The organism is Prevotella sp. tc2-28, assembly GCF_900107705.1.
In the GTDB taxonomy this organism is placed as follows: domain Bacteria; phylum Bacteroidota; class Bacteroidia; order Bacteroidales; family Bacteroidaceae; genus Prevotella.
This window is the reverse complement of the sequence record NZ_FNRE01000007.1, coordinates 1-57,671: the sequence shown is the minus strand read 5'-3', so window position 1 is coordinate 57,671 and position 57,671 is coordinate 1. Positions and strand designations below refer to the sequence as shown.

The window sequence follows — 57,671 nt, the reverse complement described above, 5'->3', positions numbered from 1 at the left end:
TCTTGTCCCACGCTGAACCAGTAGTCGGTCACGCCGAAATTGAGTCCGCTGATGGCGTAGGCGAGTGTCAGGTCGAACTCCTTCACGTCGTCTTTGTTGGACAGTCCGTAACTGCCCCAGGCTGTCAGCGACAGGCCTTTGTATTCTACGCCAAAGGTAGGCTGTACGGCTACGTCGGCCAACTTCAGGCCACGCCAGATGTACTCGTTGACGAAGTCGCCCTTGATAGTTGTTTCAAACTCACTTTTCTTACCATCCTGTGCAAGGGTAGTGCCACTCAGCACTAGTCCCATTGCGAATAAAACAATCTTTTTCATACCCTAAAATTTTTCTTTGCATGTTTCACTTAGTTATAACAAGTCTCACCGTGTTCGTAGATGTCAAGACCTTCGTCCTCGATACGGGCATCGACGCGCAGTCCATGTAGCTTCTTGATACCATAGAACAGAGCGACGCCGCAAACTGCAGCCCAGAGGTCGATGACCAGAATGCCAAAGCACTGAGCAGCGAAGAAACCCCATCCGTGACCATAGAAAGCACCGCTTTCCGTAGCCAGCAGTCCGGTCATCAATGTCCCTAGGATACCGCATACACCATGAACGCTGGACGCACCTACAGGATCGTCGATGTGTAACTTGTGGTCGATGAACTCGATGGCATAAACCAAAACCGTGCCACATACCAGTCCGATGACGACGGCACCTATCGGAGATACCAGGTCGCATCCTGCCGTAATGCCTACCAGTCCTGCCAACACGCCGTTCAGCGTCAGTGACAGCGAGGGCTTGCCGTATTTGAAATAAGTGAGGAACATCGTTGCCACGCCGCCGGCAACAGCTGCCAGGTTAGTGGTCAGGAAGACATGCGAAATGGCCACGCGGTTGACTTCGCCGGAGGCTGCCAGCTGTGAACCGGGGTTGAAGCCGAACCATCCCAGCCAGAGAATGAATACGCCCAAGGCTGCCATCATCAGCGAATGGCCGGGGATGGCGCGACTGCTGCCGTCCTTGGCATACTTGCCGCGACGGGCCCCCAGTGCAATGGCTCCGATCAATGCCAGCACACCACCTACGCTGTGCACGATAGCCGAGCCGGCAAAGTCGTGGAAGACGGCGCCGAAGGTGGTCGTCATAAACGAGTCGGCGGCATCGTTGCATAGCCAGCCTCCGCCCCACGTCCAGTGTCCCTCGACGGGGTAGATGAACAGCGAGATGACAGCACTGTAGATGAGGTACATCGAGAACTTCGTGCGCTCAGCCATAGCCCCGCTGACGATGGTGGCAGAGGTGGCGCAGAACACCGTCTCGAAAATCAGGAAGCCCTCAACGGGCAGGTCGCCCTTGTAGAAACTCAGGTCGCCCCAGTTCGGAGCACCTATGAAACCGGCCCCTTCGCTGCCGAACATGAATCCGAAGCCGAGAAAGAAGAACAACAGCGAGCCGAACATGAAGTCGACAAAGTTCTTCATCAGGATGTTTACCGTGTTCTTCGAACGTGTGAAACCAGCCTCACACAGCGCAAAACCGGGCTGCATCCAGAAAACCAACATGGCTGCTAACAACATCCATACGGTATCAAGTGATAATCCTATTTCGTTCATAATTCTTTTTACCTTTAATCGTTTTACTTCTTACTTCTTGTCTCTAAGTACCGTGTCACCATGTTCTCCTGTGCGGATGCTCCACGTGTCAATGACGTCGCTGATGAAGATACGTCCGTCACCTACATTACCGGTATGAGCTACTTTCAGAATGACCTGGATGGTTGGATCAACTATCACGTCGCGGCACACAATGGTCAACGCAACTCGTTCGATGACATCGGTGGAATACTGTACTCCACGGTAGATTCGCTCCTGACGACTCTGCCCGATGCCGTGAACGTCGTGGTACTCAAACCAGTCGATGTCAGACGAGAGCAGGGCTTCCTTGACCTCTTCAAACTTGGTCTTGCGGATAATTGCTTCAATCTTTTTCATACCTTAATACCATTTTAAATAAATAATTCGTTTTTGTGTCATCTTGCAAGATTACGACTGCAAAGGTAGGGTGATTCATGAAAAAAAGCCGTATATATTTCCAAATTTAAGCGAAGAAATTTTACGAAATTGACAATGTGTAAAGTATACATCCTTTAAACAGGTCGTTCTGCTTACGTTTTGACGTAAATCATGACTTTTTCTTATCAAAACGTAATTAGTACACAAATCTAAAACAAAATATTGTCACAAAAATGATTGTTTTACTAACTTTTTGATTTATCTTTGCACTCGAAATCGAAACAAAAGAAAGATTTAACTGGGATAATATGACAAAAAGTAAGCTAAACGGACTTTATCAACCACAGTATGAGCATGACGCATGCGGTGTGGGTATGATAGTGAATATACACGGAGGCAAGAGTCACGAACTGGTGGATCAGGCTTTGCGTGTATTGGAGAATATGGAACATCGTGGTGCCGAAACGCGCGACAAGACGGGTGACGGTGCCGGAATTATGCTTCAGATTCCTCACGAGTTTATTCTGTTGCAGGGTATTCCCGTTCCTGAGAAAGGGAAATACGGCACGGGTTTGGTGTTCCTGCCTAAGGATGAGCGGGCACAGCAGCAGATTCTGAGCGTGATGATAGAAGAGATTGAGCGCGAGGGTCTGACGCTGATGCATTTGCGCACGGTGCCTACAAACCCTGAGGTATTGGGTGTGGCTGCCCGTGAGGTAGAACCTGACATCAAGCAGATTTTCGTAACGGGCGTGAGCGAAGAGCGTGTTCCCGTGTTTGACCGTATATTATATAAGGTTCGCAAGCGTATCGAAAACCGTATCGCTGACGAGGACTTCTACCTGTGCTCACTGTCGAGCAAGAACATCATCTATAAGGGTATGCTGACCAGCGGACAGTTGCGACGCTATTTCCCTGACCTGTCAAGTGACTACTTTACAAGCGGATTGGCGCTGGTGCACTCTAGATTTTCAACCAACACATTCCCTAAATGGAAACTTGCCCAGCCCTTCCGCTTGTTAGCTCATAACGGTGAGATAAACACCATTCGAGGTAACCGCGGCTGGATGAAGGCACGTGAGAGTGTGCTCTCGAGCGAGGCACTGGGCGACATCAAGGATCTGCGACCGATTGTTCAGGAAGGGATGAGTGATAGTGCAAGCCTCGATAACGTATTTGAATTTCTGATGATGAGTGGTCTCTCACTGCCTCAGGCAATGGCTATTCTGGTACCTGAGAGCTTTAACGACAAGAACCCCATCAGCGAGGACTTGAAGGCGTTCTACGAGTATCACTCTATATTAATGGAGCCTTGGGACGGTCCCGCTGCACTGCTCTTCAGCGACGGTCGCTATGCGGGAGGAATGCTGGACAGAAACGGTCTGCGCCCCAGCCGCTACACGATTACGAAGCAGGGGATGATGGTGGTTGCTAGCGAGGTTGGCGTTATGGACTTCGAGCCAGGCGACGTCGTCAGCAAGGGACGCCTGCAACCTGGTAAGATACTTCTCATAGACACGCAGGAAGGTAAGATTTACTACGACGGCGAGATCAAGGAGAAGCTGGCCAAGGCACATCCTTATCGCGAGTGGCTCTCTGAGAACCGCGTTCAGTTGGAGAAGCTGAAGAGCGGCCGTAAGGTAGACAACAGCGTGAGCGACTTGCAGTCCAAACTGGTGCAGTTCGGCTACGGACAAGAGGATATCGACAAAACCATCATTCCTATGGCTACAGCCGGACAGGAACCTGTTGCTGCAATGGGTAACGACACCCCGTTGGCTGTGATTAGCGACCGTCCACAGGTGTTTTTCAACTATTTCCGTCAACAGTTTGCACAGGTCACCAATCCCGCCATCGACCCGATACGCGAGGAGTTGGTGATGTCGCTCACAGAGTATATCGGTGCTGTAGGAACCAACATCCTGACGCCCGACGCTTCTAACTGTAAGATGGTGCGCTTGCCGCAACCCGTACTGACCAACACACAACTCGATATATTATGCAACATCCGCTACAAGGGATTCAAGACGAAGAAACTGCCCATTCTCTTTGAAATAGCACAAGGTGAGAGCGGACTTCGCCAGGCCCTCGAAGACCTCTGCAAGAAGGCAGAAGAAAGTGTTGATGAGGGGGTTAACTACATCATTCTGAGCGATCGCGACCTTGACGAGACGCACGCTGCTATTCCGAGTCTGCTGGCTGTCAGCGCTGTCCACCACTATCTCATCAGCGTGGGCAAGCGAGTACAGACTGCTCTCATCGTGGAGAGCGGTGAGATTCGCGAGGTGATGCATGCTGCCCTGTTGCTGGGCTATGGTGCAAGTGCCCTGTGTCCTTATATGACCTTCGCTATCCTCGACGATCTGGTGAAGCGCGGCAAGATTCAGGAGGAGTATGCCACGGCTGAAGCTCATTACATCAAGGCGGTAGACAAGGGCTTGAAGAAGATTATGTCGAAAATGGGCATCTCGACCATCCGTTCCTATCGTGGTGCGAAGATTTTCGAGAGTATCGGACTGAGTGAGGACCTGCTGCGCCGCTACTTCGGTACCGAGGTGAGCACCATTGGCGGTATCGGACTGAAGGAGATTGCCCGCGATGCCATCCGAATGAAGACCCACCCCCAGCCCCTCCCTATGAGTGAGGGGAGTAGTTACCTTCCTAACCATGGGCAGTTCTCGTGGCGCAAGGACGGCATCAAGCATGCGTGGAACCCGGAGACGATTGCGAAACTGCAACTGGCTTGTCGGCAAGGCTCGTACGAGAAGTTTAAGGAGTGGTCAAAGCTTGTCGATGAGAAAGAATCTCCTATCTTCCTCCGCGACTTCCTCACCTTTAAGAAGGCATCTACTCCCCTCCCTACACAGGAAGGGGCAGGGGGAGAGTCTGTCGAACCCGTGGAGAGCATCGTCAAGCATTTCGTAACAGGTGCAATGTCGTTCGGAGCCTTGAGTATCGAGGCTCACGAGGCACTGGCGCTGGCAATGAACAAACTGGGTGCACGTAGCAACACTGGTGAGGGTGGTGAGGATAATGCCCGCTACCACACGGAGGTGGATGGCGTAAGCCTGAGTTCAAAGACCAAGCAGATTGCATCAGGACGTTTTGGCGTGACAGCTGAATACCTGGTCAACGCTGAGGAGATACAGATCAAGGTGGCACAGGGTGCGAAACCTGGTGAGGGTGGACAACTGCCCGGATTCAAGGTGAACGACATCATTGCAAAGACGCGTAATGCCATTCCCGGCATCTCGCTCATCTCGCCGCCACCTCATCATGATATCTATAGTATTGAAGACCTGGCACAGCTCATCTTCGACCTGAAGAATATCAATCCTACGGCTGCCGTCAGTGTGAAACTCGTAGCCGAGAGTGGGGTAGGCACTATCGCTGCCGGTGTGGCTAAGGCTAAGGCTGACCTCATTGTCATCTCAGGTGCAGAGGGAGGCACGGGTGCTTCGCCTGCCAGTTCGATGCGCTTTGCCGGTATCTCGCCCGAGATAGGACTTGCCGAGACGCAGCAGACACTGGTGATGAACGGCTTGCGCAACCAGGTGCGCCTGCAGACCGACGGTCAGTTGAAGACCGCCAAAGACGTCATCATCATGGCGATGCTGGGCGCCGACGAGTTCTCGTTTGGCACGCTGCCTCTTATCGTGCTGGGTTGTGTCATGATGCGTAAGTGTAATACCAATACTTGTCCGATGGGTGTGGCAACGCAGAATCCGGAGTTGCGTAAACACTTTGAAGGGCGCGCTGAGTATGTGGTCAACTACTTCACCTTCCTGGCTCAGCAGGTGCGCGAGTATCTCGCAGAGATCGGAGTACACTCGCTGAAGGAGATTATTGGTCATACGGAGCTCATCGAAATAAGTGAAAAGTTAAAAGTGAAAAGTGAAAAATTGGCTGCCGCTGAGAAATGGCAGACCATCGACTTCGGACGACTGCTACATAAGCCTGAGACGGATAAGGCCCTCTACTGGGACCGTGGTGCCTACACTAAGGTGACGGGCGTGAAGGATGAGGAAATCATCCGTGCCGCCCAAAAGGCCATCAACGAGCAGGAAGAGGTGACACTCGACTATGCCGTCAAGAATACTGACCGTGCACTAGGCACAATGCTCTCGGGTGTTATCGCCAAGAAATATGGCGAGGAAGGTCTGCCTGATGGAACGATCAAGATTAAGTTCAAAGGCTCGGCTGGTCAGAGCTTCGGTGCCTTTGCCGTGAAGGGTGTTGACATCCGACTGGAAGGTGAGACTAACGACTATTTTGGCAAGGGCCTCTCTGGCGGTCGCATATCCATCCTGCCGCCAACCCGTCGCAGCATCGACTTCAAGGCCGAAGAGAACATCATCGCGGGTAACACTGGCTTGTATGGTGCTACCTCAGGTGAGCTGTATATCAATGGTAAGGTGGGAGAGCGCTTTGGTGTGCGCAACTCGGGTGCCATTGCTGTCATCGAGGGTGCTGGCGATCACTGCTGCGAATACATGACAGGCGGTCGCGTGGTTGTTCTCGGAAAGACAGGTCGCAACTTTGCCGCAGGTATGAGTGGTGGCGTGGCTTATGTGTACGATCCTGACCATACATTCGATTACTTCTGTAACATGGATATGGTCGAGCTCTCGCTAGTCGAGGACTCCGTGTCGCGCAAGGAACTGCTGGAGTTGATTCGTCAGCACTACCTGCACACAGGCTCAGTCCTTGCCGGACGGATGCTCGACGACTGGCACCGCTACATCGAGGACTTCATCCAGGTCGTTCCTATCGAGTACAAACGTGTGCTTGAAGAAGAGAAGATGGCACGCCTGCATGAGAAGATTGCCGACATCCAGCGCGACTATTAAATAATAAATAGTAAATTGTCAAATAGTAAATTGAAATGGGAAATCCAAAAGCATTTTTAGAGATACACCGCCAAGAGGCGGGCTACCGTCCGATTCACGATAGAATCCACGACTTTGGCGAGGTGGAGCAGACGCTCAACACCCGCGAACGTAAACTGCAGGCAAGTCGCTGCATGGACTGCGGCGTACCCTTCTGCCACTGGGCTTGTCCACTGGGCAACAAAGCCCCGGAGTGGAACGACGCCCTCTATAAAGGCGACTGGGAGTTGGCTTACAAGTTGCTTAACAGCACTAATCCCTTCCCCGAGTTCACTGGTCGCATCTGTCCAGCCTTGTGCGAGAAGGCCTGCGTGCTCAATCGTTTCAACCACGAGCCTACCACCAACCGCGAAGACGAGTGTGCAATCACGGAGGCAGCTTTCCGCGAGGGTTACATCCAGCCGCATACCGACATCCAGCGCAATGGAAAGAAGGTGGCAGTGATTGGAGCTGGTCCTGCCGGACTGGTTACAGCCAACGACCTGAACCTGATGGGCTATACCGTCACCGTGTTCGAGAAGAACGAGGCCGCAGGCGGTCTGCTGCGCTACGGCATCCCTAACTTCAAGCTCAACAAGGCCGTCATCGACCGGCGTATCGCGCTGCTCGAGGGCGAGGGCATCGAATTTAAATACGGCTGTGCTATTAATCTAGACAATCTAGACAATCTAGACAATCTAGTTAATCTAGAAACCCTAGCCCGCGACTTTGCCGCCGTCGTCATCGCCACTGGTACGCCAACGGCGCGTGACCTCCGTGCCCCTGGCCGTGAACTGCAGGGAGTACATTTCGCCCTCGAACTGCTTGCACAGCAGAACCGCGTGCTGGCAGGCATCGAGTTTAGTAAGGATGATCGCATCACTGCCAAGGGGAAAGACGTGCTGGTGATAGGTGGCGGCGACACTGGTTCCGACTGCATCGGTACGGCTCATCGTCAGGGGTGCAAGAGCGTTACCCAGATTGAGATTATGCCCCGTCCTGTGGAAGGACCAGAGGACCCGCAGAACCCCTGGCCCAATTGGCCTCGCACCCTCAAGACCACTTCATCGCACGAAGAAGGCTGCACGCGCCGTTGGAACATCAACACGTTGGAATTCCTCGGCGAGAACGGCAAGCTGACCGGTGTTAAAGTGCAAGAAATAGACTGGGAACCCAATCCTACCGGAGGTCGTCCGATGATGGTCGAGAAGGGCAAGCCCGAGATTATCAAGGCCGAGCTCTGTCTGCTGGCTATGGGTTTCCTCAAACCCGAGCATCCCGAGTATCCTAAGAACGTCTTCGTCTGCGGCGACAGTGCCAATGGTGCCTCGCTCGTTGTCCGTGCGATGGCCAGCGGTCGTCAGACAGCCCAGCAGGTTAACAACTATCTGTCCAAAAATTCCTATTAGCCCGATACGCCCTATGAAAAAGATTCCCTTTACCAAGATGCACGGCTGTGGCAACGACTACATCTACGTCAACGTTATGCAGCACCCCATTGCCGACCCCTCGGCTGCTGCTATCGCATGGAGCGACCGCCACAAAGGCATAGGCAGCGACGGTCTGGTGCTGATCGGGAAATCGCCTGTTCCCGAGGCCGATTATTCTATGCGTATCTTCAATGCCGACGGGAGTGAAGCCATGATGTGTGGCAATGCATCCAGGTGTATTGGGAAATACCTCTTTGAGCGAGGACTCACGGACAAGACCGAGATTCGCCTGCTGACACTCTCGGGCATCAAGACCCTTCAACTGCATCTGACCGATAACAAGGTCGCCTCAGTCACCGTTGATATGGGTGAGCCCGTGCTGGAGGATAGCTCGCTATATGTCGCCTCGCGGAAAGTGGGCGAGGGGACGTTTGTCTCGATGGGCAATCCGCACTTCGTTGTCTTCACTGACGATGTGGACCAAGTGGGCACGACAGGTCCTAAATTGGAAAAACATCCGGCATTCCCGCAGCGTTGTAATATCGAGTTTGTGACCCCCCTTCCGTCCACCACGGGAGACACCATGGAAACGACAGGAGTCCCCTCGGGAGCCGTAGAGGGAACCTTTCGTGTTCGCGTCTGGGAACGGGGCAGCGGCATTACGATGGCTTGCGGTACGGGAGCCTGTGCCACTGCTGTGGCTGCATGTCTGAGTGAACGTGCTGGGCGCCAGAGCACCATTTTGATGGATGGTGGTTCGCTGCAAATCGAATGGCGCGAGTGCGATAACCGCGTTTATATGACCGGTCCTGCCGACTTTGTCTTCGACGGTGAAGCAGCATTGCCCCATCAATCAATTGATCAATAAATTGTCAAATAGTAAATAGTCCAATTGTAAATTATCATGGCATTAGTAAACATACATTTTTTGAACCTGCAGAACAACTACTTGTTCGCTGACATTGCCAAGAAGGTCAATGCCTTCAAGGTGATGCACCCCAAGGCCGACGTCATCTCGCTCGGTATCGGTGATGTCACACAGCCGCTCTGTCCTGCCGTCGTCGAGGCGATGCATAAGGCCGTCGACGAGATGGCAACAGCTGACGGATTCAGAGGTTATGGACCCGAGCAAGGATACGAATTCCTGCGTGAAGCTATCGTGAAGAACGACTTTGCACCGCGCGGCGTGCGCCTCAGTCTCGACGAGGTCTTCATCAACGACGGAGCCAAGAGTGACACGGGCAACTTCCAGGAGTTGCTGCACTGGGATAACTTCATCGGCGTCACCGATCCCATCTATCCTGTCTACATCGACTCGAACGTGATGATAGGTCGCTGCGGCACTTATCGTGACGGTCGCTGGAGCAACGTGAGATATATGCCCACGACGGCTGAGAACGGCTTTGTTCCCGAACTGCCTAAGGGCCGTCCGGTCGACGTCATCTACCTCTGTTTCCCTAACAACCCGACGGGTACGGTCATCAGCAAGCAGGAACTGCGCAAGTGGGTGAACTACGCTTTGAAGAACGATGCCCTCATCCTGTTTGATGCTGCTTATCAGGCTTATATCCAAGACCCCGATATTCCGCACAGCATCTACGAGATTCGCGGTGCCCGCAAGTGTGCCGTCGAGTTCCGCTCGTTCTCCAAGACGGCAGGATTTACAGGTGTCCGCTGCGGCTATACCATCGTGCCTAAGGATGTTAGCGTATCGACTTTTGAGGGCGAACGGATTTCCCTAAACCAGCTGTGGCTGCGCCGTCAGTGCACCAAGTTCAACGGCACCAGCTATATCTCCCAGCGCGCTGCCGAAGCCATCTACTCGCCGGAAGGCAAGCAGCAGGTGCAGCAGACCATCGACTACTATATGCAGAACGCAGCCCACATGCTCGATGTATTGCGAAAGCTCGGCTACGAGTGCTATGGTGGCGAAAATGCCCCCTACATCTGGATGCGCACGCCCGACGGCACTACCTCATGGCAGTTCTTCGAGGCACTGCTCTACGGAGCCAATGTCGTCTGTACGCCGGGTGTAGGATTCGGTCCCAGCGGCGAGGGCTACGTGCGCTTCACCGCCTTCGGCAGTCATGACCGCACCGAGGAAGCACTAAAGCGCATCAAAGAATGGTCCAATAAATAAATTGTAAATCGCAAAATAAATTGTCAAATAGTAAATTATCCAATTGTAAATTAACATGATGGAAACATTAAGATTTCAGGTTGTCGGTGATGCTTTCAAGAAGAAGCCGCTCGACGTAAAAACACCTAGTGAGAGACCCGCATCGTATTTTGGCAAGAAGGTCTTCAACCGTGAGAAAATGTATAAGTACCTGTCCAAGGACGTGTACGAGAAGATGATTGACGTGATGGACAGCGGTGCACGCCTCGACCGCGACGTGGCAGACGCCGTTGCTGCCGGCATGAAGCAGTGGGCTACGGAGAATGGCGTGACGCACTATACCCACTGGTTCCAGCCGCTGACCGAGGGCACTGCCGAGAAGCATGACTCCTTCATCGAGCACGACGGCAAGGGCGGCATGGTCGAGGAGTTCAGCGGCAAGTTGCTCGTTCAGCAGGAACCCGATGCCTCGTCGTTCCCCAGCGGTGGTATTCGTTCCACTTTCGAAGCCCGCGGCTACTCGGCCTGGGATCCCACGTCGCCAGTGTTTATCATCGACGACACACTGTGCATCCCGACCGTATTCATCAGTTACACCGGCGAGGCACTCGACTACAAGGCTCCGCTGCTGCGTGCCCTGCATGCTGTCAACGTGGCCGCAACGGAAGTGTGTCATTATTTCGATCCGGAAGTCAAGAAGGTTACCTCAAACCTCGGCTGGGAACAGGAATATTTCCTCGTCGACGAAGGCCTTTACTCTGCCCGTCCTGACCTGTTGCTCACCGGTCGCACGCTGATGGGGCACGACTCTGCCAAGAACCAGCAGATGGACGACCACTATTTCGGTGCTATCCCCGAGCGTGTCGCAGCCTTCATGCGTGAACTGGAAATCACAGCTCTCGAACTGGGCGTCCCTTGTAAGACACGTCATAACGAGGTGGCTCCCAACCAGTTTGAGTTAGCTCCTATCTTCGAGGAAACCAACCTGGCTGTCGACCATAACATGCTGCTGATGTCTGTGATGAAACGGGTTGCACGCAAACACGGCTTCCGCGTACTGCTTCATGAGAAGCCCTTCGATGGTATCAACGGCTCGGGAAAACACAACAACTGGTCACTCTCTACGGATAACGGTGTCCTGCTGCATGCGCCAGGCAAGACGCCCGAGCAGAACCTGCGCTTCGCTACCTTCATCGTCGAAACACTGATGGGTGTTTATCGTCATAACGGACTGCTGAAGGCCAGCATCATGTCGGCTACCAACGCTCATCGTCTGGGCGCCAACGAGGCACCGCCAGCCATCATCTCGTCCTTCCTCGGTAAGCAGGTCAGCGAATTGCTCGACCACATCGAGAAGGCTGACGTCAGCGATATCCTCGCTATGGCAGGAAAGCAGGGAATGAAGATGGATATTCCCGAGATTCCCGAACTCTTTATCGACAATACCGACCGCAACCGCACCTCACCATTCGCCTTCACAGGCAACCGCTTCGAGTTCCGTGCCGTAGGTTCTGAGGCCAACTGTGCCTCTGCCATGATTGCGCTGAACAGTGCCGTCGCAGAAGCACTGGTTGACTTCAAGAAGCGTGTCGATGCCCGTATTCCCGAGTTGGAGCAGAAACTGAAGGGTTCCGGACACTCAGCCGTTTTCCACGCCATCATCGAAGTCTTGCGTGATGATATCAAGACTTGCAAGCCCATCCGTTTCGATGGTAACGGCTATTCTGACGAGTGGGTGGAAGAGGCTACCCGACGCGGTCTCGACGTCGAGAAGTCTTGTCCGAAAATCTTTGAGCGTTACTTGGACGACAGCAGTATCCAGATGTTCGAGAGCCTTGGCGTGATGACCAAGAAGGAACTGGAGGCGCGCAATGAGGTGAAGTGGGAAACCTACACCAAGAAGATACAGATTGAAGCGCGTGTGCTCGGTGACCTCTCGATGAACCACATCATCCCTGTTGCCACTCGCTATCAGACACAGCTGCTGCAGAATATCGGCAACATGGCTGTTGTCTTCCCCATCGAAACGGCTGACAAGCTCTCGGCTCGTAATAAGAAGATTATCCAGGAGATTGCCGAGCGAACCAGTACCATCGAAAAGGAGGTTGAAGAACTGGTGGAGGCCCGTAAAAAGGCTAACAAGATTGCCGATGAACATCAGAAGGCCATTGCTTATCACGACGAGGTAGAACCCAAGTTTGACATCATCCGCTATGAGATTGACAAGCTGGAACTGATTGTCGACGACGCCTTGTGGCCGTTGCCCAAGTATCGTGAGTTGCTCTTTATCCGCTAACCAAGCGGATAGAGCACCGGCAAAAAGAAATCGGGAACTCCTTTGTTTAAAGGGATTCCCGATTTTGCTTCGAGGTGCCTGGCGGATTCGAACCGCCGTAGACGGTTTTGCAGACCGTTGACTAAGCCACTCATCCAAGGCACCGAGTGCATGGTGTCAGTACACCAACTCTTGTTAAGCGGATGCAAAATTAATACATTTATTTGAACTGGCAAAATTTTTGGCAGTTTTTTTTCATTTCACAACCGTCACAAGGATTATTCTTACCTTTCAGCGTACCGACAGTGCGCCATAAGGCATAGCAGACGGCAATCAGAAGAATCAGGACGACGATGATGACTTGCATAGGAATGAGGGTAGGGGATTAGGAGCGCAACTTACGGAGCAGCACTTTGTTGATGGCTTGTATCTTGCGCCCGCTCTTTTCAATGTCGCCGCGAATGTCTTCACGTACATTATTTATATTATTAAAGAAATCGCTGAATGCGTTGAGCATCTGGTTGGGCTGTGAGGTGTCCTCGGGTGCATCGGGATTAGTGACGATGCGGATGCCCAGCGGTTCGATGCTGACGTCAATGTCGGTTCCGGTCATGATGGGATCGCCGTCGTAATGGATGGCTCCGGGCTGTTGGCGCCTGATATGGATGCGGTCGGTGCGGAAGGTCTTGATCTTCGAATTGTTGCCCAGCGTCTTCATGAACAGGTCGGCAGCAATCTGTGGCGCCTCCAGGGCGTCAAAGGGTTCCATGATGATGACATCCATTTTTCCGTCCTTCATCGTGGCACCTGGTGCTATATAGGCGTTGTTGCCATATTGCGACGCGTTGGCACAGGCAATCAGGAATGCCTTGTAGTTCATCGTTCCCGTGTCGTCTATAATCTCATAAGTCTCAGGACGGTATCGCAGTCCTTCCTTCAGCACGTTCTCGATATAGGTGATTGGTCCGCGCTTGCCCGCTTCGGCGAACTTCAGCGAGATGAAGGCGTCGAACCCCATGCCGCACGTACAGAAGAAGGGCAGTCCGTTGATGACGCCGTAGTCGAAAGCTTCGATGCGGCACTCGTTGATGAGGGTGAGTGCCTTGCGGATGTCAATGGGAATGCACAGATGGCGCGCCAGTCCGTTGCCCGATCCGCAGGGTATGATGCCCAGTGCGGTCTGCGTATGCACCAGCGAGCGAGCCACCTCGTTCACCGTTCCGTCGCCGCCTACAGCTACGACGATGTCAACGCCGTCGGCTGCACACTGGCGCGCCAGTTCTGCCGCATGTCCGGCATATTCGGTGATGCGCAGGTCGACATCAAACTGCGATTTGTCCAGCAATTCTTCGATTAAAGGCGGAATCTCGTCTTTTTTCTGTGTGCCAGATATCGGGTTGATGATGAAAGTTATCTGCTTTTTCTCATTCGTCATGATGCAAAAATACAAAATAAAGACGAAATCCGCCCCAAAAACGAAAGAAATTTGATGCAAATGATGATTTATCTCAATTTTTGTGCACTTTTTTAATTAAAATGTGTAACTTTGCAAGCTGAAACTAATTAGTAGTTGAAAACTACACCTATATCGATATGGGACAATTACAAGAAAAATACAAACATTATCGTGAGCCTCAGAAGTATATGGAGGCTGATGTGTATCCTTATTTCCGTGCTATCGAGGGCAAACAAGGTACCGAGGTGGAAATGGGCGGACACAAAGTATTGATGTTCGGATCTAACGCATACACCGGTCTTACCGGCGACCAACGTATCATCGATGCTGCCAAGGCTGCACTCGACAAATATGGTTCTGGTTGCGCAGGAAGCCGTTTCCTCAATGGTACGCTTGACCTGCACGTGCAGTTAGAGAAAGAAATTTCAGAATTTATCCATAAAGACGACTGCCTCTGTTTCTCGACAGGCTTCTCTGTCAATCAGGGCGTGTTGGCGATGGTCGTTGGCAAGGACGACTACATCATCTGCGACGATCGTGACCATGCAAGTATTGTGGACGGTCGTCGTTTGTCTTTTGCCAAGCAGTTGCACTACAAGCACAACGACATGGAAGACTTGGAGCGCGTGCTCCAGAAGTTGCCCTACGAGGCTATCAAGCTCATCGTTGTCGACGGTGTGTTCTCAATGGAGGGCGACTTGGCCAAGCTGCCTGAGATTGTCGAGCTGAAGCATAAGTACAACTGTTCTATCATGGTTGACGAGGCTCATGGCATCGGCGTCTTCGGTGATCACGGTCGTGGCGTCTGCGACCATTTCGGACTGACCGACGAGGTTGATCTCATCATGGGAACCTTCTCGAAGTCTTTGGCTTCCATCGGTGGATTCATCGCTTCCGACTGGGACACCATCAACTTCCTGCGTCATACTTGCCGCACCTATATCTTCTCGGCATCCAACACACCTGCAGCCACAGCCGCTGCTATGGAGGCTCTCCACATTCTGCAGAAGGAGCCCGAGCGCATTGAGGCCTTGTGGGACGTTACCCGTTATGCCTTGAAGCGCTTCCGTGAAGAAGGATTTGAGATTGGCGACACCGAGAGCCCCATCATCCCGCTCTATGTTCGTGATGTTGAGAAGACCTTCCTCGTGACGGCACTTGCCTTCAAGGCCGGTGTATTCATCAACCCCGTTATTCCGCCTGCATGTGCTCCTCAGGATACACTGGTACGTTATGCCCTCATGGCTACTCATACCAAGGAGCAGGTTGACCGTTCGGTGGTTGCCTTGAAGAAAATATTCGTAGAACAAGGTATTATTAAGTAAAAATATTGCGGAAAAATTTGCAAGGGTCGCAAAAAATGCGTACCTTTGCAGCCGCAAATTCGGGGCGTAGCGCAGTTGGTAGCGTTCCTGGTTTGGGACCAGGCTGTCGCAGGTTCGAGTCCTGTCGCCCCGACAAAAGCTGAAAAAGTCCGCTAAGCATTCAGTGTTAGCGGACTTTTCTTATTTTATCCTGTCAGGTTCTTATTTCTTGCCCAACCGTACACCGAAGAAGGTTCGGATGTTCCATTTCATGTTGTGCAGTGCCATCGTCTTCTCGTTGCCGTTGTTGGTGAAGTTGAACACCATCGACATGCCGATGAACTTATTGCCCCACTGGCGCACCACAGCACCGCGACCCGTGATGATGACCTCAGGGAAGTGGTAGCGCAGAGGAATGTCGACGTCGCCGTAGGTTATCGATGTGTTGTGGTAGACGATGAAGGTGGGTAGGGCGGAGATATGTAGCAGCCACCCCTGACCGGGCACATAGTTATAGCCATAGCCTGCACCGATGCTCAGGTTGGTAATCTTCAGGCGCATCTGGTTCTCCCAGTCTAGTTCAGCCCGTTGTCCCATGCCTGAGACAGCCAGCAGGACACTGCCTGCCGACTGGCGTTGGATATAGCTCTGCGAGAAGGCTGCGGGATAGGAGAATCTCCTACTGTTGAAGACGTAGAAGGCATTTAGGTTCAGCGTCTTCACCTTCAGTTTGTCGTCGGGCAGCTCTATACGCTCCATACCCTCTTGGTCGTGCCATCCTTTGAAGTTATGAGCGTCCTGATAGACGACATCGAAGCCGAAGCGTCGGCCGTAGCTGTTGATGCTCAGTTCGTAATCGCTGTATTTGCCTGCCAGTTGGGCAGGGTTAAGTGATGCGCTGACAGAGAGACCTAAATAGCTGACACCTAAACTGATAGTCGTTTTTCTCTGCGCCTCCATCTCTGACTTGAAGTGCTGTCCGTTCTCGATGCCCTCCGTTTCTATCTTCGCTCCCGATACGTTCAGTCGAGCCTTGATGGTCCACTTCGTTTCAGGGCGTATGATGTATGCAGTGTCGATGTTACCCTTACGATACCTTCTTGTCATCATTTCATCCAAACGGTGGAAGATGTTCTGGGCGCCGACCTGATGAAAGGCCAGTACCGAGAAGAGGCAGAGTGAGAAAAACTTTTTGTTCATGACATAAGAAAAAACACTGCCATTTCCATTTATCATTCTTTTTGTTTGCATTTCTGGGACCAAAAATACAACAAAATCCGTAAAAATCAAAATTAAAATGATAAAAACATAACACCACCCCCATTTTAATTTGTCTTTGCACCTCCTGTCGAGTAGTCCCTGCGTCTCATTAGTCCGTCCCGACGGACTGCCAGTCCGAACGGGTCGGACTGAGAGTCCGAAGCCTACGGACTCCCGGCTACTATTAATACCCAAGGTTATGGGAAAATAACCTTGGGCTATTTCGTAATAAGGGTACCTTATTGGAGAATAAGCGTTCCTTATTTGCATCAGAAAAAAAGTTTTTTCGATTTTACCCTCACACCCTAACGTCATCCCTCTCAAATGCCGATGTACAGGGCGTTTGAACCACGTTACCCTTTTTCATTCTCCCTCACGTCTCCCTCACATTCTGGGTAACCTATTACATTTTGAGCCTCAGAATTGCAAAATGTGACCCTCCAGAGGCAAAAACGTTAGGGAGACGTGAGGGAGAATCCTTTGTCCCTCACATGCCCAAACGCCCTGTACATCGTGGTTTGACGCAAAAAGGTTAGGGTGTGAGGGTAAAATCGAAATTCCTATTTCTCCGAAAGAAATTTTCGTTACTTTCGGAGAAATTAAATTTCTATTCGGAGTAATTGAAATTACTTTCGGAGAAACGCAAGAAGCAAGATTTCCCCCTTTTTCTTGCTTCCAGTTTCATCATACTCAAAAATAGGATGAGTTAACTCGTTTTATCGATTGAATTAACTCGAAGGATGATTTGAGTTAACTCACGATTTTGGGGAGGTCAATATCTTCATTTTTACATTAAGACGGCTTTAGGCATCTGGATATTCGCCTAAAGCCGTCTATTTGTCTACCTACAGCCATTAAGCCAAGTTATAAAATTTTTACAGGCCTTTTTTTTGTTATATGCCGATTATTCGCTATATTTGTCCCATCAAATATCATAATCAAGTAGATAGGTATGATGGACAAAGCGTTAAGAGAGCGTATCATTGCAATGGTACACCGCGAAGTGGTGCCTGCCATTGGCTGCACAGAGCCGATGTGCGTGGCATTGTGTACGGCGAAAGCCACCGAGAAACTGGGTTGCCGCCCCGACAAGATAGAAGCATTGCTGAGCCCCAATATCCTGAAAAATGCGATGGGGGTTGGTATTCCCGGAACGGGTATGCTGGGTTTGCCCATCGCCATTGCCTTAGGAGCTCTCATCGGCAAGAGCGACTATCAGTTGGAGGTGCTTAAGGACTTGACACCCGAGACGCTCGAAGCTGGAAAGCAATATATTGCCGAGAACCGTATCACCATCAAACAGAAGGAGGGCATCAGCGAGAAGTTGTATGTGGAAATCATCTGCACTTCAGGCGACAAGCAGGCTTCTGCCGTCATTGCCGGAGGACACACACGGTTTGTGGAGGAGGCGTGCATGAAAAGTGAAGTCGTTAGCGGTGAGCGGTTAGCGGTGAGCGGCGATGCCGACGATGTGCCATTGAACCTTCGTCTGGTGTATGATTTCTCCACTTCTGCTCCATTAGAAGAGATCAGTTTCATCATGGAGACGCGTACCTATAATATGAATGCGGCACGCGAGGCGCTGAAAGGCAACTACGGCCATAATCTCGGCAAGAGCATCGAGCGTCCGCTGTCGAAGGGCATCTTCGGCGACAGCATCTATTGCCACATCATCTCCCGGACGGCATCGGCTTGTGATGCGCGTATGGGTGGTGCGATGATTCCGGTGATGTCGAACAGCGGCAGCGGCAACCAGGGCATCTGTGCCACCAATCCCGTATGTGTCTATGCCAAGGAAAACGAGAATACCGAAGAGGAACTTATACGAGCCTTGATGCTTAGTCATCTGACAGCCATCTACATCAAGCAGTCGCTGGGAAAACTCTCGGCACTCTGCGGCTGTGTGGTCGCCAGTATCGGCAGCAGTTGCGGCATCACTTATCTGATGGGCGGCGACTACAACCGTATCTGTGCGTCGGTGAAAAACATGGTCGCCAACCTGACGGGAATGATATGCGACGGTGCCAAGCCATCGTGCTCGTTGAAGATTACCTCTGGTGTTTCTACAGCCTTGCTGTCGGCGCTGCTGGCTATGGAAGGCAAGTGTGTCACTTCGTCGGAAGGCATCGTTGACGACGATGTGGACAAGAGCATTCATAACCTGACGAGTATCGGTGCTGACGCGATGACCAAGACCGACGAGATGATACTAAACATCATGACATCCAAAGACTAAAAAACGATAACAATGGGTTCTTTTTCATCATATGGGGCTTTCCGAGCGTTGAGCGGCTCTAACCGGTGGCAGTGGTTCGCCTGGACCACCATCCTGTCGGTGATGATGATCATGAGTTTCTATTTCGTGGTCACGGGATGGTTTGTGCCCAAGGCCAGGTATCAGGGTTCACACATGGTGACAGTGGTCTATCTGTTCATCCTGCGCTGGATTGTACCTATTGCGCTCATCATCATTTTCCTGGATTCTATGAATATTATCAAAATTTAAAACCATATGAAAACTACGGCACCTCTAACAAAATCCCAGTATGGCATTTATGCCGAATGTATCGCTCACCAGGGCGAAGTTTGTTATCATATTACCTATCTATATAGGCTCGACGGCGGTATGGACGAGCAAAAGCTGAAGGCAGCCATAGAATCTGCCGTAGCTGCTCATCCCACGCTATTTACACGCATAGGGCTGAACGAACAGGGTGACCCGCAGCAGATACTCGATGACAGCGAGTCGTTCAGCCTGGAGGTGGAGCACGTCACCGATATCGAGGCGGAAAAGCAAGGAATGACGGCGCCGTTCGACCTCTATAACGACCGACTGTTCCGCATGCGTCTGCTCAAGGACAGCCAGCATCTCTATTTACTGATAAACGTTCACCATATCATTGCCGACGGAACGTCACTGAAAGTGATACTCGACGACATTGACGCCGCCTATGGAGGCAAGGCCTTGGAACCAGAGGTTATCACCCTGGCTGACGTGGCTCGTCAGGAAGCTGAAAAGCGCCAGACAGCGGCATTCGAGGAAGACAAACAATGGTATGCCAAGAACTTCGACTGCAGCGACACCTTCAGTCAGCTGATTCCAGACCTGGAAGAACCGACGAAGAAAATAGGTACGCTTACCAGAAAGTTGAATGTCGGTATTGACACCATCGAAGCCTTCAGAGAAAAGCAGGGCATCTTCAAGAATACCCTCTTTACCGGTGTGTATGGTTTCCTGATGGCCAAGTATAACAACGAGCAAGAAGCCCTGTTCAGCAGTGTCCATAAAGGACGTCAGAACAAGCAGCTGAAACGCACTTTCGGCATGTTGGTGAAAACGTTCCCCGTCTTCGTGAAATTTAGCGACGACACTACGACACTCGACTTCCTGAAAGCCACACAGGAGCAGATAACGGGTTGTCGGACACACGACAGCTATTCGTTCACCGATGTCATCAGCGACCTGAATCTGCAGATGGGCTCGCTCTTCTCCTGGCACGGAACCGTATTAGACACGGTAGAGATTGCCGGCAAAGCAGCACCGGCTGACGATTTGTGCTATATGTCGGAGGAAATGCCGTTACACGTGCGCGTAACCCAACAGGAAGGGCGTTACTACCTGAGGGCAGAATATAACACAGGGGCTTATTCAGAGCAACTGGTCAGCCAGTTCTTGGAGAGCTACGAAACGGTGCTGGATGCATTCCTCAAGGGAAGTAATCTGCGTGATATCACCATCGTCACCCAGTCGCAGGTGGAACTGCTCGACAGCTTCAACCAAACCGACGTGCCCTACGACACGACGCAGACCATCGTCTCGCTGTTCCGTCAGCAGGTTAAGGCAACGCCGGAAAATATCGCCGTGGTCTACAAGGATAAGCAGTTCACCTATCAAGAGGTGGATGAGTTGTCGGATCGCATAGCAGGATATGTCAGTGAAAAGGTAAAAGTGACCAGTGAAGAGCCAGTAGTCTCTATTCTCATTCCGCGTTCAGAGTGGATGACGATTGCCTCGCTCGGTGTGTTGAAGGCAGGATGCGCCTACCAGCCATTGGATCCGAGTTATCCGAAAGAGCGTCTGAACTTCATGATGCAGGATGCCGATGCCAAGTTGCTGATAGCCGACGAGAAACTGCGCGACATCGTGGATGAATACCAGGGTGGGGTATTGCTGACCAAGGATATCGAGAAACTTCCAACCCTTAGTGCGGAAGAAAAATCTCAAATCTTGAATCTTGATTCTCAAATTAAGCCGAACAGGCTTTTCATCCTGCTCTACACTTCCGGTTCCACAGGTGTTCCCAAAGGTTGTCAGTTGGAGCACGGAAACTTGGTATGTTTCTGCCACTGGTATCAGCGCTACTACGACCTCAAGGCAGGACACCATGTGGCAGCATACGCCAGCTACGGATTCGATGCTAACATGATGGATATGTATCCAGCGCTGACCTGCGGTGCCACGGTCTATATCATTCCTGAGGAACTGCGTCTGGACCTCATCGCCCTGAACGACTATTTCGAGCTGAACCAGATGACTCACTCGTTTATGACAACACAGGTGGGTTATCAGTTTGCCACAAGCATTGAGAACCACTCACTGAAACACCTCTCTGTGGGTGGTGAGAAACTGGTTTCGCTCACTCCTCCCTCGAATGTGTTGCTGACGAATATCTACGGACCGACCGAAAGTACCGTCTGCATTACCCACTTCGACGTAACGAAGACCATAAAGGACATTCCGATTGGTAAGGCGTTGGACAACGTCAAGCTGTATATTGTTGACGCAGCAGGACATCGGTTGCCTGTAGGTGCTGCAGGCGAACTCTGGGTGAGTGGTCCACAGGTAACTCGCGGTTACCTTAACCGTCCGGAAAAGACCGCCGAGGTATATATAGACAACCCGTTCAGCGACGAACCGAAGTATTCACGCATCTATCGTACCGGCGACATCGTGCGCTATCTGCCGGAAGGCGATATCCAGTTCGTCGGACGTAAGGACGGACAGGTGAAGATTCGCGGTTTCCGTATCGAGTTGAAGGAGGTTGAGGCCGTCATCCGCCAGTTCCCGGGAATCAAGGACGCTACCGTACAAGCTTTCGACGAGGACGGTGGCGGCAAGTTCATTGCTGCTTATGTCGTTTCTGACGAGACCGTTGACATCCAGGCATTGAACGACTTCATCATGGAGGAAAAGCCTCCTTACATGGTGCCTGCCGTCACGATGCAGATTGACGCCATTCCTTTGAACCAGAACCAGAAGGTGAACAAGAAGGCGTTGCCGAAACCAGAGAAGAAAGCTGTAGACGTGGAGGCAGAAGCCAACGTACCTATGAATGTGCTGGAACAGGAAATCCACGATATCATCGCACAAATCATCAACACCGAGGACTTTGGTATCACGACGATATTGGGCTATGTGGGCCTGACATCTATCATGTCCATCAAACTGGCCATTCAGATCAACAAGCGCTTTGGCGTGACGTTGGACTCCAAGGCGCTGGCGAAGTCAGGCAGTGTGCAAGGTATTGAGAACGAGATACTGAAGGCTCTGATGAGCGGAAGCGCCACCAAGCAGGAAACTGCCGAGGTGGAGCATGCCGACATGAGTAACATTCCGCTGTCGTACGCTCAGATGGGTGTCTATGTGGATTCCATCAAGAACCCCGAATCAACGATCTATAACACACCAGTCATAGCCCGTTTCCCCAAGGACGTGGATATCCCACTGCTTTCCAAGTCGGTGGAGACACTCGTCAAGACGCATCCTATGCTGCAGGCGCATTTCGGAAGTGCTGGGGCTGACATCATACAGATTGTCGATACGGAGCAACCTATAGAAATTACGCAAAGCCAGTGTAAAGAGGCTGACATCCCTCGTTACAAATGGGAATTCGTCAAGCCGTTCAACCTGCGCCAAGGACCGCTATACCACATAGAGATTGTCACAACCGAACAAGCAGTCTATCTGATGATGGATATTCACCACCTCGTTGTGGACGGCGGTTCGTTCGATATCTTGCTGGCGCAACTGTTTGACCTGCTCAACGGTAAGGAGATAGAACCCGAGACCTTCACCTATGCTGACTTCGTGGCTGCCCAGAAAGCGGCAGAAAGCAGTGAGGAATATGCTGCCGCACACCGCTTCTTCCAGGAGCGGCTGGGTAATGTCGAAGGTGCTACGGAAGTACCGTCCGACCTTACAAATCCTGTGGATCAAGGCACTGTAGGAACCATCTACACGCCGTTGGATTTCGATGCCATTGAGCAATTCTGTCATCAGCATAACATCTCCCCGGCACACCACCTGCTTGCCGCCACCTTCTACACACTGGCACGGTTTACCAACAATGAGCAGCTGTGCATTGCCACCATCAGTAACGGACGCTCCGACCTGCGCATCAGCAATACCGTCGGCATGTTTGTCAACACGCTGGCGCTGAGTGCGGAGATTGGCGAACAGAGCGTGATGGAATTCCTGGACGAGACAAGCCGTAACTTCGACGAGACGCTGCGCCACGAGACTTACCCGTTTGCCCGCGTCGCCGCCGACTATGACCTGTCGGCAGAAATCATGTTCGCCTACCAGATGGGCGTATTGGATGATTTGCAGTACAAGGGAGTGACCGTGCCCGTTGATACTTTCGAGTCGGACACCCCCAAGTTCCGCATATCCCTCTTTATACAGAATGACGAGAAGGGACAGCCCAGCATCTGTCTGCAATACGACAAGGGACGCTACAGTCAGGGAATGATGGAAAGCTTCGCGCACTCCATCCGCAATGCTGCGAACGCCTTCATCAGTCAGCCGGACATCCCGCTGAAGAGCGTGTCGCTGCTCGACGACGGGCAAGTTGCCTTGCTGGACAGCTTCAACCAGACCGACGTGCCTTACGACACGACGCAGACCATCGTCTCGCTGTTCCGCCATCAGGTGCAGCAGACTCCAGACAATATGGCTGTGGTCTATCACGACAACCACTACACCTATCGCCAGGTGGACGACATCACAGAGCGCATCGCGGCTTACCTCGTTTCAAAAGGAATGGGACGTGAGGATGTGGTGTCTATCATTATTCCGCGTTGCGAGTGGATGCCCATTGCTGCTCTTGGTGTGCTGAAGGCAGGATGTGCCTATCAGCCATTGGATCCGAGCTATCCCGCAGAGCGTCTGAACTTCATGATCCAGGATGCGTCAGCCAAGATGCTCATTGCCGACGAGTCGTTGCGTGATATCGTGAGCGAGTATCATGGCGATGTGCTGCTGACGAAGGATATCTTCGACCTGCCTGCTGTCAGCAAGCCCGTCGATGTCACCGTCAAACCCGAAGACCTCTTTATCCTGCTCTACACCTCCGGTTCCACGGGTGTGCCCAAGGGTTGTCAGTTGGAACACGGCAACCTGGCTGCGTTCTGCCACTGGTACCAGCGTCGTTTCGAACTGCGCGCAGAGCATCGTACATCATGCTACGCCAGCTACGGTTTCGACTGTTGTATGATGGATATGTATCCCGCGCTGACCTGCGGAGCCTGTGTCTATATCATCGGCGATGATATTCGTCTGACGCTGCCAGAGGTGAATGCCTATTTCAACGAGAATCACATCACGCACTCGTTTATGACCACGCAGGTTGCCTATCAGTTTGCCACCAACATGGACAACCACTCGCTGCTGCACTTGATAGCGGCAGGTGAGAAGCTGGCTTCGATGGCACCACCGGCCAACTTCAAGATGCACAACGGCTACGGTCCCACAGAAGGTACCATCCTCATCACAGAATATGAGGTGGCTGAGGAACTCAAGGACATCCCCGTAGGAAAGCCGCTGGACAACTCGCGCCTGTATATCGTAGACAAGCAGTTCAACCGTCTGCCGCCAGGAGCGCTGGGCGAGCTGTGGATCAGTGGTGCGCACGTCACCAGAAGTTACCTCAACAGACCGGAGAAGACCGCAGAGGTCTATCTGCAGAACCCGTTCAGCGACGAACCGAAATACTCGCGCATCTACCGCACCGGCGACATCGTGCGCTATCAGCCCGACGGAAACATCCAGTTTGCGGGACGTAAGGACGGACAGGTGAAGATTCGCGGCTTCCGCATCGAGCTGAAGGAGGTCGAGGCCGTCATCCGACAGTTCCCCGGCATCAAGGATGTCACCGTGCAGGCCTTTGAATACGAGAACGGCGGAAAATACATCGCCGCCTACATCGTCAGCGACAAACAGGTGGATATCAAGGAGCTGAACGCCTTCATCGGACAGCAGAAGCCTCCTTACATGATTCCTGCTGCCACGATGCAGATTGACGCTATTCCGCTGAACCAGAACCAGAAGGTGAACCGCAAGGCTCTGCCTGCTCCCGTCATCCTGGCTTCCGATCACGAATATGTGGCTCCTGCCAACGAAACGGAACGGCAGTTCTGCGACATCTTCAGGGATATTATCGCCGTCGACAAGATAGGTGCTACCGATAACTTCTTCGACCTGGGAGGAACCTCACTCATGGTGACAAAGGTCATCATCGAGGCCGACAAGATGGGTTACCATGTGGCTTATGGAGATGTGTTCACACACCCGACACCACGTCTGCTGGCGCAGTTTGTGAGCGGAGAAACTCCCATCGACAACACAGACGTCGAGGTAAGCAGTTTTGACTATACTGGCATTGACGCTCTCCTGCAACATAACAATGTGGAAACGTTCCTCAAGGGCGAGCGGCAACCATTGGGCAATGTGCTCCTTACCGGTGCAACCGGCTATTTAGGCATCCATGTGCTACGCGAACTCATTGAAACAGATGCCACAACCATCACGTGTCTCGTTCGTGGAAAAGACCTGCCTACCGCTGAGCATCGTTTGAAGAACCTGCTGTTCTACTATTTCGAGAAGTCATTTAAGGAGCTCTTCGGTACTCGTATCTTGGTGGTGACTGGCGACGTGACACAAGACCTCACAACGCTTACTTCTGAATCCTCACCTCTCACTTCAAAGATTGACACCGTATTCAACTGTGCTGCTAACGTGAAACACTTCTCAAAGGGAACCGACATCGAGGATGTAAACATCGGTGGTGCCCAGCGTTGCGTGGAGTTCTGTTTGAAGAGCGGAGCACGACTGGTACATGTTTCGACCACCTCCATTGCTGAGATATGGATTGATCACGGTGACGGCAGTCAGGTACCTATGCTCACTGAGCGCAAGCTGTGGTTCGGTCAGTTCTTGGACAACCGCTATATTCACTCTAAGTTCCTGGCGGAGCGGCTCGTGCTTGATGCTGTTGCCCATCACGGTCTCTCGGCAAAAATCATGCGTGTGGGTAATCTGGCGTCACGTAGTTATGACGGTGAGTTCCAGGCTAACTTCAACAGCAATAGTTTCATGGGACGACTCAAGGTGTTCTACACGCTTGGCTGCTGTCCTTATGACGGTTATGACGAAATTACCGAGATGTCTCCTATTGACGAGACTGCAAAGGCTGTGGTGCTTCTTGCTACCACACCCAAGGAGTGTACGGTATTCCAGCCATTCAACAACCACACAGAGCTCTTTGGCGACGTGCTACAACTGATGAATAAGGTTGGAAAAGAGATACGCTTTGTGGAAAATGACGAATTCGAGAAGGCACTCGCCGAAGCTGGTCAAGACCCGGAGAAGGCAAAGCTGCTCTCCGCCATGATGGCTTATCAGGATATGACTCACGGACAAAAAGCAGTCTTAATAGATCGCGATAACCGTTACACTTGTGCGGTGCTGCATCGTCTCGGATTCCATTGGAGCGATACTGCGTGGGATTACGTTGAACGCCTGTTAACTGCTATTTCGGGCTTCGGTTATTTTGACGAGTGATCGTCAAAATAACCGACTGAGCTCGTCGATGATGTCGCAAGCAACTGCTTGCTTGGGCTTGCGCTCATAGTCGCGTTGCCCATTACGGTCGATGATGCTTATCTGGTTTTCGTCAGACTGGAAGCAAGTGCCTGGGTTGCGCAGCGAGTTGAGCACGATAAAGTCGAGGTTTTTCTTGGCAAGTTTCTTCTGGGCGTTTGCCTCTTCGTCGTTTGTCTCGAGGGCAAAGCCTGCCATTACCTGGTGGGCTTGCTTCATCTGCCCCAACTGGGCTGCAATGTCGTGGGTCGGTTGCAGGTGAATGACAAGGTCGTCGTTGCCACGCTTGATTTTCTGATCCGCAATGGTCTGGGGACGGAAATCAGCAACGGCGGCACAAAGAATGGCTGCATCCTGTTGCGGGAAATGCTGGATGGCTGCTTGGTACATCTCCTCGCACGACTCAACGTCGATGCGGTTGACGAGATGGGCGTAACAAGGAGACAGTTGCGTATGGACAGGACCAGCGATGAGCGTCACATCTGCTCCACGACGGGCACACTCCTCAGCTAAGGCAAACCCCATCTTTCCACTACTGTAATTGCCTATGAACCGCACAGGATCTATCTTCTCATAGGTCGGTCCAGCCGTTATCATGATGCGTTTACCTTGCAGGTCTTTACGCTCGAAATAATGGTCGAGATAAGCTACGATGTTATCCGGCTCCTCCATACGTCCCTTGCCCTCCAGACCGGAGGCAAGGAATCCGCTGGCGGGTTCGATGATGTGATTGCCGAAGGAAAGCAATCGTTGCATGTTCTGCTGGGTAGTCGGATGCTGGTACATGTCAAGATCCATAGCGGGTGCGATAAACACAGGAGCCTTCATGGACAGGTAGGTTGTAATCAGCATGTTATCGGCAATGCCATTGGCCATCTTCCCTAAGGTGGAAGCGGTGCATGGCGCTATCAGCATAGCGTCGGCCCAAAGGCCAAGTTTGACGTGTGAATTCCAAGTGCCGTCACGTTGCGAGAAGAATTCGCTGACAACCGGTTTCTGCGTGAGTGCCGACAAAGTGATGGGAGTGATGAATTCCTTACCTGCCGGCGTGATAACAACCTGCACTTCGGCACCGGCCTTGATGAGTCCGCGGATAATATAGCATGCCTTATAGGCTGCTATAGAACCCGTGATACCTAATACGATTTTCTTTCCCTTCAGCATTTCGGTTTATTTCTGAGCTTCACGAAGACGGATGCGCGTGAGAACTTGCTTGGTATTGTAGGTAAAATCGCCACCGATAATCCAGCCATAATAGCCTGGATCGAGGCGAAGCACGTCGGCAACAGCCTTGCCCTTGTACTTGCCGAAGTTAAACACCTCAGTACGTTGGCCGTTGACTTCTGCCCACACGATGCGGCCTGCGAAGTCGACATTGTCGTTGAGCTTGGAGAAATCTGCCAATGCCTGCATATCGTTAGGGAGAACCTTTTCAGGATCTTCGTTAGCCCCCGGTGCATACTTGTCAAGCTCGCCCATCAGAACACGATAGGTTGCCTCTGTGTCCTGATCGGCACGGTGAGCTTCGAAATCCTCTTCCATCTTGCGCCCGCAGTAGAACTTATAAGCTGCTGCAAGGTTGCGACGTTCCATGCGGTGGAAAATGGTCTGGACGTCGATGAGGCGACTCTTGGAGAAATCAAAGTCGATGCCGGCGCGTAGGAACTCCTCAGCCAGCAAGGGAACATCGAAGTGGTTAGAGTTGAATCCTGCGATGTCGGAACCAGCGAAGACCTCGCTCAGCTTGGCAGCCAGTTGTTTGAAGGTTGGCTTGTCCTTGACATCGTCGTTGGTGATGCCCGTTAGCTGCTCTATCTCCACGGGAATGGCTTTCTCGGGGTTGATAAGTTCGTCGCCGCGTACTTCGCGTCCGTCAGGATATATTTTAATGTATGACAATTGGATGACACGTTCCTTGACGATGTCAAGGCCCGTTGTTTCCAAATCGAAAATCACGAGTGGTTTTTGTAAGTTAAGTTTCACTGTTCTATATGGTTAAATATCAATTAATCATTAATCAGCATCGGCATCATCAGCATCAGTACGTCCTGACCCTCAGGCTGTTCGGAAGGTAATACGAGACCGGCACGACTTGGGTCGGCCAACTGAATGATAACATCATTACAGTCGAAATTACTGAGAATCTCGATGAATGAAGAACCCTTGAAGCCAATAGACATGGGTTGCCCGTTATAATCGCAAGACAGACGTTCAGTTGCTGTCTTGGAGAAATCATAGTCCTCAGCATCAAGTTGCAGACGACCGTTTTCCACATGGAAACGGATGAGATTGCTGGAGTCGTTGGCGAAAGGCTGTACGCGACGAAGAGCAGCAAGCAGACCGAGTCGGTCGACGGTAATCTGGTTGGGGTTGTTCTGGGGAATGACAGAATTATAATTAGGATAACGGCCTTCGATAAGACGGCAGATGAGCTCGCCTTCACCATAGTTAATCTGTGCATTACGCTCATCGAAGCGGATGGTGACATCGCCACCGTCCTTACCTAGCAGATTCTTCAGTAAGGAAGCTGGTTTCTTGGGCAGGATGAAGGCGGCAGGTTGCTGGCCCTGGATGGACATAATCTTGTTGCGTACCAGTTTGTGACCATCTGAAGCGACGATAGAAAGACATTCAGCGGTGAGGTCGAAGTATATGCCGTTCATGACAGGGCGCAACTCGTCTTGAGCCGTAGCAAACAAGGTACGGTTAATGTTTTCTGCCAACAGTGCATTAGAGATGACAATTTCGTTGGCTCCGAAAGAAATACCTTGAGGCTGGGGGAACTCGTCAGCATTCTCGACAGGCAGTGAGAACAGACCATTCTGGTAAGAAATCTTTGCCAAGTTAGTCTGTAGGTCGACATCAAACGTGATGGGTTGCTCGGAGAAACCCTTGACGGCTTCCAACAAATCATGGTTGCCGATGGCGAAGCGGCCACTGGCATCGCATTCTGTCAGGTCGAGTTGCGTCTTCATGACGTTCTCGCTGTCCGAGGCGGTAAGATAGAGCACGTTGTCGTGGATGTCGAACAGGAAATCTGCCAAGATGGGCAGTGAATTCTTGCTGTTGATGACTCTTGAAAGAGCATTTAGTCGGCTGCTGAGTGCAGTGCTTGATACGGTAAATCTCATGAGTATTTATATTTTAAGTTTCTTTATTCTTCTTAATTGAGCACAAAAATACAAAAAGTCTGGCTCAATAGCAAAAATATTCGTCGAAAAATTCGCATTTTTAAATTATTTTCCGTAATTTCGCAATCTGAAACAGTAAAACAATTAAAAAAACGTATAAAGTATTATGGATTTAACAGGAAAAATTATTGCCGTATTACCGGCAAGCAGTGGAGTGTCAGCACGCACAGGTAATTCATGGATGTCGCAGGACTATGTGATTGAGGTACCTGGACAATATCCTAAAAAGTGTGTGTTCCGTGTTTTTGGTGAGGATCGTATCAAGCAGTTCAACATCCAGATGGGCGAAGACATTACTGTTAGCTTTGACATAGATGCTCATGAGTTTAACGGACGTTGGTTCAACGATGTTCGTGCCTTCAATGTTACCCGTGGCGCCGCTCCTATGGCGGCCGCTCCTATGGCTGCAGCTCCCGATGCTGCTTCTATGGCTACGGCTCCGTTCCCTCCAGCTCAGGAATCAGCAGGCGAGGGCAGTACAGATGACCTGCCTTTCTAACTGATTGCACTTGCGCGTACATTAATTAATTATAATAGAAGACCAATATGCTAACACAACAAGACCTGAAACAGCTTGCTCAAAAAGGAATATCCGAGCAACAGATTGAGACCCAGTTAGGACAGTTTAAGACAGGATTCCCGTTCTTGAAACTAGAGGCTGCAGCAGCTATCGGACATGGCATCGTGGCTCCGGACAACAAGGAAGGGAAACAATATGTTGAAGCCTGGCAGCAATACAAGGCTGCCGGTAAGCGCGTGGTGAAATTCGTGCCGGCATCAGGTGCGGCTAGTCGTATGTTCAAGGATATGTTTGCCTTCGTGGACGCAGACTATGACAAGCCTACAACCGACTTTGAGAAGAAATATTTCGACAATATCGAGAAGTTTGCTTTCTATGGTGAGTTAGATGCTGTTTGCCAGAAAAACAATGGTAAGGGCATCAAAGCCTTGATGGCAGAAGGCAACTACAAGGCTGTTGCTGCTAACATGCTGAAAGTTGAGGGCTTGAACTACGGTCAGCTGCCAAAAGGCTTGCTGCTGTTCCACAACTATCCAGAGGGGCCGCGCACTCCGATGGAAGAACATTTAGTGGAAGGTGCGCTGTATGCCGCTTCTAATGGTGAGGCTCATGTACACTTCACCGTCAGCCATGAGCATATGGAGTTGTTCAAGCAGAAAGTAGCCCAGAAAGCTGACTACTATGCCCAGAAATATGGTATTCACTATGATATCACTTTCTCAGAACAGAAACCATCTACGGATACCGTAGCAGCTAATCCTGACGGCACGCCGTTCCGAAACAGCGACGGTTCGCTGTTGTTCCGTCCCGGTGGTCACGGTGCGTTGATTGAGAATCTGAATGAGATTGAGGCTGACGTCATCTTTGTCAAGAACATCGATAATGTCGTGCCTGACCGTCTGAAAGGTGACACTGTGCTGTGGAAGCAGATTATTGCCGGTGTTCTTGTCACCCTGCAGAAAAAAGCTTTCGACTATCTGAACCTGCTTGACTCGGGCAAGTACACTCACGAACAGATTGAGGAGATGATTCGTTTCGTTCAGCAGGACCTGTGCTGTAGAAAGGCAGACATCAAGGAGCTGGAAGATGCTGAGCTAGTTATTTATTTGCGCAACAAGTTGAACCGTCCGATGCGTGTTTGTGGTGTTGTGAAAAATGTGGGTGAGCCAGGCGGAGGACCGTTCTTGACCTATAATCAGGATGGTACCGTATCACTTCAGATCTTGGAAAGTTCGCAGATAGACAAGTCGAATACGGCTTATATGGAAATGTTTACAAAGGGTACTCACTTCAACCCTGTAGATCTTGTCTGCGCTGTGAAGGACTACAAAGGCAACGCCTTTGATTTGCCAAAGTATGTAGATCCCTCGACGGGCTTTATTTCGCAGAAATCAAAGAACGGCAAGGAGTTGCAGGCTTTGGAACTTCCCGGACTGTGGAACGGTGCGATGAGCAACTGGAATACGGTCTTCGTGGAAGTACCCCTTTCAACGTTCAACCCAGTTAAGACTGTCAACGACTTGCTGCGTGAACAACATCAGTAATCATTCATTATGAAGAGAATATTATCATTTTTAATCCTCGGTCTTTTCTTCTGTTGTGTCACTATCAGTGCACAGCAGAAGAGTGATCTTGAAAAACGGGCAGAAGCCGAAGCCGAGAAAGGCAATGTGCCAGGTGCCCGTAGCTCATACATCCGTGCGTTTGAAGACTATGCTAGACAAGGACAGATGAAACAGAGCGTCGCTTGCGGTGTTAAGGCTACGGCGTTATATTATAAGGAGAACCTTTATCAGGAGGCTTTCGACTTGCTGCGTCGAATAGACCAAGCTATCTTGGCTGCCAAGCAGACTGGTGCCGACAAAGAAGCCCAGCACTACTACACGTCGAAAGAACGTATGCAGATGTATATGAAGATGCATCGTGCGGAAAGTGCTGCTGATCATCTGAGGGCAATGACCAATCATGCCAATGCTTGCAATGACGAGGCTGTGAAAAATGACCTGTTGTACAACAAAGCCATCTATCACTATACTTTCGGACAAGTAGCACAAGGTAATGCTGTTTTCAAGGAAATGGCAACAAAGCTGACTGCTTCGAAAGAGTACGACAAGGTTGATGCAGTCTATAAGCAACTCATTGCCAATGGTCGTCGTAGCAATAGTGCCAGTATGGTGGCAGAGTCGTATAGCAACTATATGGCTTGGAAGGATTCAACTACCGTAATCAGACACCGTGATGAAATTGCAGCACTGAAGAAACAGATTGCCGACAACGAAGCCGTTATTAGTGACCAAGACAGTTCGTTGACCACTCGTTGGGGTATTATTATCGGACTATTTGTCCTGGTTGGCGTGTTGGCAGCAGCCTTGATTGTGGGCGGCGTCGTGCTGATGCGTTTCATCATGTTGACACGTAAGCAGAAGAAGACCATAAAACTGGCCAATGACAATAATGCGCTGAAGGCAAAGTTTATTGGTAATATCTCTGCACAATTGGAACCATCGCTTCAGAAACTGGACAAGAAAGTCCCAGAGGTACAGGCTTTGCTTGACTTCTCGAAGCATATCCAGACGTTGTCGGCTATTGAGAATTCAATGGATGAAGAAGTAGAAGTTGAGGAGATTCAGGTGCAGCAATACTGCGAAGGACTGCTGGAGCAGATTCGTGGTGAGGTGAAATCTGGCGTTATCTTGAAGAACAATGCTCCCAAGATGGCTGCGGCTATAAACCAGGAGTATGTTACTCATATTCTGCTTCATCTGTTACGCAATGCTGCAGAGTATACTCCGGCAGACGGTACTATCGTACTTGACTACAAGAAACGTGGAGCGCATACTCATCAGTTCTTGGTTTCAGATACAGGTATCGTCATCCCTGAAGAGGAACGTGAGAATCTGTTCAAACCGTTCCTTGAAATCAAAGACCTCACTAAGGGTGACGGTCTTGGACTGCCTATCTGTAAGCAGATGGCCCTAAAGATGAAGGGTGATCTGAATCTCGATCCGGAATTTACAAAGGGTGTACGTTTTGTATTAGAACTACATTCGTAATAATCATTATTTACTAACTAAACAAAATCTTTAAAGTTATGAAGAAAAAGTTTATTTGCGCTGTTTGTGGATATATCTATGAAGGCGATGCTGCACCAGAGAAGTGCCCAATTTGTAAGGCTCCTGCCTCTAAGTTCTCAGAGTTGAAGGATGATGCAGATATGACGTATGCTACTGTTCACAAAATTGGTGACGGAAAGCCCGAGGGTGTCAGCGAGGAGATGATTCAGGACCTGCGCAACCACTTCAATGGTGAGTGCGGCGAAGTCGGTATGTATCTTGCAATGTCTCGTCAGGCAGATCGTGAGGGTTATCCTGAGATTGCAGAGGCTTTCAAGCGCTATGCTTTCGAGGAGGCAGAACACGCATCTAAGTTTGCTGAGTTGCTGGGTGAGTGCGTATGGGATACGAAGACCAACTTGGAGAAACGCGCAGCTGCCGAAGCAGGTGCTTGTGAGGATAAGTTCCGTATCGCTAAGAATGCCAAGGCTGCCGGTTTTGATGCTATCCATGATACTGTTCACGAGATGGCTAAGGACGAGGCTCGTCACGGTGCAGGCTTTGCTGGTTTGCTGAAGAGATATTTTGGCAAGTAAAACCACAATAAAACGTATGGAAAGTCGTTTTATCTGTAATATGATGAAACGACTTTTCTTTATTGTCACAATAGTGACGATGCTATTGACTGCCTGTTCGGACAATGATTCCTTTACCACAGACCGCAGTCAACGCCTAAGCTTTTCTCAAGACACAGTAAGGCTGGATACGTTATTTTCGGAGGTTCCTTCTGTCACCTACACTTTTTGGGTACATAATCATGCCTCCGACGGTCTGCGTATCAGTCAGGTAAGACTTGAAAAGGGTAACCAGACGGGATTTCGTGTCAATGTGGACGGAACATTCCTAAACCCAGTGGCTCAAGACTTAGAAGTGCGTAAGGACGACAGCCTGCGTGTTTTTGTCGAGATAACAGCCTACGAAACGAAAACCGTTGTTCCGCAGTTAGTTGAGGACAACCTGCTATTCACCTTAGAGAGTGGAGTAGTGCAGAAGGTAAATCTGCGCACCTTTAGCTGGGATGCTGAGAAGGTGACCGATTTGGTGATTGACGAAGATATGACTATTGTTTCTGAGAAGCCTTTGGTGGTCTATGGTGATGGTATTACGGTCGCTCCGGAAGCTACGCTGACATTGCGTAATACGTCACTATTCTTTCATAACAATGCTCAATTGAAGGTAGAAGGTCGTTTGATTGTAGAAGACTGTATACTGCGTGGTGACCGGTTGGACCATATGTTCGACTATTTGCCTTACGACCGAGTGAGTGGTCAGTGGCCAGGCATTGAGATTGCCAAGGGAGCGGAAGGCTGCTGGATGACTGATACGGAAGTACGGAATGCGTGGGATGGAATAACGGCAGACAGCACACAGGTAGTTTTTGAGAATTGTGTAATACATAACAATAGAGGTTATGGACTATGGGCTCGCAACTCTCAGGTGGCATTAGACTACTGTCAATTGTCAAATTCAGAAGCCCACTGTCTGGCTTTGCTGGGATGTGATGCCGTTGTCAACCATTGTACGCTGGCACAATTCTATCCCTTCGCATTGAGTGGTAAGGCGCTCTTTTTCTCTTCCGATTCCAATCCTTTACTGCTTACCTGTAGTAATACGCTCATTACAGGATATGAAGAAGATGTTTTTGAGGGTTTCCAGCGCGACGGGGAAACGATAGACTATCATTTCAGCAATTGTCTCATCCGTACCAAAGAAGTTAAAGACGAGGAAGCTTTTGAAAACATCATCTGGGAAACCCCGAATGATGAGGTACAAGGCAAACAACATTTTTTGGTGTTTGACGACAAAAAATATATCTATGATTTCAGCATCATTCCGGAGTCGCCAGCTTACGAGCCCAGGATAGGACGGATGTTTGTATCTATGACAACAGAAGAAACAAAGCAATGAAACATACGATTTGTATTTTTACCGGTGCTCGACCGAATTTTGTAAAGGTTGCACCACTTATCCGAGCCATCAAACAGACTGAAGGGTGTAATTATCAACTGGTCTATGCAGGATGTGCAGATGACCCTTCATTAGAAACATCGTTGTTTGACGACTTGCAAATGCCTCTTCCTGACGTCTTTCTGGGTGTCGACTGCGATAATTTGAACGAGTTGACGGGTAGGGTGATGAGTGAGTTTGAACGCTATCTGGAAGAGCACGAATGTGATACAGTTATCGTCGTTGACGATTTGGCATCAACAATGGCGGCAGCTATTGTCGCGAAGAAAAGAGGCTTGCGACTAGGACATCTTGTGGCTGGAACCCGATCGTTTGATATCAAGATGCCCAAGGAGATCAACCGCTTGGTTATTGACGGATTGAGCGACCTGCTTTTTACTGCAGGCATTAATTCCAGCAGTGTGGCGACCCGTGAAGGTGCTGAGATGCATAAGATATACATGGTCGGTAATATCTTGATTGACTCGTTGCGAGCAAACCACGATCGCTGGAGGCGGCCAGAATGTGTGAAGACCGACCGCTATCTCGTATTTACCTTGAATCGTAAGGCATTGCTTGATAATGAGGTGAATCTGAACAAGATGTTGGATGCCATCGTCGAAGCGGCAGGCGAGACTCCTGTTGTCGCTCCATTGCGCGGACGTGCGCGTGAATTGGTTGTACGCCACGGGGGATTCCAGGTCGTTTCCCCCTTGTCGTATTTGCAGTTCGGCTGGCTGACCAGTCATGCGCAAGGTATCATTACGGACTCCGGAAATGTTGCAGAGGAAGCTACATTCAACAATGTTCCATGTATCACGCTCAATAGTTATACCGAACATATAGAGACGGTAAAACAGGGCTCCAATGAGTTGGTAGGTGAGGATGCAGATAAACTGCGCCAGAGACTGACCGAACTGTTGGAAGGGCGGTGGAAGAAATCATCACTTCCTGACCGATGGGACGGTCGTACTGCAGAACGCATAGTCAAGATATTAACGGAATAACAGGGAAAACCAAAAGAAAATCCTTTTTCTTTTGGTTTTTTTCTTTATTTGTACTAACTTTGCAAGCGCATTAGGTAAGGGAATGGGGTGAGATTCCCCAACTGTCCCGCAGCTGTGAGCAGCCATTGACGGCATAAGCATGATGTCACTGATATTATTGGGAAGACGCTTGTGGACCGGGTTGTAAGTCAGAAGACCTCCTCTTGCATCAATGCGCTTTTCCTGCTTCTGGGGTTAGGCAGCAAGGCGCGAATACGTGTATTATTATATAAGTCCGGGAGACTTATGTCGTGAGACAGTATGTCTCCCAATTTTTTTAGAAATGAAGAATAGAGCAGTTACGATAGTTGTTGTCATGTTTTTGACGGTCTCTGGCTTATGGGCACAACAGCCACAACGTAGCCGATTTGACAGCATTCAGCATGTGAATGAGGTCGTTGTTACTGCTCGCTATAACCATAAAGAGGTAATTCCTTCGCAGACGTTGACGGGAGAGCAGTTGGAGAAACTGTCGTCACACAGTGTGGCAGATGCTTTGCGCTACTTCTCTGGTTTGCAGTTGAAAGACTATGGTGGTGTCGGTGGTATCAAGACGGTGAATATTCGTTCGATGGGAACCAACCACCTTGGCATCAGTTACGATGGAATAGAACTAGGCAATGCACAGAACGGACAGATAGATTTGGGACAATTTTCGCTGGACAATGTCGAAGAAATTACACTATTCAATGGACAAAAGAGTGCACTGCTTCAGCCTGCCAGCGACTTCGGTCATGCAGGTTCGGTGTATATCCGGACGCGTGCGCCCCGATTCCGTGAGGGGAAGAATTATAACCTCCAGCTGAAGGCTAAATATGGGTCAAGTGACCTGTTCCGCTTTTCGACTTTGTGGGAGCAGCGATTAAGTCGACGTGTTTCGTCGTCATTGTCGGCAGAAGTATTGACTTCCAGCGGTAAGTATAAGTTCCGCTATCGTAGAAAGAAACAAGATGGGACGGTAGCTTACGACACAACAGCCATTCGACAGAATGGCGATATCTGGTCAGTAAGGGCGGAAGGTAACTTGCACGGTATAGTAGATGAAGGATTCTGGAAATTCAAGGTATATACTTATCATTCGGAACGCGGCATCCCAGGAGCTATTGTAAACAATGTCTGGCGAAGAGGAGAGCGCCAGTGGGATCATAACACATTCTTGCAGGGACGTTTCCAAAAGAGCTTTGGAGAGCGATTCACCACGCAAGCAGTGGCAAAATATGCTTATTATAACACGCGATATGTGAACCGAGATACCACCCTATTGATGGTTGACAATACTTACAAGCAGCAAGAACTCTATTTCTCGACTTCAAATGTCTATCAGATTTTGCCCGAATGGAGTGCCTCTCTGAGCTACGACTTCCGGTGGAATAAATTGGATGCAGATATGCGCCAGTTCGTCTATCCGGAAAGATACAGTAATTACCTCTCACTAGCAACAGCCGTCAATCTGAATTGGTTGAAAGCACAAGGCTCGATACTAATGACAACAGTAAAAGACCATATCCGGCGTGGTTTGTCGCAACCCTCGAAAGTAGCATATACGCCTGCTTTCTTCCTAAACGTCTATCCCTTTGCTTCACGCGAACTCTCTCTTCGGCTGTATGCCAAGAAGAGTTTCCGCATGCCGACATTCAACGATCTTTATTATACTGATATGGGCAATGCGTTGCTCACGCCAGAAACAACCCTGCAATATAATGCGGGACTGAGCTATGATCATGAGTGGAATAGCGGACTGGTGCGCTTTTTCCACATACAGGCTGATGCTTACTACAACAGTGTGCACGATAAGATTGTAGCATACCCGAAGGGACAGCAGTTCCGTTGGACGATGCTGAATTTGGGCAAAGTACACATCAAAGGCGTTGATGTCGAAACAGAACTGACGTTGGTACCTGTTCGAGGGCTTTTGGTGACGGGCCGATTGCAATATACTTACCAGCAAGCGCGTGACGTGACTAATCCCCAAGATGCATACTACGAGCATCAGATTCCCTATATTCCCTGGCATTCGGGCTCAGCCATCCTTAACATACAGTATTACGGATGGGATCTGAACTACTCGTTTATCTATGCTGGTGAACGATACAACCAGCAAGAGAACATAAAATACAACTATATGCAGCCATGGTACACTAGCGATTTGTCGCTGGCCTATCAGTGGCCTATGATGAAAACGCGATGGCGGCTAATGTTGGAAGTGAACAACCTGTTCTCGCAGGATTATGATGTGATATTAAACTACCCGATGCCCAAACGCAACTATGGCATAACGCTGGACGTGAAAATATGAAGCAATACATTATTATATATATAGTGACCCTGTTCAGTCTTGTCAGTTGTCGGACTGACGACTATGTCGTCTATATGGAAGACGAAGACACCGGCGTCAAAACCGAGCAAACTGAAGTGCTGGGTATGTATGTCCTTTGCGAAGGTAATATGGGCTCTAACAAGTGTACTCTCGATTATCTGGATTTGTCGTCTCAGGATGGGACCATTCATTATCTCCGTAATATTTATGCCGAGCGCAATCCTAACGAGGTAAAGGAATTAGGCGATGTGGGTAACGATGCACAGATTTACGGCTCACGCTTATGGTTGGTTGTCAACTGTTCGAACAAAGTGGAAGTGCTGAGGGCAAGTGATGCCGTGAAGATAGGTAAAGTCGATGTTCCAAACTGTCGAAATGTGGCATTTCATAAGGGATATGCTTATGTCACGTCATATGTCGGACCTGTCAATGTCAGTCAAGATGCACCATTGGGTCAGGTTTATAAAATAGACACGCTGACGTTGAAAACAGTCGCCACGATTACAGTAGGTTATCAACCAGAGGAAATGGCTGTTATCGATGATAAACTGTATGTTGCCAATAGCGGAGGCTATCGTGCTCCCGACTATGACCGCACGGTGAGTGTAATCAATTTGAATACCTTTACTGAAGAACGAAAGATTGACGTCGCTGTCAATCTGCACCGCTGTCGGGCAGACAGATATGGTCAGTTGTGGGTGACCTCGAGAGGCGACTATTATGGTTCCTCTTCAACCATCAGTTGGCTATTTCCAAATGCCGATGGACAAATGCAGAAAATCGGTACCATCGAAGTGCCAGTCAGTGACCTATGTATCGTTGGTGACTCGCTGTACTTCTATGGAAGCCAATGGAGTGAAGAAACGAAGGAAACTCACTTGTATAATGGCATTATTAACGTTCGTACGCATCAAGTGGTCTGCAATAGTCTGTCAAATGCCGCAGAACTGGCAAAGATACGCCAGCCTTATGGCATCATCGTACATCCAACCCGTCGGGATTTTTATTTGATGGATGCAAAGAACTTTGTGTCTAGTGGCGAACTGCTGCACTTCAAGGCAGATGGTTCTTTCGATTATAAAGTACGCACGGGTGATATTCCCGCTCATGCTGTATTCTTAACAAAACGAGTAAAATGAAGCAAAGAATTATTATATTTTCAGTTTTTATGGTTACGTTGACCATTCAGGCTCAACGTATGGATAATGTAACAACGCATTCTCCCTATATCAAGGCAGTTGATGAGTATGTGCCTGCCCCTGGACAGTTTGTTAACGATGCTCCGGAATATGAAGAAGGAGACGATGCTTCGGCAATGGTGCGTAAGTGTACGGAGAGTCTTGCTAACAACGAGCGTCATCTAGTGGCATTAGGCGGTTGGGGAGGCTATATCACATTTCACTTTGACCATTCCATAGCTAATGTGAAGGGTGAGCGCGATATCTATATTATGGGAAATGCGTATCAGGAGAACCGTAATCTGGTATTAGGAGGTATGAACGAGGCTGGCATCGTGATGGTCTCGAAGGACGTGAATGGAAATGGATTGCCTGACGATCCGTGGTATGAGATCAGTGGCAGTTGCGATGTGGATAGTGTTGGCAAGGTGATATATGACTATGAGGTAACCTATCGGAAAAATCCGATGGGTGATATTCCTTGGACTGATAACCATGGGAATACGGGCACGATCGACCGGGTTAACGCTTGGCACCCTCAGGAGTATTATCCCCTATGGCTTCCAGACGGACTGACTTTCCGTGGAACCCGTTTGCCGGATAATATGCTTGACCTTTCGACGAGAGTAGATCAAAGTTATAGTGCCTATTATTATGTATTAGTAGGCTTCCGCTATGGATATGCTGATAATATGCCTAACTTCACTGATCCTGCTGATGCTACTTCCTACAATTATGAGCAATGTGGAATTGATATCGGATGGGCTGTTGACGAGAAACGCCAACCTGTTAGTCTTGACTTTGTAGACTTTGTACGTGTCTATACGGGGCTGAACCAAAAGTGTCCACAACCAAACTGGTGGGGTGAGACCTCAACGGAAATACAGGGTGCTTCTGACATTCATTTGGAGGCTTCTCTTGAATCAATCCGTCAGGCAATAGCTGGTATCAGTGAACAACGCTCGGCAGAAAATACCGACGTTCCCTGCTACAATCTCCAAGGCCAACTTGTAAGCCAGCCCAAACGTGGAAGCCTTTACATTCGTAACGGAAAGAAATTTTTCAAACAATAAACAACTTATTTTTTAACAAAAAACAAAAACATTATGAAAACAAACAAATTATTTTTAATGGCTGCTTTTGTTTGCGGCGCAGCGTTTACATCGTGTTCAAATGAAGATAACGCAGGTTCTCAGGCTTATACTGTCAGCGTGATTTCATTTGAAAACCAGAAACTCAACAGTGACGGATACTGGAGTGGTGACGAGAGTGGTACGAAATATGAAAGCTGGGGTTCTGATGCATACGCCTGCAAGTATCAGGAGGCAGGTGTTACGTTCAACACCAATTTCATTCCCGCATGGTCAAGTTGGACGGGTTATGCCATATCCAACCGTACGGAGACCACCTATAAGACGATGACTCCTGACCAGTACAACAACATCACAGGTAAGGCTTATACTGGCAAGAACTTCTGCGTAGTTCAGACCTACGGTGAAACGATCGACATCGAAGGCGGTGCTTATGTTCAGGGCTTCTTCTATACCAACAACGCTTGGACTGTTGATGCTATTCTGAATGGTGATGGAATGACTCCTGGCAAGTTTGAGCCCTCTGACTGGCTGAAGTGCACTGTGACTGGAATAAAGGCTGACGGAACAAAGGCTTCTGTCGATATCGAACTGGCTGCTAATGGTTCTTATGTAAAGGATTGGCAATGGGCTGACCTGAGCAGTCTGGGCAAGGTTGTCTCGTTGAGCTTTGTTTTCTCTGGAACCAAGAACAATGCCTATGGTCTGACAACTCCTGCCTACATGTGTATTGATGACCTGACCATCATGAAATAATTAAATGCGCAAGCTTTTTTATCTAATACTCACGTTAGTGTTGCTATCGTCTTGTGGCAGACAAACCACTGCACAACAGGACGGTGGCGACACTATTCCTTTCAAATATGCCCAGAAGCTGACCGTTGTACATCATCCTGGTTATACGGAAGCCATTTTGCAGAACCCGTGGCACGAGGGTAAGGTGCTCCATCGCTACCTCCTTGTCCCGTCCGATTCAGCCTTGCCTTCCGCCATGCCCCAAGGCACCGTTATCCGCACACCGTTGAAGCGCAGCGTGGTGTTCACCACGGTTCACTGTGCCCTGATTCAGATGCTGCATCGGGAAGACTGTATTGCCGGAGTGGCCGATTTGAAATATATCAAGGTGCCTTATATCCACGAGCAAGTGAAGAAAGGTCGCATCAGCGATTGTGGCGATGCCATGAGCCCTGTTGTCGAGAAACTCATCGACCAGCATCCTGATGCCATTTTCCTCTCACCTTTTGAGAATAGCGGTGGTTATGGTAAACTGGAGGACATCGACATCCCGCTGATAGAGTGTGCAGAGTATATGGAATCCACCCCCTTGGCGCGAGCCGAGTGGATGCGCTTCTATGGCATGCTCTTTGGTTGCGAGGCGCGTGCCGACAGCCTGTTTGCTGTGGTCGACAGCAGTTATCAGTCGCTCAAGGCATTGGCAAAGACCTCCAAAGTTCAGCCTTCTGTAGTCTTGGACAAGGTGACAGGCTCTGTGTGGTATGTTCCAGGTGGGCGTAGCACCATCGGTCAGATGCTGTGCGATGCCCAGAGCCAATATCCGTGGGCTTCCGACGAACATAGCGGTAGTGTTTCGTTGCCTTTCGAAACGGTGTTGGAGAGGGCAGGGGAGTGCGATGTCTGGTTGTTCCGTTTTAGCAGCGATCACCTCATCACCTATCGCGAACTCCTCAACGAGCATCAAGGCTATGGTCAGTTCAAGGCTTTCCGTCAGAAGCAGGCTTATGGGTGTAATGTAGAGTTGTCATTGTTCTACGAGGAAGCACCTTTCCGTCCCGACTGGCTGCTTACCGATTTCATTAAAATTCTGCATCCTGACATACTGAATCTGCCGCCTTTGCGTTATTATCAGAAACTACGTGAGTAAGGGAACAGCATATTGTATATTGTTGAGCCTGGTGATTATGGTGCTCTTCGCACTGAATATCCTGGTGGGATCGGTCACTATTCCAATGTCCGACACCTTGCGTATTTTGTCAGGTGAAGAAGTGAAACCTTCGTGGCAATACATCATTTTGGAGTCACGACTGCCTCAAGCTATCACGGCAACGTTGGCCGGAGGTGCCTTGGCGGTTAGCGGACTTATGCTGCAAACGGCTTTCCGTAATCCGTTGGCAGGTCCTAGCGTGTTTGGAATCAACAGTGGTGCAGGATTGGGTGTTGCACTGGTTATGCTCTTGCTTGGGGGTAGTATTTCTGCAGGCTCCGTCAGTGTGTCAGGCTTCGTTGCCGTGTTGCTTGCAGCCTTTGTCGGAGCAATGACAGTAATGGCCATCATTTTCTTCTTCTCTACATTAGTGCGCAATAATGTGATGTTGCTCATTATTGGCATTATGATCGGTTATATCTCTAATTCGGCCATCTCGCTGCTCAATTTCTTCGCTACCGACGAGGGTGTGAAGTCGTATATGGTCTGGGGTATGGGATCATTTGGAGGCGTGTCAATAAGAATGATGCCAACATTTGCTGTCGTATCCCTGGCAGGACTGTTGGGCAGTGTATTGCTTATCAAACCCCTCAATGCGCTCATGTTGGGTGATCGTTATGCAGAGAATCTGGGCGTCAATATTATCCGTGTCCGCAATTGGCTGTTGATAGTGACAGGTTTGTTGACAGCTATCGTTACTGCTTTCTGTGGACCAGTGGCCTTTATAGGTCTTGCGGTTCCGCATATCACCCGACTATTGCTTCGTACCGACAACCACCGTTCTTTGTTACCGGCTACGATACTCATGGGAAGCATTGTTGCGCTGACGTGCTCATTGCTTTGTGTTTTGCCAGGAGAGAACGGGGTGATTCCCCTAAATGCGGTTACACCGTTAATTGGCGCTCCAGTTATCATTTATGTCATTATCAGAGGAAATAATTCATAAAAAAGTTACGATTTAGACGAAAAACAAACTTTTTTCTAAAAAAGTTGCAGAAATATTTGGCTGTTACATAAAAAGTGCGTACCTTTGCACTCGCTTAAAGGAAATGAGGCTCCCTAGCTCAACTGAATAGAGCATCTGACTACGGATCAGAAGGTTGTGGGTTTGAATCCCGCGGGAGTCACAAGAAGCAGAGAGACGAACTTTAATTGAGGGCGTCTCTTTTTTTATAAAATGAAATAGAAAAGATATGAAAGCATTTGTTTTTCCCGGTCAGGGAGCACAGTTTGTTGGTATGGGCAAAGACCTGTACGACACGAATGAAAAAGCAAAGGAGTTGTTTGAGAAAGCCAATGAGATTTTAGGCTATCGCATTACAGACATTATGTTTGAAGGAACCGATGAGGATTTGAAGCAGACAAAGGTTACTCAGCCTGCTGTTTTCCTGCACTCAGTGATCAGTGCAATCTGTCTGGGTGACGCCTTTGATCCTAAGATGGCAGCAGGTCACTCATTAGGTGAGTTCTCTGCACTGACTGCTGCAGGTGCGCTCTCGTTCGAAGACGGTTTGAAGTTGGTGTACGCACGTGCTATGGCAATGCAGAAAGCTTGCGAGGCTCAGCCTTCGACAATGGCCGCAATTATCGGTTTGCCTGACGAGCAGGTAGAACAGATTTGTGCAAACATCAACCGTGAGGGAAATATTGTGGTTTGTGCTAACTATAATAATCCGGGCCAGTTGGTTATCTCTGGTCATGTTGAGGCTATCAACGAAGCTTGTGAGCAGCTTAAGGCTGCTGGTGCCAAGCGTGCGCTGCCCTTGAAGGTCGGCGGTGCGTTCCACTCTCCTTTGATGCAGCCCGCCAAGGATGAGTTGCAAGCCGCTATTGAGAAGACCGAAATCAAGGCGCCCAAGTGTCCTGTATATCAGAATGTTGACGGCAAACCCCATACTGATCCAGCAGAAATCAAGCAGAACCTGATTGCTCAGCTGACAAGCTCCGTTCGTTGGACCCAGTGTGTTCAGAACATGATTGCAGATGGTGCTGACGATTTCACGGAGTGTGGACCTGGCAAGGCTTTGCAGGGAATGATCACCAAGATTAACAAAGAGGTGAGTGCTCATGGCATTGCCTAAACTGTTTTGTTGATGGAAAAAGTAATTATCTATCAGATATTTACCCGTCTTTTCGGCAATCGCAACCTTTCTCGCAACGAGTATGGTACGATTGCCGAAAATGGTTGTGGTAAGTTGGCGGATTTCACGCCGGAGGTGTTGAAGGATATCAAGAAAATGGGTGTCAGCCACGTGTGGTACACAGGTGTCATTCGCCATGCCACTCAGACTGACTATACGGCCTACGGCATTCCTCGTCAGCATCCTGCCATTGTGAAGGGACGTGCTGGATCGCCTTATGCCATTACCGACTATTACGATGTCGATCCAGATCTGGCAGTCGATGTTAATCATCGTATGGATGAGTTTGAGCAATTGGTGGCACGTACTCATGAAGCCGGACTGAAGGTGATCATCGATTTTGTGCCAAACCATGTGGCTCGCCAGTATCACTCAGTCTGTAAGCCCAAGAAGGTAAAGGATTTGGGTGAGATGGATAACCAGGAACATGGATTTGATCCACAGAATAATTTCTATTATTGTCCAGGCGAGCGTTTTGCTCCCTATTTCGACTTGTCTCAAGGCGCGTCAGAACCCTATTTTGAAGAGCCCGCCAAGGCTACAGGTAATGATCATTTTGATAATGCTCCAGGGATGAACGACTGGTACGAGACGGTGAAATTAAACTATGGCGTAGATTATTATGCTGGCTGTATAGGTTATTTCGATCCCATTCCTGACACCTGGAAGAAGATGACTGATATCCTCCTTTTCTGGGCCAAGAAGGGCATTGACGGATTCCGTTGCGATATGGCAGAGATGGTACCTGCTGAATTCTGGCAGTATGCAACAACCATTGTCAAGAAGAAATACAAGAAAATCGTTTTTGTCGGTGAGGTTTACAATCCCAATGAGTATCGTCACTATTTAGCCTCTGGTTTCGATTGGCTTTACGACAAGGTTGGAATGTATGATACGATGCGTAATGTTATCTGCCATCATGCTTCTTCGCATGCAATCAGTCAGGCCTGGCAGCAGACTGACGACATCCGTGACCACATGCTTTACTTCCTTGAGAACCACGACGAACAGCGTGTCGCCAGTGATTTCTTTGCTGCTGACGGCAGCAAGGGCGTTCCTGGAATGCTTGCTTCCGTGCTGATGCAACAGAATCCCTTTATGCTGTATGCCGGCGAGGAATATGGTGAGCGAGGAATGGACAGTGAGGGATTCAGTGGTCGTGATGGTCGCACCACCATTTTCGACTATTGGAGTGTTGACACCCTGTGTCGTGCCGCCAATGGTCAGTTGACAGATGAAGAAAAGGCGCTTTACGACATCCATGTGAAGACGATGCAGATAGCTCGTCAGGAGAAAACCATCAGCGATGGTGCTTTCTTTGACCTGATGTATGTGAACGACGATTTGCAGCGTCAATATGCCTTCTTGCGCTATACGCAGGGCGAGTTACTGCTTGTGGCAGTGAACTTTGACGATGCTGACGTTACGATTGATGTGCACATTCCTGCTCACGCTTTCGACTATCTTCAGCTGAAAGAGAAGAAAGCCATTGCTGTCGATTTGCTGACCAAGGAGAAGTTGGCGGTGAACATGAAGAAAGATGGCGCCGTCCGCATGGAAATAAATGCCAGAAGCGGACGTGTCTGGAAAGTAAAGATTTGATAGACGCTCTGGAATAGAAAGATAGCCCTGTGTTTTACAGGGCTATCTTCATAAATACAGGATAGTGGTCGGAATAAGTCAAGTCTGAAATATAATAGGAAAGTCCTTTGAGCGAGGAAGAGTGGAAGATGTAGTCGATGCGTACGGCTTTCTTCCCTCTGAAGGTGTGCATCCATCCGCTTCCGCATTCCTTAAAGCCGTCAACCATGTTCCCTAGTACCGTATTGTAGACGTACGAGTAGGGCACGTCGTTGAAGTCTCCACAGGTGATGACGGGCTTTTCTGACGCACGCTGCTCACTGGCTACGATGTTTGCCTGTGAAGAACGGAACAACATGCCCATCGTGTAATTTCCGAAGATAGCGCTGAGGACGCGGCTGTTGCTAACGTCATAATCCTGGTTCTGTAGTTTTGCAGCCTGATGCAGGGTCCTGTTGATTCCTGTTGTTTGCAGATGGATATTGAATACGCGTATTTCCTTTCCTTTGACGTCAATGTCTGCCCACATGGCACTGTTGTTAGTGTAGTCAAAGAGAATCGTCTTATTGGCTTTGATGGGGTGTCGGCTATAGATAACCATGTCTTCGCGCCCTTTTGCCATATAAGGGAAATATTCCTTGTAAGAATCCGAATTCTTCTTGTCACCGCTGATATTGCTGTACTCCTGCATGCAGAGGACATCGACTTTCTGACGGCGCATCTCAGCCAAGATGTCCTGTGCCATGAATCCTGACGTCTCTTTTCCGAAGAGCGCTACGTTGTATGAGGCTACTTTCAGCCCATTTGTGGCGTCAGCATCTTTGGCTAGCGACCGGAACTGGACGAGCGTGCCGATATAAGGTATACAGCAGGCAATAGTGATGACAGGTATGGCTAAAAAAAGCCAGCGTCTTCGTACCAACCAGTATATGGCTAACAATATGTTAATTCCAATCATGACGGGCAGGATGTAGACCAGCATTGATCTAGCAGTGTTGCCTATTGGAGTGACGTCACCTCCGTAGAGTCCGGCAATGGTGAATACAGTTGCTACAACTTGTATCACCAGAAACATCATGGACATATACTTGTATACGGCTAATTTTCCCATGTTTATGATGTGTGAGTCTTATTCTTTAACGTATTTCTGAACCAAATCCAAGAGGTCTTCTACCCTGAAAGGCTTGGCAAGGAATTCATCGCAGCCAGCTTCTTTGGCTTCTCTGATGTTCTCGTCGAAGGCATAAGCACTAAGTGCAACGATGGGAATCTGACTGTTTACCTCCTTGATGATACGGGTGGCATCCAGTCCATTCATATCTGGCATACGAATATCCATCAGAACCAATTTGGGATGTTCTTCTTCGCAATAGGTAACAGCCTCGATACCGTTTCTGGCACGCAGCAGTCTGTAGCGTTTGTTTAATACGATGCGTACCAGTTCGTAGTTGCTGTCCTCGTCCTCGGCAACCAGAATGAGCGGTGCGTTCTGCACGTCAGTCTTCGTGCTGACTCTGATAGTGCGTGAATTGGTGGTGGTGATACTCCTGCTCTTTGACATGCCTCCAATTGTACCTTCGAAAGGCAGAATGAAGCGGAATGTTGAGCCTTCACCCAGTTTGGAGTTGCACGAGATGGTACCTTTCATCTTCTCAATGATGATTTTACACAGCGCCAGTCCCAGTCCGTATCCGGCCTGTTTTTCTGCGTCGCGTGATACATAGGTTTCGAAGATATGCTTTTGGTCCTCAGGTGATATGCCTGTTCCTGTGTCAGAAACAAAGAACTCTACCTCCTGACCGTCGTTGATTAGTCGGTATCCGTAGGTGATACTTCCCTTTGTGGTGTGTTTCAGCGCATTGCTAATGAGATTGGAGAATACCTGCGTGAGTCGGTTGACGTCAGTATTCAGCGTCACCTTCATGTTCGGTTGCGTCCAGATGAGGTCAACGCCCTCTGAGCAGCGGAACTTAAAGATCATCTTCAGACTCTTGCACAGCTCGCTCAAGTCAGTCATGCCCTTCTTGATGGTCAGTTCGCCGGCTTCCACACGTGAGAGGTCGAGAATCTCGTTGATGAGCGCCATCAGTCGGTTGTTGTTGCTTTCAACAATTTCCATGTATTTCATGCGCTCTTCAGCAGAATCCGTCTCTGCCATGATTCTTGAGAATCCTTCGATAGCGTTTAGGGGAGTGCGGATTTCGTGGCTCATGTTGGCGAGGAAGAGAGATTTCATGCGACTCGCATTCTCAGCTTTCTTCGTCTTTTCTTCGTATTCTGCCAGTTTCTTTCGGGCAATCTCCAGCTCTGTTTCTGCAGTAACTTTCTTTGCATTGATTTCTGCCAGTTTCTGTAGCAGGATTTCTTTTTCGTCTAAATCCATTATGTGTATTTCCTTAGTCTCCAAAAAAAATAATTATGCCGATGCAAAAATAACAAATAAATATCAAACGACGAAACTTTTTAATATTTTTTTTAGGCTCTTTGTGCTTTCTCCCAACTTCCTCCGTTTTTATGGGTTGCCAGATATCGTATTCCGCTGAATACGTTGAGGTTCATAAATAGAAAATAATAAGGAACATATAGCATTTTGTTCTTGCGATTGTTCAAAATCATGCGATAGCCGAAGTATGCCGCAACGTAAAAAAGTATTTGTAGCGCCCACGCGATTGTATAGATTTTTCCCGCGTTCATGAATACCAGTAGGACGTTGATTGGGACGAGCGCCATGAGGGCGAAAGGGGTGATGGTCCAGCGCAGTACGCGGTGCGATACGAACTGGAAGGCGACCACGGGTTGGCGCAACGGGTTCATCATGCCTCGCAACCACCAACAGCTCTGCAGTCCGCCTGCCGCGATGCGTCTTTTGCGTTTTCCCTCTTCCACTAGGTTAGCTGATCCATATTCCATGGCATAAGCTTTTGGCGTGTAGGTTATGCGGTAACCTTCGTCCACCATGCGCATGGACATCATGAAGTCGTCCAGCAGCGTGTTCTCAGGCATGGGGTGGTACAGGCGGGTGCGAATGGCGTTCAGTTCTCCGGCAGCACCCATCGTGGAATAGAGTTCTGCGTCGAGCCGTTTCAGCGTGCTCTCGTAGCGCCAGTACAGTCCTTCTCCTTCTGCGGCACCTTGTCCGTCCTGTCTGGCCTTGACTCTTTTCTCGCCGGCAACGCATGCCACCTGTGGGTCTTGCATGCAGCGTACGATTTCCTTGACGGCTTCCTTGTTGACCATGGTGTTCGCGTCAGTCATGATGGTGATGTCGCTTTTCACCTTGCTGATGCCGTGGTTCAGGGCGGCCGTCTTTCCCTTGCGTTCCGGGGAGTAGACGACTTCTACCTGCGGGTAATGCTGTAGAAGGGCGTTCGTGTTGTCAGTCGATCCGTCCGTTACCCACATGATATGTAGTTTCTCTTTGGGATAATCCAGTTCTAAGGTGTTGGTCATCTTCATGTCAACCATGTCTTGCTCGTTGTAGGCGCAGACGAGGAAGGTGACGTGGGGTAGGGCGTCTTCGTCGGGAAGCGTCTGTTGAGGTGCCTTGCCCTTGAAGATGCGTTTTAGTTTAACCAACAGCCACAGCAACACTCCGTAGCCCAGATAAGTATAGCATACGATGAATGCGCATATCCAGAAAAGAGCCTTCAGTGTTGTCATGGCTGTTGGTTTTAGTGTCTAACAGTTGGTTTCTATTTCTTCCTGCATGTCGATGAACTGTTGGTCTTTGTCATAGAACTCGTATTGCAGGAAAGCCAGTTTCTGCGACGGTACGATGCGGATGCCCATACCGTATTTCATTTGCCATTTGCGTTTCAGCGACATGAGCCCCTGGTTGATATAGGCGGCTACATAGGGGTGAACGTGCAAATAGAACTTGCGGATGCCTATCTTGTTGACTAGGCGGTCAATTTTGCTCTCCAGTTGGTCTGTGAACAGGATTGACGACTTGATTTTCCCCTTTCCAAAGCAGGTGGGGCAGGTTTCTTCTACGTTGACATCCATGGCTGGTCTGACGCGCTGACGCGTAATCTGCATCAGTCCGAATTTCGACAGTGGCAGGATGTTGTGGCGTGCTCTGTCTTTCTGCATGTTCTTGCACATGCGTTCATAGAGCAGTTGGCGGTCTTCAGCCAGGTTCATGTCGATGAAGTCGACCACGATGATGCCGCCCATGTCGCGCAGTCGCAGCTGGCGAGCCAGTTCGTCGGCAGCACCGAGGTTCACCTCGAGTGCGTTGGCCTCTTGACCATTTTCGGCGCGCGTACGATTTCCCGAGTTTACGTCGACGACGTGCATTGCTTCCGTGTGCTGGATGATGAGGTACGCTCCGCGTTTGTAGTTCACGGTGCGTCCGAATGACGACTTGATTTGCTTCGTCACGTTGAAATTGTCGAAGATGGGTACCGTTCCTTTGTACAACTTGACGATATCCTTCTTCTCTGGCGCAATCATGGTTACGTAGTCCCGTACTTGCTGGCAGATGCTTTCGTCGTTCACGTAAATGCCGTCGTAGGTCGGGTCGAACAGGTCGCGCAGCAGTGCTACGGCACGTCCTGTCTCTTCGAATACGAGTTGTGGCGTCGTGGTGGCTTTCTGTACTTTGCTGATGGCGTCATCCCATCGCTTAGCCAGAATCTTCATCTCAGCGTCCAGTTCCGCAACCCGTTTTCCTTCGGCCGATGTACGTACGATGACGCCGAAGTTCTTGGGTCGGATGCTTTGCACGAGCTGTTTCAGTCGGGTGCGTTCTTCGCCTTTTTTGATTTTTGATGAAACCGATACTTTATCGCCAAAGGGTATGAGCACCATGTATCGTCCGGCAAAGCTGAGGTCGCAGGTCAGTCGTGGACCTTTTGTCGAGATAGGTTCCTTGACCACCTGTACTAAGATTTCCTGACCTTGTTTCAGTGTGTTTGCCACGCTTCCCTCCTTGGGCAAGTCGGGCAGTCTGGTCGCTTTCGAAATGGGATAAAGTTTCTTTTTGTCGCTTTGTACCTGTTTCAGGTATTTCTCATAAGAGCAGAACTGAGTGCCTAAGTCCAGATAGTGCAAGAAAGCATCTCTTTCGGAACCTACTTCTACGAAGCAGGCGTTGAGTCCTGGCATGAGTTTGCGCACTTTGCCAAGATAGATGTTGCCTACCGAGAAGTTAGCCTCTTCGCGCTTCTCGTTCTGGTATTCCACCAGGTTCTTGTCTTCGAGCAGGGCGATGGAAATCTCCTTCGGCTGGACATCAATGATTACTTCACTTGTCATTTCTAACTAACTGATTTTAGGTGTTTTAAAACAAAAAGGAATGTGCCGATTGTTCGACAACACTCCTTTCAATTTTTTTTTTTCTTTCTGCGCCGTTTAGGCAAGTAATTTACTTGCTCTTATGACGATTCTTGCGCAGTCTCTTCTTACGCTTGTGAGTAGCCATCTTGTGGCCCTTCTTTTTCTTTCCGTTTGGCATAATACTTAAATATTTAAAATGTGAATTTCTATTATTTCATTTTCTCGATAAAGCTCTTGGCGGGCTTAAATGCAGGGAAGTCGTGAGCGGCAATCACCATGGTCGTGTTTCTCGAAATGTTTCGCGCAGTCTTCTGTGCACGACGCTTGATGTTGAAAGTGCCAAATCCTCTCAAATAGACATTTTCCTTCTTGACGGACATTGCGTTACGAATCTCTTCCATAAAGGCTTCAACAGTAGCTGCAACATCCTTTTTGGGCAGGCCGGTGTCCTCGGTGATTTTCTCAATAATATCTGCTTTTGTCATATTCTCTATATGATTATTAATTGTCTATGTTTCATTTTCGGACTGCAAAGATACTGTTTTTCAGTGAGATATAGAAATTTTATCTGCTTTTTTTTCTAAAAAAATATATTTTTCGTAACTTTGCAGTCTAAAATAGCACATAATAGATATGAAACAAACGAAAATTGTAGCCTCTGTCAGTGATCGCCGTTGCGATGTGGAATTCATACGTCAGTTGTTTAATGCAGGGGTGAATGTAGTCAGGATGAACACCGCTCATGCCTCAGAGGAAGGTATAAAGAATATAATAAGGAACGTGCGCGAGGTTAGTCGCCATATTGGTATTCTTATCGACACCAAGGGTCCCGAGGTGCGAACAACCGGTTGTGCCGACCCTATCAGTTATAAGGCCGGCGACGTCGTCAAGCTCTTCGGACGACCGGAAGTCGACTCTACGCACGACATCGTCAACCTCTCTTACGAGAACTTTGCTGCCGACGTGCAGGAAGGCGATCATGTGCTGTTTGACGACGGTGCTATCGACATGGAAATCATCGGAATCAACGGGCCCTCGGTCATCGCCAAGGTTACCAACGACGGTGTGCTGGGTTCGCATAAGAGTGTCAACGTGCCCGGCCGTCATATTGCGCTGCCTGCGCTTACCAGCAAGGATCGTATGAATATCATGCTGGCCATTGACCAGGACATCGACTTCATCGCCCATTCCTTTGTGCGCTCCGCAGCTGATGTGCGTGCCGTTCAGGCCATTCTGGACGCTTATAACTCCGACATCAAGATTATCTCAAAGATAGAGAACCAGGAGGGTGTCGACAATATCGACGAAATCATCGATGCCTCCTACGGTATTATGATAGCCCGTGGCGACCTGGGTATCGAGGTGCCCATCGAGCGCATCCCTGGCATCCAGCGTCAGATTATCCGCAAGTGTGTTGAGAAGAAGAAACCCGTCATTGTGGCGACTCAGATGCTGCACACCATGATCAACAATCCGCGTCCTACGCGTGCCGAGGTGACCGATATCGCCAATGCCATTTATTCCTGTGCCGACGCCCTGATGCTCTCCGGCGAGACAGCCAGCGGAAAGTATCCTGTCGAGGCTGTTCGCACCATGGCGTCTATTGCCGAACAGGCGGAGCGCGACCGTGCCGTCAATCCTATTGATATCGCCCTGTCGCCCGACTGCGATATCCGTGAGTTTATGGCGCATAGTGCTATTGAAGCTACCGAGAAACTCGGCGTGAAGGGCATCATCACCGATTCCACCACAGGCACTACGGCGCGTTCCTTGGCTGCCTTCCGCGGTCCGCACCCCGTTCTTGCCATTTGCTATAACGACAAGTTGCAACGCCTGCTCAACTTGTCGTATGGCGTCATCCCCGTTTTCCAGAAGGACCATATCTCCAGCGAGCAACTCTTCCAGGCGGCCGTTCGCATGCTGCGTCAGAAAGGCTATGTCGAACTGGACGATAAGATAGCCTACCTCAGTGGTAATATCGGCATGGGCGGCGCCACCAAATTCCTGGAAATTAACACCGTCAAGGAGGTCTTCGAACAGGGTTACCAGTTCCACATGCCCAAGCTGTAAAACAAAAAAAATGTCAAAGAGGCAAGGAAATTAGAATTTTTTTGTACCTTTGCAGCAAATTGTGCATAAATCCAGCATGAATCATATAAGAAACTTTTGCATCATCGCACATATCGACCACGGAAAGTCCACGCTGGCAGACCGTCTGCTCGAGTTCACCAAGACGATACAGGTGACCGAGGGGCAGATGCTCGACGACATGGACCTCGAGCGTGAGCGCGGCATCACTATTAAGAGCCACGCCATCCAGATGGAATATGTGAAGGATGGTGAGAAATATATACTGAACCTCATCGACACCCCGGGACACGTCGACTTCTCCTACGAGGTGAGCCGTTCCATCGCAGCCTGCGAGGGAGCCCTTCTGGTGGTCGATGCAACACAGGGCGTTCAGGCGCAGACCATCTCAAACCTCTACATGGCTATCGACAACGACTTGGAAATCATTCCGGTCATCAACAAGATTGACATGCCCAGTGCGATGCCCGACGAGGTGGAGGACGAGATTATCGAGCTCATCGGCTGTGACCGTTCTGACATCCTGCGCGCGTCAGGCAAAACCGGTGAGGGTGTCGAGGACATCCTCAATGCGGTTGTCGAGCGCATCCCGCATCCCGTGGGCGACGAGCAAGCCCCGTTGCAGGCACTCATCTTCGACTCCGTGTTCAACTCGTTCCGCGGCATCATCGCCTATTTCAAGATTACCAACGGCGTTATCCGCCAGGGTGACAAGGTGAAGTTCTTCAATACCGGAATGGAGTATGTTGCCGACGAGGTCGGTGTGCTGAAAATGGACATGATACCCCGTAAGGAGTTGCGCACCGGCGAGGTAGGCTATATCATCTCGGGCATCAAGAATGCCAAGGAAGTCAAGGTGGGCGACACCATTACCCATATCCAGAACCCATGCCAGAAAGCCATTGAGGGATTCCAGGAAGTCAAGCCGATGGTCTTTGCCGGTGTCTATCCCATCGACCCCGTCGACTACGAGAACCTGCGTGCATCACTCGAGAAACTGCAACTCAACGACGCCTCGCTGACGTTCGTTCCCGAGACATCTATCGCGCTGGGCTTCGGATTCCGTTGCGGATTCCTCGGACTGCTGCACATGGAAATTGTGCAAGAGCGACTCGACCGCGAGTTCGACATGGACGTGATCACGACCGTGCCCAACGTAACCTATATGTGCTATACCAAGCAAGGTGAGGTCAAGGAGGTGCATAACCCCTCCGGACTGCCTGACCAGACGATGATCGACCATATTGAGGAACCTTACATCAAGGCCAGCATCATCACGGCAGCCGACTTCATCGGACCTATCATGACCCTCTGCCTCGACAAGCGCGGCGAGCTCATCGACCAGCAATACGTCTCGGGCAACCGTGTTGAGCTGCGTTTCATGCTGCCGCTGGGCGAGATCGTCATCGACTTCTACGATAAGCTGAAGAGCATTTCGAAGGGCTATGCCTCGTTCGACTATCATATCGATTCGTTCCGTCCCTCGAAACTTGCCAAGCTCGACATTCTGCTCAATGGTGAGCCTGTCGACGCGCTTTCCACACTTACCCATCAGGACAATGCCGTCACCTTCGGGCGCCGTATGTGCGAGAAACTGAAGGAACTCATTCCACGTCAGCAGTTCGACATTGCCATCCAGGCAGCCATTGGTGCCAAGATCATTGCCCGTGAGACGGTGAAGCAGGTGCGCAAGGACGTTACCGCCAAGTGTTATGGTGGTGATGTCAGCCGTAAGCGTAAACTGCTTGAGAAGCAGAAGAGAGGCAAGAAGCGCATGAAGCAGATTGGCAATGTGGAAGTGCCCCAGAAAGCCTTCCTCGCTGTTCTCAAGTTGGATTAGAAAATTCTATTTATAAAACTAAAATCCCCCATAAAAAGACTATGACAACAATTGGACTGACAACGCGCGATGTGGCAAGAGAGCTTGCCAGACGCTACAGTACGATGACTCACGAAGAGCTCGACGTATTGGAGAGCATCCTTGTGCCTATGAAGTTCGCCAAGGGCGAGATTATCCTCAAGGAAGGTGATGTGTGTACGAACATCTACTGGGTCGTCAAAGGATTGGTGCGCCAGTATTATTATAAGAATGGAAAAGAACTGACCGAATACATGGCTACGGAGAACACCATCTGCATGTGCATCGAGAGCCTCTTCAAGGAAGAGCCGAGTCGCCAGCAGATACAGGCCCTCGAGCCCACCATTATCTATGCCATGCCTAAGTCGCGTCTGGAACATGAGGCTGTGCGCAATGTCAATATCCAGATGCTTTACCGTAAAATTCTCGAGGAGTCGCTCATTATCTCGCAGATACATGCCGACATGCTGCGCTTCGAGTCTGCTCCCGAGCGTTACGCCAAACTCGTCAAGCGCTCACCGCAACTGGTATTGCGCGCTCCGCTGGTCTATATAGCCAGCTATCTGCAGATGACGCCCGAGACGCTCAGCCGCGTGCGCACCTCTGCCTTGCTAGAGGACAAGTAATTGCTTGAACATACCCGGGAAAGCCTGTTCCACAGCGGCAGGCCGTTCCTTGAAGAGTCCGAATAGGGCGCTGCCTGAGCCTGACATGGCTGCATAGGTGGCGCCCATTTTGTATAGCTCATCCTTCACGGCACCTATCTCGGGGTGCAGGGCGAAGACACTCTCCTCGAAGTCGTTGACCAGCGTCTCCTTCCACGTCTCCACCGGTAGCATCACCGCCTCGCGACAGTTCATCTGCGGATAGTGCGGACGGATGCGCGAGAAAGCTTCCTTCGTCGGCACCGGGATGTCGGGGCGCACCACAGCGATATGCCATCCGCTCAAGTCCAGCGCAATGGGCTGCAACCGTTCACCAATCCCCTCTGCATACGCCGGACGACTCGCTACGAAGAAAGCACAGTCGGCACCCAGCCGGGCGGCATAGCCCTCCATCTGCTCCGTTGTCAAGCCCAGATGGAACATCCTGTTCAGCAGGGTAATCATAAAAGCACAGTCACTCGAACCGCCACCCATGCCTGCCTGTGTCGGAATACCTTTCCACAGGTGAGTGTGAATACGGGGCAGGGTGGGGAAGTCCTCCTTCAGCAGCTGATAAGCCCTTACCACCAGGTTACGTTGCTCGTCGCCCTCAATGACGATGTTCGTCACTTTCAGGTCACAGTCCACCTCTGAGGGGAACCCCTCGTCCATTTCTTGCACTTCCAGTGCGTCCTTGACGGGAACCGGGTAGAATACCGTCTGCAGGTTGTGGTAACCGTCGCTTCTCTTCTCCACCACGTTCAGTCCCAAATTGATTTTCGCTATCGGATATGTTATCATGTCGACAAAGGTACGAATAAGTGAGAAGAAAACCAAAAGAATTTTGAGTTTTCTCGAGCGTGAGTACCTAAGACCGAAGGTCAGAGGTAGTGCCAGGCACCGGGATCGTTCTCATTCTTGTTAAACTTCAGTAGTTTCTCTACAGCTTTTACTTTCATTCCCATAATTCTTGTCTCCTCTTAGTTTAGTTTTTGTTAATTTTTTTAGTTATTGTTTATTGGTTGTTGTCTCCATTCGCGACTACTTTTTTACGCTCTGGGCAGGCAGAAAATTTTGTCAGGCCTGAAAACAAATTTTTGGTGCCCTGCGCTCAAAATCCATCGTTCCTATTGACAATGCAAA

Annotated in this window: 40 protein-coding genes, 3 tRNA genes and 1 riboswitch (1 of these 44 running past the window's edge); of the genes, 28 read left to right on the top strand and 15 right to left on the bottom strand. The window is 49.9% G+C overall.

Translation table 11 applies throughout. The annotated features are described in order from the left end of the window. The 3 genes in view from BLU47_RS07695 to BLU47_RS07685 are tightly spaced (at most 30 nt apart) and all read right to left on the bottom strand, a layout consistent with a single transcriptional unit that may run on beyond the window. Positions 1 to 317 carry the start of a TorF family putative porin gene (locus BLU47_RS07695; protein ID WP_091960723.1) on the bottom strand. The gene continues 397 nt to the left of window position 1, outside the view, so the window shows 317 of its 714 coding nt (coding positions 1-317); the start codon lies at positions 315 to 317; its stop codon lies beyond the left edge, outside the window. 29 nt (positions 318 to 346) lie between these two features. Then, entirely contained in the window at positions 347 to 1,600 is a 1,254-nt protein-coding gene (locus BLU47_RS07690; protein ID WP_091960720.1) for an ammonium transporter, read from the bottom strand. A 30-nt stretch (positions 1,601 to 1,630) separates the two neighbouring features. Further along, positions 1,631 to 1,978 carry a P-II family nitrogen regulator gene (locus BLU47_RS07685; protein ID WP_091960716.1) on the bottom strand — a complete coding sequence of 116 codons (348 nt, stop codon included), beginning with the start codon at positions 1,976 to 1,978 and terminating at the stop codon, positions 1,631 to 1,633. 329 nt (positions 1,979 to 2,307) lie between these two features. Between BLU47_RS07685 and gltB the strand changes: the two genes are divergently transcribed. The 5 genes from gltB to BLU47_RS07660 are packed head-to-tail and all read left to right on the top strand — an operon-like array spanning position 2,308 to position 12,712. After that, positions 2,308 to 6,849 carry a glutamate synthase large subunit gene (gene gltB, locus BLU47_RS07680; RefSeq protein WP_091960713.1) on the top strand — a complete coding sequence of 1,514 codons (4,542 nt, stop codon included), beginning with the start codon at positions 2,308 to 2,310 and terminating at the stop codon, positions 6,847 to 6,849. Between the two features lie 35 nt (positions 6,850 to 6,884). Then, positions 6,885 to 8,276 (top strand): glutamate synthase subunit beta, encoded by a 1,392-nt coding sequence (locus BLU47_RS07675; RefSeq protein ID WP_091960710.1) that lies wholly within the window; start codon positions 6,885 to 6,887, stop codon positions 8,274 to 8,276. Positions 8,277 to 8,289: 13 nt separating this feature from the next. Then, entirely contained in the window at positions 8,290 to 9,165 is an 876-nt protein-coding gene (gene dapF / locus BLU47_RS07670; RefSeq protein WP_091960707.1) for a diaminopimelate epimerase, read from the top strand. A 36-nt stretch (positions 9,166 to 9,201) separates the two neighbouring features. Next, on the top strand, positions 9,202 to 10,437 hold the full coding sequence (locus BLU47_RS07665; protein ID WP_091960705.1) for an LL-diaminopimelate aminotransferase: 1,236 nt from the start codon (positions 9,202 to 9,204) through the stop codon (positions 10,435 to 10,437). 58 nt (positions 10,438 to 10,495) lie between these two features. After that, positions 10,496 to 12,712 carry a glutamine synthetase III family protein gene (locus BLU47_RS07660; RefSeq protein WP_091961046.1) on the top strand — a complete coding sequence of 739 codons (2,217 nt, stop codon included), beginning with the start codon at positions 10,496 to 10,498 and terminating at the stop codon, positions 12,710 to 12,712. Positions 12,713 to 12,784: 72 nt separating this feature from the next. Here the strand turns inward: BLU47_RS07660 and BLU47_RS07655 are convergent. Further along, positions 12,785 to 12,856: transfer RNA gene (locus BLU47_RS07655), tRNA-Cys, on the bottom strand. A 220-nt stretch (positions 12,857 to 13,076) separates the two neighbouring features. Beyond that, positions 13,077 to 14,126: a diacylglycerol/lipid kinase family protein gene (locus BLU47_RS07650; protein WP_091960702.1), complete on the bottom strand. Its 1,050-nt coding sequence runs from the start codon at positions 14,124 to 14,126 to the stop codon at positions 13,077 to 13,079. Between the two features lie 158 nt (positions 14,127 to 14,284). Here BLU47_RS07650 and BLU47_RS07645 point away from each other — a divergent pair, with 158 nt between their 5' ends. Further along, positions 14,285 to 15,472 (top strand): serine palmitoyltransferase, encoded by a 1,188-nt coding sequence (locus BLU47_RS07645; protein WP_091960699.1) that lies wholly within the window; start codon positions 14,285 to 14,287, stop codon positions 15,470 to 15,472. A gap of 60 nt (positions 15,473 to 15,532) precedes the next feature. Further along, a tRNA-Pro gene (locus BLU47_RS07640) sits at positions 15,533 to 15,605 on the top strand. Between the two features lie 68 nt (positions 15,606 to 15,673). Here BLU47_RS07640 and BLU47_RS07635 read toward each other — a convergent pair. Next, positions 15,674 to 16,651, bottom strand: coding sequence for a DUF4421 family protein (locus BLU47_RS07635; RefSeq protein ID WP_176780497.1), 978 nt, complete (start codon positions 16,649 to 16,651; stop codon positions 15,674 to 15,676). A 1,012-nt stretch (positions 16,652 to 17,663) separates the two neighbouring features. Between BLU47_RS07635 and BLU47_RS07630 the strand changes: the two genes are divergently transcribed. From BLU47_RS07630 to BLU47_RS07620, 3 genes are read left to right on the top strand one after another with little or no spacing between them, the layout of a single operon-like run. After that, entirely contained in the window at positions 17,664 to 18,947 is a 1,284-nt protein-coding gene (locus tag BLU47_RS07630; RefSeq protein WP_091960694.1) for an L-cysteine desulfidase family protein, read from the top strand. 12 nt (positions 18,948 to 18,959) lie between these two features. After that, positions 18,960 to 19,217, top strand: a complete 258-nt coding sequence (locus BLU47_RS07625) for a hypothetical protein (RefSeq protein WP_143025501.1) — start codon at positions 18,960 to 18,962, stop codon at positions 19,215 to 19,217. Between the two features lie 6 nt (positions 19,218 to 19,223). Then, on the top strand, positions 19,224 to 26,552 hold the full coding sequence (locus BLU47_RS07620) for a non-ribosomal peptide synthetase (RefSeq protein ID WP_091960688.1): 7,329 nt from the start codon (positions 19,224 to 19,226) through the stop codon (positions 26,550 to 26,552). Between the two features lie 3 nt (positions 26,553 to 26,555). Here BLU47_RS07620 and coaBC read toward each other — a convergent pair whose 3' ends face one another. Genes coaBC through dnaN form a run of 3 tightly spaced genes read right to left on the bottom strand, consistent with a single transcriptional unit; the run spans position 26,556 to position 29,722 of the window. Then, positions 26,556 to 27,755, bottom strand: a complete 1,200-nt coding sequence (gene coaBC / locus BLU47_RS07615; protein WP_091960686.1) for a bifunctional phosphopantothenoylcysteine decarboxylase/phosphopantothenate--cysteine ligase CoaBC — start codon at positions 27,753 to 27,755, stop codon at positions 26,556 to 26,558. 6 nt (positions 27,756 to 27,761) lie between these two features. Further along, positions 27,762 to 28,574, bottom strand: a complete 813-nt coding sequence (locus BLU47_RS07610; protein ID WP_091960684.1) for a 3'-5' exonuclease — start codon at positions 28,572 to 28,574, stop codon at positions 27,762 to 27,764. Positions 28,575 to 28,597: 23 nt separating this feature from the next. Beyond that, a complete protein-coding gene (dnaN, locus tag BLU47_RS07605) occupies positions 28,598 to 29,722 on the bottom strand; it encodes a DNA polymerase III subunit beta (protein WP_091960682.1) in 1,125 nt (374 codons plus the stop codon). 166 nt (positions 29,723 to 29,888) lie between these two features. Here dnaN and BLU47_RS07600 point away from each other — a divergent pair, with 166 nt between their 5' ends. From BLU47_RS07600 to BLU47_RS07530, 15 genes are all read left to right on the top strand, one after another. Continuing rightward, positions 29,889 to 30,281: a DUF3127 domain-containing protein gene (locus BLU47_RS07600; protein WP_091960679.1), complete on the top strand. Its 393-nt coding sequence runs from the start codon at positions 29,889 to 29,891 to the stop codon at positions 30,279 to 30,281. A 47-nt stretch (positions 30,282 to 30,328) separates the two neighbouring features. After that, complete coding sequence (locus BLU47_RS07595; RefSeq protein WP_091960677.1) at positions 30,329 to 31,846, top strand: DUF4301 family protein; 1,518 nt, start codon at positions 30,329 to 30,331, stop codon at positions 31,844 to 31,846. A gap of 9 nt (positions 31,847 to 31,855) precedes the next feature. Further along, positions 31,856 to 33,355, top strand: a complete 1,500-nt coding sequence (locus BLU47_RS07590) for a sensor histidine kinase (RefSeq protein ID WP_091960675.1) — start codon at positions 31,856 to 31,858, stop codon at positions 33,353 to 33,355. A 38-nt stretch (positions 33,356 to 33,393) separates the two neighbouring features. After that, positions 33,394 to 33,951, top strand: a complete 558-nt coding sequence (locus tag BLU47_RS07585; RefSeq protein ID WP_091960672.1) for an NADH peroxidase — start codon at positions 33,394 to 33,396, stop codon at positions 33,949 to 33,951. Positions 33,952 to 33,991: 40 nt separating this feature from the next. Continuing rightward, entirely contained in the window at positions 33,992 to 35,323 is a 1,332-nt protein-coding gene (locus tag BLU47_RS07580) for a right-handed parallel beta-helix repeat-containing protein (protein WP_091960670.1), read from the top strand. Continuing rightward, positions 35,320 to 36,369 carry a UDP-N-acetyl glucosamine 2-epimerase gene (locus BLU47_RS07575; protein ID WP_091960667.1) on the top strand — a complete coding sequence of 350 codons (1,050 nt, stop codon included), beginning with the start codon at positions 35,320 to 35,322 and terminating at the stop codon, positions 36,367 to 36,369. Before BLU47_RS07580 ends, BLU47_RS07575 begins: the two co-directional genes overlap by 4 nt. 31 nt (positions 36,370 to 36,400) lie before the next feature. Further along, a riboswitch (cobalamin riboswitch) is annotated at positions 36,401 to 36,589 on the top strand. Between the two features lie 102 nt (positions 36,590 to 36,691). Then, positions 36,692 to 38,704 (top strand): TonB-dependent receptor plug domain-containing protein, encoded by a 2,013-nt coding sequence (locus BLU47_RS07570; protein WP_369796971.1) that lies wholly within the window; start codon positions 36,692 to 36,694, stop codon positions 38,702 to 38,704. Beyond that, entirely contained in the window at positions 38,701 to 39,864 is a 1,164-nt protein-coding gene (locus BLU47_RS07565; protein ID WP_091960661.1) for a YncE family protein, read from the top strand. Before BLU47_RS07570 ends, BLU47_RS07565 begins: the two co-directional genes overlap by 4 nt. Before the next feature lie 59 nt (positions 39,865 to 39,923). Next, positions 39,924 to 40,976 (top strand): hypothetical protein, encoded by a 1,053-nt coding sequence (locus tag BLU47_RS07560; RefSeq protein ID WP_255402119.1) that lies wholly within the window; start codon positions 39,924 to 39,926, stop codon positions 40,974 to 40,976. 33 nt (positions 40,977 to 41,009) lie between these two features. Continuing rightward, a complete protein-coding gene (locus BLU47_RS07555) occupies positions 41,010 to 41,750 on the top strand; it encodes a DUF4465 domain-containing protein (protein ID WP_091960656.1) in 741 nt (246 codons plus the stop codon). A gap of 4 nt (positions 41,751 to 41,754) precedes the next feature. Beyond that, positions 41,755 to 42,876: an ABC transporter substrate-binding protein gene (locus BLU47_RS07550; RefSeq protein WP_091960653.1), complete on the top strand. Its 1,122-nt coding sequence runs from the start codon at positions 41,755 to 41,757 to the stop codon at positions 42,874 to 42,876. Next, positions 42,869 to 43,882, top strand: coding sequence for an iron ABC transporter permease (locus BLU47_RS07545; RefSeq protein WP_176780496.1), 1,014 nt, complete (start codon positions 42,869 to 42,871; stop codon positions 43,880 to 43,882). The genes BLU47_RS07550 and BLU47_RS07545 overlap by 8 nt, the downstream gene beginning before the upstream one ends. Before the next feature lie 107 nt (positions 43,883 to 43,989). After that, positions 43,990 to 44,063: transfer RNA gene (locus BLU47_RS07540), tRNA-Arg, on the top strand. Between the two features lie 66 nt (positions 44,064 to 44,129). Then, positions 44,130 to 45,017 carry an ACP S-malonyltransferase gene (fabD, locus tag BLU47_RS07535; RefSeq protein WP_091960651.1) on the top strand — a complete coding sequence of 296 codons (888 nt, stop codon included), beginning with the start codon at positions 44,130 to 44,132 and terminating at the stop codon, positions 45,015 to 45,017. A 12-nt stretch (positions 45,018 to 45,029) separates the two neighbouring features. After that, complete coding sequence (locus BLU47_RS07530; RefSeq protein WP_091960648.1) at positions 45,030 to 46,679, top strand: alpha-amylase family glycosyl hydrolase; 1,650 nt, start codon at positions 45,030 to 45,032, stop codon at positions 46,677 to 46,679. Between the two features lie 34 nt (positions 46,680 to 46,713). On the opposite strand, the gene BLU47_RS07525 is transcribed toward BLU47_RS07530, so the two are convergent. The 5 genes from BLU47_RS07525 to BLU47_RS07505 form a co-directional block, all read right to left on the bottom strand. After that, positions 46,714 to 47,769 carry an endonuclease/exonuclease/phosphatase family protein gene (locus tag BLU47_RS07525; RefSeq protein ID WP_091960645.1) on the bottom strand — a complete coding sequence of 352 codons (1,056 nt, stop codon included), beginning with the start codon at positions 47,767 to 47,769 and terminating at the stop codon, positions 46,714 to 46,716. Positions 47,770 to 47,787: 18 nt separating this feature from the next. Next, entirely contained in the window at positions 47,788 to 49,041 is a 1,254-nt protein-coding gene (locus BLU47_RS07520; RefSeq protein WP_091960643.1) for an ATP-binding response regulator, read from the bottom strand. A 92-nt stretch (positions 49,042 to 49,133) separates the two neighbouring features. After that, positions 49,134 to 50,318, bottom strand: a complete 1,185-nt coding sequence (locus BLU47_RS07515) for a glycosyltransferase family 2 protein (protein ID WP_091960640.1) — start codon at positions 50,316 to 50,318, stop codon at positions 49,134 to 49,136. 18 nt (positions 50,319 to 50,336) lie between these two features. Beyond that, positions 50,337 to 51,917: an Rne/Rng family ribonuclease gene (locus BLU47_RS07510; RefSeq protein WP_091960638.1), complete on the bottom strand. Its 1,581-nt coding sequence runs from the start codon at positions 51,915 to 51,917 to the stop codon at positions 50,337 to 50,339. A gap of 230 nt (positions 51,918 to 52,147) precedes the next feature. Next, on the bottom strand, positions 52,148 to 52,423 hold the full coding sequence (locus BLU47_RS07505) for an HU family DNA-binding protein (protein ID WP_091960635.1): 276 nt from the start codon (positions 52,421 to 52,423) through the stop codon (positions 52,148 to 52,150). 148 nt (positions 52,424 to 52,571) lie between these two features. Between BLU47_RS07505 and pyk the strand changes: the two genes are divergently transcribed. The 3 genes from pyk (at position 52,572) to BLU47_RS07490 (ending at position 56,510) form a co-directional block, all read left to right on the top strand. Then, complete coding sequence (gene pyk, locus BLU47_RS07500; protein WP_091960632.1) at positions 52,572 to 54,008, top strand: pyruvate kinase; 1,437 nt, start codon at positions 52,572 to 52,574, stop codon at positions 54,006 to 54,008. Positions 54,009 to 54,084: 76 nt separating this feature from the next. Next, the gene (gene lepA, locus BLU47_RS07495) at positions 54,085 to 55,866 is read left to right on the top strand and encodes a translation elongation factor 4 (protein WP_091960630.1); all 1,782 of its coding nucleotides are present in this window, start codon (positions 54,085 to 54,087) and stop codon (positions 55,864 to 55,866) included. A gap of 41 nt (positions 55,867 to 55,907) precedes the next feature. After that, positions 55,908 to 56,510: a Crp/Fnr family transcriptional regulator gene (locus BLU47_RS07490; protein ID WP_091960627.1), complete on the top strand. Its 603-nt coding sequence runs from the start codon at positions 55,908 to 55,910 to the stop codon at positions 56,508 to 56,510. Here the strand turns inward: BLU47_RS07490 and ispE are convergent. Further along, positions 56,496 to 57,329, bottom strand: a complete 834-nt coding sequence (gene ispE, locus BLU47_RS07485; RefSeq protein WP_091960624.1) for a 4-(cytidine 5'-diphospho)-2-C-methyl-D-erythritol kinase — start codon at positions 57,327 to 57,329, stop codon at positions 56,496 to 56,498. The two genes, BLU47_RS07490 and ispE, sit on opposite strands and share 15 nt — an antisense overlap. Positions 57,330 to 57,671 lie beyond the last annotated feature (342 nt).

Bases quoted from the DNA above. Each gene is read 5' to 3' on its own strand.
- BLU47_RS07560 (WP_255402119.1), top strand. From the start codon at position 39,924: ATGGATAATGTAACAACGCATTCTCCCTATATCAAGGCAGTTGATGAG.
- BLU47_RS07550 (WP_091960653.1), top strand. From the start codon at position 41,755: ATGCGCAAGCTTTTTTATCTAATACTCACGTTAGTGTTGCTATCGTCT.
- BLU47_RS07515 (WP_091960640.1), bottom strand. From the start codon at position 50,318: ATGACAACACTGAAGGCTCTTTTCTGGATATGCGCATTCATCGTATGC.
- BLU47_RS07665 (WP_091960705.1), top strand. From the start codon at position 9,202: ATGGCATTAGTAAACATACATTTTTTGAACCTGCAGAACAACTACTTG.
- fabD (WP_091960651.1), top strand. From the start codon at position 44,130: ATGAAAGCATTTGTTTTTCCCGGTCAGGGAGCACAGTTTGTTGGTATG.
- dnaN (WP_091960682.1), bottom strand. From the start codon at position 29,722: ATGAGATTTACCGTATCAAGCACTGCACTCAGCAGCCGACTAAATGCT.
- BLU47_RS07585 (WP_091960672.1), top strand. From the start codon at position 33,394: ATGAAGAAAAAGTTTATTTGCGCTGTTTGTGGATATATCTATGAAGGC.
- BLU47_RS07555 (WP_091960656.1), top strand. From the start codon at position 41,010: ATGAAAACAAACAAATTATTTTTAATGGCTGCTTTTGTTTGCGGCGCA.
- BLU47_RS07675 (WP_091960710.1), top strand. From the start codon at position 6,885: ATGGGAAATCCAAAAGCATTTTTAGAGATACACCGCCAAGAGGCGGGC.
- BLU47_RS07595 (WP_091960677.1), top strand. From the start codon at position 30,329: ATGCTAACACAACAAGACCTGAAACAGCTTGCTCAAAAAGGAATATCC.
- BLU47_RS07565 (WP_091960661.1), top strand. From the start codon at position 38,701: ATGAAGCAATACATTATTATATATATAGTGACCCTGTTCAGTCTTGTC.
- BLU47_RS07685 (WP_091960716.1), bottom strand. From the start codon at position 1,978: ATGAAAAAGATTGAAGCAATTATCCGCAAGACCAAGTTTGAAGAGGTC.
- BLU47_RS07630 (WP_091960694.1), top strand. From the start codon at position 17,664: ATGATGGACAAAGCGTTAAGAGAGCGTATCATTGCAATGGTACACCGC.
- BLU47_RS07635 (WP_176780497.1), bottom strand. From the start codon at position 16,651: ATGAACAAAAAGTTTTTCTCACTCTGCCTCTTCTCGGTACTGGCCTTT.
- gltB (WP_091960713.1), top strand. From the start codon at position 2,308: ATGACAAAAAGTAAGCTAAACGGACTTTATCAACCACAGTATGAGCAT.
- BLU47_RS07620 (WP_091960688.1), top strand. From the start codon at position 19,224: ATGAAAACTACGGCACCTCTAACAAAATCCCAGTATGGCATTTATGCC.
- BLU47_RS07660 (WP_091961046.1), top strand. From the start codon at position 10,496: ATGGAAACATTAAGATTTCAGGTTGTCGGTGATGCTTTCAAGAAGAAG.
- BLU47_RS07570 (WP_369796971.1), top strand. From the start codon at position 36,692: ATGAAGAATAGAGCAGTTACGATAGTTGTTGTCATGTTTTTGACGGTC.
- BLU47_RS07650 (WP_091960702.1), bottom strand. From the start codon at position 14,126: ATGACGAATGAGAAAAAGCAGATAACTTTCATCATCAACCCGATATCT.
- BLU47_RS07510 (WP_091960638.1), bottom strand. From the start codon at position 51,917: ATGACAAGTGAAGTAATCATTGATGTCCAGCCGAAGGAGATTTCCATC.
- BLU47_RS07625 (WP_143025501.1), top strand. From the start codon at position 18,960: ATGGGTTCTTTTTCATCATATGGGGCTTTCCGAGCGTTGAGCGGCTCT.
- ispE (WP_091960624.1), bottom strand. From the start codon at position 57,329: ATGATAACATATCCGATAGCGAAAATCAATTTGGGACTGAACGTGGTG.
- BLU47_RS07530 (WP_091960648.1), top strand. From the start codon at position 45,030: ATGGAAAAAGTAATTATCTATCAGATATTTACCCGTCTTTTCGGCAAT.
- BLU47_RS07645 (WP_091960699.1), top strand. From the start codon at position 14,285: ATGGGACAATTACAAGAAAAATACAAACATTATCGTGAGCCTCAGAAG.
- BLU47_RS07490 (WP_091960627.1), top strand. From the start codon at position 55,908: ATGACAACAATTGGACTGACAACGCGCGATGTGGCAAGAGAGCTTGCC.
- BLU47_RS07600 (WP_091960679.1), top strand. From the start codon at position 29,889: ATGGATTTAACAGGAAAAATTATTGCCGTATTACCGGCAAGCAGTGGA.
- BLU47_RS07520 (WP_091960643.1), bottom strand. From the start codon at position 49,041: ATGGATTTAGACGAAAAAGAAATCCTGCTACAGAAACTGGCAGAAATC.
- BLU47_RS07575 (WP_091960667.1), top strand. From the start codon at position 35,320: ATGAAACATACGATTTGTATTTTTACCGGTGCTCGACCGAATTTTGTA.
- dapF (WP_091960707.1), top strand. From the start codon at position 8,290: ATGAAAAAGATTCCCTTTACCAAGATGCACGGCTGTGGCAACGACTAC.
- coaBC (WP_091960686.1), bottom strand. From the start codon at position 27,755: ATGCTGAAGGGAAAGAAAATCGTATTAGGTATCACGGGTTCTATAGCA.
- BLU47_RS07590 (WP_091960675.1), top strand. From the start codon at position 31,856: ATGAAGAGAATATTATCATTTTTAATCCTCGGTCTTTTCTTCTGTTGT.
- BLU47_RS07525 (WP_091960645.1), bottom strand. From the start codon at position 47,769: ATGGGAAAATTAGCCGTATACAAGTATATGTCCATGATGTTTCTGGTG.
- lepA (WP_091960630.1), top strand. From the start codon at position 54,085: ATGAATCATATAAGAAACTTTTGCATCATCGCACATATCGACCACGGA.
- BLU47_RS07580 (WP_091960670.1), top strand. From the start codon at position 33,992: ATGATGAAACGACTTTTCTTTATTGTCACAATAGTGACGATGCTATTG.
- pyk (WP_091960632.1), top strand. From the start codon at position 52,572: ATGAAACAAACGAAAATTGTAGCCTCTGTCAGTGATCGCCGTTGCGAT.
- BLU47_RS07505 (WP_091960635.1), bottom strand. From the start codon at position 52,423: ATGACAAAAGCAGATATTATTGAGAAAATCACCGAGGACACCGGCCTG.
- BLU47_RS07690 (WP_091960720.1), bottom strand. From the start codon at position 1,600: ATGAACGAAATAGGATTATCACTTGATACCGTATGGATGTTGTTAGCA.